The sequence below is a fragment of the Aureimonas sp. OT7 genome (assembly GCF_014844055.1).
GTDB classification, from domain to species: domain Bacteria; phylum Pseudomonadota; class Alphaproteobacteria; order Rhizobiales; family Rhizobiaceae; genus Aureimonas; species Aureimonas altamirensis_A.
In genome coordinates, this window is sequence record NZ_CP062167.1 from 387501 (window position 1) to 444125 (window position 56625).

The following is a 56625-nucleotide window of genomic DNA, read 5'->3' on the forward strand; positions in this document are numbered from 1 at the left end:
TAGGAGTTTGGGCCGTGTCTCAGTCCCAATGTGGCTGATCATCCTCTTAGACCAGCTATGGATCGTCGCCTTGGTAGGCCTTTACCCCACCAACTAGCTAATCCAACGCGGGCTCATCCTTCCCCGATAAATCTTTCTCCCTCAGGACGTATACGGTATTAATTCCAGTTTCCCGGAGCTATCCCGTAGAGAAGGGTAGATTCCCACGCGTTACTCACCCGTCTGCCACTCACCCCGAAAGGTGCGTTCGACTTGCATGTGTTAAGCCTGCCGCCAGCGTTCGTTCTGAGCCAGGATCAAACTCTCAGGTTTGATAAGAGTGTTCCCGACTAAGTCACTGTCTCAAAGCATCGACGAGAGTATTTTCCCTCAGGGCAAAAACCCCAAAGGCTCTCATCTTGCGAAACGTAACCGTCAGTCATCTCTCGGGGCTACTCCAACCTGACAAAGGAATACCAGGCCAAAGTCCCCTCGCAGACAACCGCCGTCCACGTCTCTCTTTCTTCTCAATCTTCAATTCTCAAAGAACCCGGTCAACAATCGTCAACCGCCTCAGTCAAGCCATAAGGCCAAACCGCGAAAGCCACTCATCGCAACTCTCTTAAAACCCAAAACCAACGGCCAAAGCGCAAAAACCCAGCCGGATCAACTAGGCTTAACCAAGCCAATCCAGCCATGCTTCCAAACTAACCTATCCAGTTCCCTGAACCAGCTAGCCCGGCCCGGCGCCGCCGCCGTCTCGATGGCCGGCTTATAGGACTACTCAGCTTCCAACGTCAACACGGAAAATGGACCGTTCGGAAAAATTCTAAAAACGACCAGTCTTTTCAACGCGATGGCGAGCGCCCCCGTGGTCACCGTCCTGTCATCCAACCGATCGAGGCCCAACCCGCCCCCGCCAGGAAACGCGAATCCCGGTAGAATCGGCGGGGTAGAGCCGGAATCACCACGAGAGGCGGCGCATCACAATTCACATCGCAATTCGAAACCAGTATGAGAATCGGCATGAGTGCGTCGCAAACTGACAAGAGCCGCGCCTACGAGGCGATCCTGCGGGAAGCGGGCGTGCGCATCACGCGCCCGCGCAAGGTGATCCTGTCCATCGTCGGCGGGCATGGCGACCATCCGGATGCACTGGAAATCTACCGGCGCGCGGTTGCCATCGACCCGGCGATCTCGCTGTCCACTGTCTATCGGACCATGAAACTGCTTGAGGAAAAGGGTGCGATTCACCGCCACGCCTTCGAAGGCGGGCCTTCCCGCTTCGAGCATGCCGCGGCCGAGCACCATGACCATCTGATCGACATGGATACCGGCGAGGTGGTCGAGTTCCACTCCGAACGAATCGAGGCGCTGCAGGAAGAGATCGCGCAGCGCCTCGGATATGAGATCGTCTTCCACCGCCTGGAGCTTTACGGGCGCAAACGGCGATCCGGCTGATCAGACCAGTTTGGCATCCAGCGTCACCTCGATGGCGCCCAGCGCCTTGGAGATGGGGCAGTTTTCCTTGGCCTTGGTGGCCAGCTCCTGGAACGTCGAATCGTCGATACCGGGAACCTTGCCTTCGAGCGTGATCGCCGAAGACCTGACCTCGAAGCCACCGGCAGCCTGCTCGACGCTGACGACGGACCGTGCCTTCAACTCGTCGGCCGGAGTACCGTTTTCGGCCAGGAAGTGCGACAGTTGCATCGCGAAGCAGCCGGCATGCGCTGCGGCGAGGAGCTCTTCGGGGTTGGTGCCGGACTTTCCGCTCTCATCCTCGAATCGGGCCTTGAACGAGTAGCCATGATTGTCGAGCGCGCCGGATTGGGTCGTCAACGCGCCCTTTCCATCGGCAAGGGCCCCGTTCCAGATCGCGGTTGCGTGGCGTTTCATGCGGTGTCTCCCTTCTTGTCGCTGCGGGTCGCGGCGTTCGTTGCGAAAGATGGTGTCGCGGCGCTTCCGTTCCACCCCGGCCTTCAAAAATGCGAAACCTTTTGTCCGGATGCTGGCACGGGAACGCTTGAGGATGAAAAGCATGACCGGCGAGATCCTGACCCATGCCGAGCCGGGCCTTTTGGACCGCAAAGCGGACTGGCTGAAGCGGCTGGAAGGGCAGCGAGGCGTTAGCCCGAATACGGTGGAGGCTTACGAGCGGGATGTGCGCCAACTCCTGGTATTCCTGACGCGTCACCACGGACGTCCGGCGCGCATGGCCGACCTTGCCGATCTGCCGCAAGCGGACATCCGCGGTTTCCTGGCATCGCGGAAAACCGACGGGGCCGGGGCCCGGACCCTAGCGCGCGGGCTTGCCGGAGTGCGCTCGTTCATCCGCTTCCTGGAGCGTGACGGACAGGCATCCAGCGCCTCGGTGCGCACCGCGCGGACGCCCCGGCTGCCACGCCGCCTTCCGCGACCGCTGAGCCCGGCCGATGCCGTGACCGTGACGGACGAGGCCGGCGCCATGGCGACACAGCCGTGGATATCCGCCCGCAACGTGGCCGTGCTGACGCTGCTCTATGGCTGCGGCCTCCGGATCTCGGAGGCGCTCGGCCTGCCGGGAGACAGCCTGACCGACAGCAGCGCCAGATCCATGCTGGTCGTCGGAAAGGGCGGGCGGGAAAGGCTGGTTCCACTGTTGCCGGCCGTGCATCAGGCGGTCGAGGCCTATCGTACGTCATGCCCCTGGCATCTCGACGCATCCGGGCCACTTTTTCGTGGCGCGCGCGGCGGGCCGCTGCGTCCACAGATCATCCAGGCCGAAATGCAGCGGCTGCGCGGACTGATCGGCCTGCCCGATTCGGCGACACCGCATGCCCTGCGCCACTCCTTCGCAACCCACCTCCTGGCCGGGGGCGGCGACCTGCGCACCATCCAGGACTTGTTGGGGCATGCCTCTCTTTCGACGACCCAGGCCTATACAGGCGTGGACTCCGCCCGCCTCATGGCCGCGCATGCGGCCGCCCACCCCCGTGCCCGGAAATCCCGCAATGTTCCCTCCCCGGAAGCCTAGCGCCGGCTTGCGCCGCATCCGCACCATAGCGTTCGTCGCGAGCCTGCTGGCGGCATCGGGGCTCGCCGTTGCCGCCGACGAATGCCCGGCCGGGCGCGATCTGACCGCCGAATTCTCGGCCGCCCAGCGCGATGCGGTCGCCGCGGCAGCGGCGGAACAGGCCAATGGCGAGGGAGTCCTGTACAGGCTGACCCGCGTCGATACCCCGGCGAACTTTCTGTTCGGCACGCTGCACGTTACGGACCCGCGCGTGCTGGCCATGCCGGCCGCCGCCAGGGAGGCCTTCGATACGGCGACGACGGTGGTGATCGAAACCACCGATCTTCTCGATGACCGGAAGATGGCGGCCCTGATTCTGTCACGGCCCGACCTGATGAACCTTCCGGATGGCCAGACCCTGTCGGATCTTTTTTCGGGCAGCGACGCCGCCCTTGTACGGGACGGCCTGGAAGCGTCCGGCATGCCCGCGGCGACGGTGCGCACGATGCAGCCATGGTTCCTTGCGACCGGCCTGCTGATGCCGGCCTGCGAACAGCGACGGATCGCCGACGGGGCAACGATTCTGGATCTGGATCTCGCCCACAGGGCAAAGGATGCCGGCAAGTCGGTGCTGGGGCTCGAATCGGGGGCGGAGCAACTGGAGGCCCTGGCCTCCATGCCGATGCGGGACCAGGCCGACATGCTGCTATCGGTTCTGCAGAACCGCGACCGCATGGACGACCTGTTTGAGACGATGACGGCGATCTACCTGCGCGGCGAGATTGCCACCATCGTGCCGGCGCTGGAGGAAATCGCGCCCACGAGCGAGAATTCGGGACGCTCGGCCGAAATCTGGCAGGCATTCGACGAGCGCATCGTGCGCCAGCGAAACCACCTCATGCGTCAGCGCGCGGAACCGATATTGGCCGAGGGCGGGGCCTTCGTGGCCGTCGGCGCCCAGCACCTGATCGGCGCGGAGGGCCTTGTCGAACTGTTTCGCCAGGACGGCTGGACCGTGGAGCGCCTGGACTGACTTAAGCATCACATGACAGGGCCCGGCCGCACGATGGCGACCGGGCCCTGTCCGCATGGACTGCGTATCGATCCTTACATGTGGATCGGCTTGGCGAAGGTTGCGAAGGCAGCTTCGCGCACGGCTTCCGACATGGTCGGGTGCGCATGGCAGGTGCGTGCCAGATCCTCGGACGATCCACCGAACTCCATCAGGACGGCCGCCTCGGCGATCAGCTCGCCCGCCCCGTAGCCGACGATGTGGACACCCAGCACCTTGTCGGTCGCCTTGTCGGCGAGGACCTTCACCAGGCCATCCGTATGCAGCATGGCGCGCGCCCGGCCATTGGCGGTGAAAGGAAACTTGCCGACGCGATACTCCACCCCGGCTGCCTTGAGCTCTTCCTCGGTCTTGCCGACGGAGGCAACTTCCGGCGCGGTGTAGACCACCGAGGGAATGACACCGTAGTTCACGTGGCCGGCCTGGCCGGCAAGGATTTCGGCCAGGGCAACGCCCTCATCCTCGGCCTTGTGGGCCAGCATCGGTCCCTTCACTACGTCGCCGATCGCATAGATGCCCTTGACGCTGGTGGCATAGTGCCCGTCGATCTCGACGCGCCCCGCCTTGTCGAGCGCGACGCCTACCTCTTCCAGGCCAAGGCCGGCCGTGTAGGGACGGCGTCCCGTGGACACCAGCACGACATCGGCCTCCAGCGTTACGGCATCGCCGCCACCGACCGGCTCGAACGTCACCCGGCCCTTGCCGCCCTCGGCCGAAACGCCGGTGACCTTCGAGCCGAGGTTGAATTCCAGCCCCTGCTTGGCCAGCAGCTTCTGCAGGGTTGAGGAGGCTTCCGCATCCATGGAGCCGAGGATCTTGTCGAGATACTCGACAACGGTGACCTTGGCGCCGAGGCGCGACCAGACCGAACCGAGTTCCAGGCCAATGACGCCACCGCCGACGACGATCATCGTGCCGGGGACCTGGGGCAGTGCGATGGCGTCGTCCGATGTCACGACCACCTTGCCGTCGAAGGACAAGTCGACGCCCGGGATACCCGCCACTTCCGAACCGGTGGCGATGACGATCGACTTCGTCTGCAGCGTTTCCGCCGTGCCGTCTTCCCTGGTGACAGAAACCTCGCTCGGGGAAACGATACGCCCGGTACCGATATAGCCGGTGATCTTGTTCTTCTTGAACAGGAAGGCGATGCCGTCGACATTGGACTTAACGGTCTTGTCCTTGTGCGTCAGCATGGCACCGAGGTCGAGCTTCGGGTCCACGACGACGCCCAGCGCGCCGAAGGAATGCTGCGCCTCGGCGAACATTTCCGACGCATGCAGGAGCGCCTTGGAGGGAATGCAGCCGACATTGAGGCACGTGCCGCCATAGGTAGCGCGCTTTTCGACGACAGCGACCTTGAGGCCCAGCTGTGCGGCCTTGATGGCGCAGACATAGCCGCCGGGCCCGGAACCGATCACCACGAGATCGAAAGTTTCAGCCATAATGGAAAGTCCAGTCCGATGTTCAGAGGAAGCGAATGAGCATGAGGAACAGCCCGACACAGGACGCTACGAAGGCGAGGCTGCGAAGATAGGGAATTCCGTAGATGTAAAGTGGCAGATAGACGAGGCGGGCGACAAACCACAGCCACGCGCCAAACGCCGCGACGCCGCCGCTGCGGGCGGTGACGGCGAGGCCCAGCGCAAGCGCGATGAAGGCGGGCCAGGTTTCCAGATAATTGCGCAGGGCGCGTTCGGCACGCCCGGCCTTGGGCCCCAATGGCTTCGACTCACCGTCACGCGGGCCGGCGTTCCATTCCAGCCCACGCTCGCGCGTCGCCAGACGCCCCTGCAACAGGATATGCACGAACAGCAGCACGACCGAGAAGCCGAGCACGAGAAGCTCTGATGTCAGGGGAAGCTCGGTCATGTCCGCAACTCCTTGCCGACCCGTTCGGGGCGGTCGATCTTCAGGGAAGTATGGCCCGTCCGCCGCTGACGTCCAGAATGGTCCCGGTGGAATAGGACGCCGAATCGGACACGAGCCACAGGATCGCTTCCGCCACCTCGTCGGCCGTGCCGGGCCGGCGCATCGGCAGGTTCGGGGTCATCTGCGCCACCCGGTCGGGGCGACCGCCGGAAGCGTGAATCTCCGTATCGATGATGCCCGGACGAACAGCCGTCACGCGGACGCCGTCGGCTGCAAGCTCACGTGCAAGGCCGATGGTGAAGGTGTCGATCGCGCCCTTGCTGGCGGCATAGTCGATATTCTCGCCGCCGGCACCCAGCTTGGCGGCTGCCGATGTGAGGTTGACGATCGACCCGCCCTGTCCGCCCCGCGACCGCGCCATGCGCCGGGCGGCTGCCCGGGCGCACAGGAAACTGCCGAGGATATTGATACGGAACGTGCGCTCCAGCCGGTCGGCGGTCATGTCGGCGAGAAGGCTGGGCTGGTCGAAGACGCCGGCATTGTTGATGAGGGCCGAAAGCGGGCCCATGGCGTCGGCCGCGGCAAAGATGGCCTCGACGTCGGCTTCGCTGCCCACGTCGCCCCTGACGCTGTCCGCCGTCCCGCCCGCCTGGCGGATTCGCTCGACGACCGAGCCGGCCGCCTCCGCGTTGCCGGCATAATTGACCAGCACCGCGTAACCGGCCCCGGCGGCCTTGAGGGCGACCGCGGCGCCGATGCCCCGCGATCCGCCCGTAACAACCATGACACGCACGACCATGATGCCGCGCCGATCAGAGGTCGAGGACGAGGCGTTCCGGATCCTCCAGCGAGTCCTTGACGCGCACGAGGAAGGTAACGGCCTCCTTGCCGTCCACGATGCGGTGATCGTAGGACAGCGCCAGATACATCATCGGCCGGATTTCCACCTTGCCGCCGATCGCCATCGGCCGTTCCTGGATCTTGTGCATTCCGAGAATGCCCGACTGCGGCGCATTCAGGATCGGCGTCGACATCAAAGACCCGTAGACACCGCCGTTGGAGATGGTGAAGGTGCCACCCTGCATGTCGGAAACCGACAGCTTGCCGTCACGGGCCGCAATGCCCAGCCGGCCGATCTCCTTCTCGATCTCGGCAACGCCCATCTGGTCGGCATTCCGCACGACCGGCACGACGAGGCCCTTGTCGGTGCCGACCGCCACGCCGATATGGGCGAAGTTCTTGTAGATGAGGTCGGTGCCGTCGATCTCGGCGTTCACGGCCGGGATTTCCTTCAGCGCATGGCAGACGGCCTTGGTGAAGAAGCCCATAAAGCCCAGCTTCACGCCGTGCTTCTTCTCGAAGAGGTCCTTGTACTTCTTGCGCAGTTCCATGACCGCCGTCATGTCGACCTCGTTGAAGGTCGTCAGCATGGCTGCCGTGTTCTGTGCATCCTTCAGGCGCCGCGCGATCGTCTGCCGCAGGCGGGTCATCTTCACCCGTTCCTCGCGGGCGGCATCCGCCTCGCCGGAGGGCGCGCGCGCCGCGACGGGTGCTGCGGCGACGGGGGCCGAGGAGCCCTTCGCGAGGGCATCCAGCACATCGCCCTTCAAGACCTGGCCGCGCTTGCCCGAACCCTGGACGTCGGCCGCCGCGATACCCTTGTCGGCCATCATCTTCTGCGCCGAGGGGGCCGCGGGCATGGCATCGCCATGGCTGGGATTCGGCAGCGTGGTATCGGAGCCGTCCTCCGCGCCTTCCTTCGGTGCCTTCTCGATCGTCTCGGCCGGCTTGCTCGACGCCCTGGCCGGCGCGGCAGCGCCCGCGCCGTCACCTTCGCCGATGACGCCGATCAGCGCGCCCACCGCGACGGTCTCGCCTTCCTGGACGACGATCTCCTGCAGGATACCGGCCGACGGAGCCGGCACTTCGACGGTGACCTTGTCGGTTTCGAGCTCGGCGATGGTCTCGTCCTGCTCAACCCGGTCGCCCGCCTTCTTGAACCACTGGCCGATCGTGGCTTCCGTCACGCTTTCGCCAAGGGTCGGAACTTTGATTTCGGTGCTCATGGACGCTTCGTCTTCTCTTCCGGATTGACTTGATCGGTTCAGTTGCGGCCGGCCGGATCGCCGTTGCCGAGTGCATCCTCGAGGAAGGCCTCGAGCTGCTCAATATGCTTCGACATGGTGCCCGCCGCCGGCGATGCCGCGGCCTGACGGCCGGTGTAGCGCGCGCGGCGCTTATCGGTGCCGATCCTGTCGAGGACCCATTCCAGGTAGGGGTCGATGAAGCTCCAGGCGCCCATGTTCTTGGGCTCTTCCTGGCACCAGACGATCTCGGCCTGCTTGAAGCGCGACAATTCGTTGATCAGGGCCTTGGCCGGGAACGGATAGAGCTGCTCGACGCGCAACAGGTATATGTCGTCGATGCCGCGCTTCTCGCGCTCTTCGAGAAGGTCGTAATAGACCTTGCCGGAGCACAGGACGACCCGGCGGATCTTGGAATCCTTGACCAGCGAAATATCGCCGATACCCCGCTGCGCGTCGTCGTGCAGCAGGCGATGGAAGCTCGACTCACCCGAAAAATCGGCCAGCGACGATACTGCCCGCTTGTGACGCAGCAGGGACTTGGGGGTCATCAGGATGAGCGGCTTGCGGAAGTCGCGCTTCATCTGCCGGCGCAGGATATGGAAGTAGTTGGCCGGCGTGGTGACGTTGGCCACCTGCATGTTGTCCTGCGCGCATTGCTGCAGGAAGCGCTCCAGCCTGGCCGAGGAATGCTCCGGACCCTGGCCCTCATAGCCGTGCGGCAGCAGCATGACCAGTCCCGACATGCGCAGCCACTTGGCCTCGCCGGACGAAATGAACTGGTCGATCACCACCTGCGCGCCGTTGACGAAGTCACCGAACTGCGCTTCCCACAGCGTCAGCGCATTCGGCTCGGCCAGCGAGTACCCGTACTCGAAGCCGAGGACCGCCTCTTCCGAGAGCATCGAGTTGATGACCTCGTAGACCGCCTGGCCCTTGGCGATGTTCTGCAACGGGATATAGCGGTTTTCGCTGTCCTGGTCGTACAGCACCGAATGACGCTGGCTGAACGTGCCGCGCTCGGAGTCCTGCCCGGACAGGCGGACCGGATGCCCCTCGGCGACGAGGCTGCCGAACGCCAGTGCCTCGCCCGTGGCCCAATCGATTCCCTCGCCCGTCTCGATGGATTTCGCGCGGTTGTCCAGGAAGCGCTGGATGGTGCGGTGGACCTGGAAGTCCGCCGGCACCTCGGTCAGGCGCTTGCCGATCTCCTTGAGCGTCTTGATGGGCAATGCGGTGGTGCCGCTGCGTGGCTCATCGTTGCTTTCGGCGCGGCGCAGGCCCGCCCAGGCACCGTCGAGCCAGTCGGCCTTGTTGGGCTTGTAGCCCTGTCCGGCCTCGAACTCGGAATCGAGCTGGCTGCGCCACTCTGCCTTGCGCGCGTCGACCTCCTCCTGGGAGATCACGCCCTCGTCGATGAGCTTGCGCGAATAGATTTCAAGCGTCGTCGGATGGTTGCGGATCTGGCGATACATGATGGGCTGCGTGAAGCCCGGCTCGTCGCCCTCGTTGTGACCGAAGCGGCGATAGCAGAACATGTCGATGACCACCGGCTTGTGGAAGGTCATGCGGAATTCGGTCGCAACCTTGGCCGCGTAGACGACCGCCTCCGGATCGTCGCCATTGACGTGGAAGATCGGCGCCTCGACGATCTTCGCGACGTCCGATGGATAGGGCGACGACCGCGAGAAGCGCGGATTGGTGGTGAAGCCGATCTGGTTGTTGATGATCACGTGGATCGAGCCGCCGACCCGGTGCCCCTTGAGGCCCGACAGGCCGAAGCACTCCGCGACAACGCCCTGCCCGGCAAAGGCGGCGTCGCCGTGGATCAGCAGCGGCAGAACCTGGTTGCGCACTTCGGCCGGCACGACCTCGGTGCGCGTGCGCCCGCCACCGAGCTGGTCCTGCTTGGCGCGCGCCTTGCCGAGGACGACCGGATTGACGATCTCCAGATGCGACGGGTTGGCCGTCAGCGACAGGTGAACCTTGTTGCTGTCGAACTCGCGGTCCGACGAAGCGCCGAGATGGTACTTGACGTCGCCGGAGCCCTCAACGTCGTCCGGGGCGTACGAACCGCCCTTGAATTCGTGGAAGATGGCGCGGTGCGGCTTGGCCATCACCTGGGACAGGACGTTCAGACGGCCGCGGTGGGCCATGCCGAGCACGATTTCCTTGAGGCCAAGCTGGCCGCCGCGCTTGATGATCTGTTCCAGAGCGGGGATCAGCGATTCGCCGCCATCGAGACCGAAGCGCTTGGTCCCCTTGAACCTGACGTCCAGGAACTTCTCGAACCCTTCGGATTCGATCAGCTTGTTGAGGATGGCGCGCTTGCCCTCGCGCGTAAACTCCACGCCCTTGTCGGGCCCTTCGATACGCTCCTGCAACCAGGCCTTTTCGGCCGGGTTGGAAATGTGCATGAACTCGATGCCGATGGTGGAGCAGTAGGTGCGCGACAGGATGTCGACGATCTCGCGCACCGTCGCGAATTCGAGGCCGAGCACGTTGTCGATGTAGATCTTGCGATCCATGTCGGCCGCCGTGAACCCGTAGGCCTCGGGCGACAGCTCGTTGTAATCGTCCTCCGGCTGGGCAAGCCCCAGCGGGTCGAGCTTGGCGTGCAGATGGCCACGAACGCGGAACGCGCGGATGAGCATCAGCGCGCGCACCGAATCGCGCGTCGCCTGGCTGACCTGCCCGTCCGAAAGCTCGACGCCGTCGGCCTTGGCCTTTTCGCGGACCTTCTTCTCGACGCGGATTTCGGCCTGGCCCCAATTGCCGTCCAGCGCCGACACGAGATCGCCGTTCGCCGCGATCGGCCAGTTGCGCCGTGCCCACGAGGCGCCTTCCGCATTCTTGCGAACCGTCGCCTTGTCGTCCTTCAACTCGCCGAAGAAGGAGCGCCATTCCTCGTCGACCGAGGCAGGGTTTTCTTCGTAAGCGGCGTAGAGCTCCTCGATATAGTCGGCGTTGCCGCCATACAGGAAGGAGGTGAGCGCGAAGGTTTCGTTCGCCGGATTGCGTGCCATCTCGTCTTCGCGGCGCATGCCTGGTGCGCCGTCTCCCAGATTGTATTGCGCTGAAGGGCCGTCATGACCCTCTTTTCACGCTGACGCCGGCGTAGCCGCCGCCACGCCGGTTATGCTGAACATTCCGGCCGAAGATAGGTCTTCGGCCGGCGATTTTGAGGGGCTTTGCGTTTCAGCCCTTCAACACTTCGACAAGCGTCTTGCCGAGGCGGGCCGGAGAAGGCGACACGCGGATGCCCGCTGCCTCCATGGCCGCGATCTTGGATTCGGCGTCACCCTTGCCGCCGGAAACCACCGCGCCGGCATGGCCCATGGTGCGGCCCTTGGGCGCCGTACGGCCGGCGATGAACCCGACCATCGGCTTCTTGCGGCCCTTCTTCGCCTCGTCGGCCAGGAACTGGGCTGCGTCTTCCTCGGCAGCACCGCCGATTTCGCCGATCATGATGATCGAATGGGTCGCCTCGTCGGCCAGGAACATCTCCAGCACGTCGATGAACTCGGTGCCCTTGACCGGATCGCCGCCGATGCCCACCGCCGTCGTCTGACCCAGGCCCTCGTTGGAGGTCTGGAAGACGGCCTCGTAGGTCAACGTGCCGGAGCGCGAGACGATTCCGACATTGCCCTTGCGGAAGATGGAGCCCGGCATGATGCCGATCTTGCATTCCTCGGGCGTCAGGACGCCCGGGCAGTTGGGTCCGAGCAGCCGCGACTTCGACTTTTCCAGGCGCGCCTTCACGCGCACCATGTCGAGGACGGGGATGCCCTCCGTGATGCAGACGATGAAGGGAACTTCAGCCTCGATCGCCTCGATGATCGCGTCGGCCGCACCGGCAGGCGGCACGTAGATGACGGAGGCATCGGCGCCGGTGCGCTCGCGCGCTTCGGCAACGCTGGCGAAGATGGGCAGTTCCTCGCCCTTCGAGCCGTGCCAGGTCTCCCCGCCCTTCTTGGGATGGATGCCGGCCACCATCTGGGTGCCGTAATAGGCAAGGGCCTGTTCCGTATGGAACGTGCCGGTCTTGCCGGTAAGGCCCTGGACGAGGACCTTGGTGCTCTTGTTGACGAGAATGGACATCGTGTTTCTTTCGAACTCCGGAGGGGTCGATGGGCTGGTTCAGGCGACAGCCGCGACGATCTTCTGGGCGGCGTCGTCCAGATCGTCTGCTGCGGTGATGGCAAGGCCCGATTCGTTCAGGATCTTCTTGCCCAGCTCGACATTGGTACCTTCGAGCCGCACGACGAGCGGAACCTGCAGCCCCACTTCCTTGACGGCCGCGACCACGCCTTCGGCGATGATGTCGCACCGCATGATGCCACCGAAGATGTTGACGAGGATGCCCTTCACGTTGGGATCGGCGGTGATGATCTTGAAGGCCGCCGTCACCTTCTCCTTGCTGGCGCCACCACCGACATCGAGGAAGTTGGCCGGCTCCTTGCCGTACAGCTTGATGATGTCCATCGTTGCCATTGCGAGGCCGGCGCCGTTGACCATGCAGCCGATATCGCCATCCAGGGCGACATAGGCGAGATCGTATTTCGAGGCCTCGATCTCCTTGGCGTCTTCCTCGGTCGTGTCACGCAGTTCGCGGATGTCGTCGTGACGGAACAACGCATTGCCGTCGAAGGACACCTTGGCGTCGAGGACGCGCAGATGCCCGTCGGTCATGACGATCAGCGGGTTCACCTCCAGCAGGGACATGTCCTTCTCGACGAAGGCGTTGTACAGCGCCGGGAACAGCGTTTCACCGTCGGTGCGCGCGGCGCCTTCCAGCCCGTAGGCATCGCTGATGCGGGCGGCATCCTCGGCCGTTACGCCCGTGGCCGGGTCGATGGCGACGGTGATGATCTTTTCGGGCGTATCGTGCGCCACCGCCTCGATGTCCATGCCGCCTTCCGTGGAGACGACGAAGGCGACGCGGCCGACCGAGCGGTCGACGAGCAGCGACAGATAGAGCTCGCGGTCGATGTCGGCGCCGTCTTCGATGTACAGGCGGTTGACCTGCTTGCCGGCGTCGCCCGTCTGCGCCGTCACCAGCGTATTGCCGAGCATCTCGTTGACGTTGGCGACGACGTCCTCGACGGACTTGGCCAGCCGCACGCCGCCCTTGGCCTCGGTGCCGAGTTCCTTGAACTTGCCCTTACCGCGTCCACCTGCATGGATCTGGCTTTTCACGACGTAGAGCGGGCCAGGCAGCTGGCGGGCCGCGGCCTCCGCCTGGGAGGCCTCCGTTATGACCACGCCCTCGGCGACGGGCGCGCCGAAGCCCTTGAGAACCTGCTTGGCCTGATATTCGTGGATGTTCATTGACGATGGTCCTCGTGTTTCGCCTGGCGGCGCAACGAATGGAAAAACCGCCGCCCGGTGCGGGCGGCGGCAATATCTTTACTTGAGGTTCGGCGCGATGGCCTGGCAGGCTTCCATCAGCCCCTTCACGGAGCCGACCGACTTTTCGAAGGCGGTCTTTTCGTCGCCATTCAACTCGATCTCGATGATCCGCTCGACGCCCTCGGCGCCGATGACGACGGGCACGCCGACATACAGGTCGTTCTGGCCGTACTCGCCCTTGAGCGCCGCAGCCGCCGGCAGCACGCGCTTCTTGTCCTTCAGATAGCTCTCGGCCATCACGATGGCCGACGCGGCCGGCGCATAATAGGCCGAACCCGTCTTGAGCAGACCGACGATCTCGGCGCCGCCGTCGCGCGTACGCTGGACGATCTCTTCCAGGCGCTCGGCCGTCAGCCAGCCCATCTTGACGAGGTCCGTCAGCGGAATGCCCGCAACGGTGGAGTAGCGCGTCAGCGGCACCATGGTGTCGCCATGGCCGCCCAGCACGAACGCGGTGACGTCTTCCACCGAAACCTTGAACTCTTCGGCCAGGAAGTGGCGGAAGCGTGCCGAATCGAGCACGCCGGCCATCCCGACGACCTTCGCCTTGGGCAGCCCCGAAAACTTCTGCAGCGCCCACACCATAGCGTCGAGCGGGTTGGTGATGCAGATGACGAAGGCGTTCGGCGCATACTTCGCGATGCCCGCGCCCACCTGCTCCATCACCTTGAGGTTGATTCCAAGGAGGTCGTCACGGCTCATGCCGGGCTTGCGGGCCACGCCGGCCGTTACGATGCAGACGTCCGCGCCCTCGATGGCGGCATAGTCGTTGGCGCCGGACAGGCGGGCGTCGAAACCCTCGACCGGGGAGGATTCAGCGATATCGAGTGCCTTGCCCTGCGGGATCCCCTCGGCGATGTCGAATAGGACGATGTCGCCCAGTTCCTTGAGGCCCGCCAGGTGAGCCAGCGTGCCACCGATCATGCCGGAGCCGATAAGAGCGATCTTAGAACGTGCCATGTTTCCCTTGTCCCTGCCGGTGATGCAGCGGGCCCGATACCGCCCGTGTGCCGGACGCAATAGACGTATGCGACGTCAAACACAATCGCCGAGGCCTGCATCTCAATGCATTCAACCGTTTAGAAGAAGTGGGGTTTACGTAAACGTAAATCGAATTTCCTTGGCGGGGTAACATGCTGGCACATGACGACCGTCCTGAAAGATTTTTGCGATGCGGGACGCCTCAGGGGGCCATTCTGCGCCTGGCCGCCGCGCCGGCATGCGCGCGATAATCTTCCGAACGCATCTCGGTCAGGCGCGAGACCGTCCGCGCGAACTCGAAGGCTTCCGTTCCGCCCTTCGCCTCGTACAGATCTTCCGCCGGGACTGCCGCCGACAGGACGACATCCTTGCCGGCATCGTAGAAGGCGTCGACCAGGATGATGAACCGCTTGGCCGCGTTGCGCTCGGACCGTGTCAGGCGCGGCACGCCCTCGATGACGATCGTATCGAAGTTATCCGCCATTTCCAGGTAGTCACGCGGACCGAGAGGGCGTTCCATTAGGTCGGCGAAGGAAAACCGGGCGGCGCGGTTGCCGGCCCTCGGAACATCGATCGTGCGGCCGGTCACTGACAGGGAGGTTGCGCGTTCCGGCGTCCCGGCCAGGATGCGCGTCCATATGGCGTCGATGGCCTTATCGGCCTCGAGCCCGAGAGGCGTGACGTAAAGCTCGTCCCCGCCCAGCTTGGTCATGCGGTAATCCTGCGGTGCATCCAGCTCGAACATTTCGGCATTGCGCTTCAGGATGTCGATGAACGGAAGGAAGAGGCTGCGATTGAGCCCGTCCCGGTACAGATCGTCGGGTGTGACGTTGGACGTCGCCACGAGGATGACGCCGGCGTTAAAGAGCGCCGTGAACAGCCGGGCGAGGATCATGGCGTCGGCAATGTCGGTTACGGTGAACTCGTCGAAGCACAGGAGCTGCGCTTCGCGGGCGATCGCCTCCGCGACCGGCGGGATCGGATCGTCCCCCTTCGCCAAGCCGTCCTTGACGGATTGCCGGTGCGCCTTGATGCGATCCTGCACCTCCGACATGAAGGCGTGGAAGTGCACCCGGCGTTTCGGCATACCGGACAAGGTGTCGTAGAACATGTCCATCATCATGGACTTGCCACGGCCAACCTGCCCGTAAATGTACAGACCCTTGACCGGCTCCGGGCGGCTGCGCCCGAAAAGCCAGCCCAGCGCGCTCTTCTTGGACGACAGGGCGCGGCTCTTGATCGCCCGCGCGAGCACGTCGAGCCTGTCGGCAAGGCGACGCTGGATGTCGTCCGGCGTTATGGTCGCGTCGCGGATGCGGCGCTCGAGCTCGGTCCTGACCGGACCGCGCTCGCTGCCCGGTACCCCGTATCCGACATTCTGCGGCATCTGCCCTCGCGGCTCATGCGGGCGTCGCGCAAGGCGACGCCCCGCGGGTTCGCGTCAGCGATAAAGGCTGATCTGCGTTCCGCCGGAGGTGGTGCCCTCGAAGCGCGTACCGCCCGTATTGTTGAGCGTCGCGACGGTGCCGCCCTGGTTGTCCTTCAGCACGACCTGGCTGCCGGACACGTCCCATGCGGAAATATCGGCAACCTGGCCGGGGCAGCCGCGGGATGCAGCGCGATAACCGCCCGTCCACTGCGTCAGCGCCATGAAGATCTGGCAGTTGCCGCCGCCCGCCGAAACGCGCCAGGCACCGACCAGCCCTTCCCGCGTCACGGGCGCGGTGGAGGCCGACTGGGCCGGAGCTGCGCCCGGCGTGGCCGAAGCGTCGGTTGGCAGCGTACCGGCCGCCGGCGCCGGAGGCGCGGGAGGCGGCGGAAGCTGGTTGGAATAGACTTGTCCGGTCGGCGCAGGCGTCAACGGGGCCGGCTGGCCATAGCCGCCGCCGAGCGAAGGCCCGGCCGTCTGCGTGCAGCCGGCCAGCATCGCCAGAGCCAGAGTAGCGGCACCCATCTTGATCCATTGCGTCATACGCCGATCCCTCTCTATCGCGTCCGGCCGACCAGACATGGCCTGACCTTGACATAAGCCTTGCGTCAACCCTTCAAGATAATTTTTTAGCGGGCTTCGCAAGGGGCGGACACCCCAAACCCGGATCGACGATCGGTATTTTGTTGCCCGGCCGCCACAAAAGATACACTCAGGGCCGTTCGGCCGCGACCGGCTCAGGGTCGACATCCACCAGCGGCCGCTGAAAATCGCCGGTCTGGGCGTCCATTGCCCATAATTCCCCGGTGGAAATATCGAACCATGCGCCATGCAGCGACAGCCGCCCCTTGCCTTCCAGGATGGAGACGCACGGGAAGGTACGCAGGTTGGCAAGCGACATGCGAATGGAAATGCGCTCCAGCGCGGTCTGTTTCTCGCTGTCGGTCAGCATCTCGTTGCCGGCCACGCCCTGCGCCAACGGCTCGATGAGGCTCATCCACTTGCCGATGAAGTCACCGGGCGACAACGGCTTGGAGCCAGGGTGGAGCGCCGCATTGATGCCGCCGCAGCGGCCATGCCCCATGACGACGATGTGCTTGACCTTGAGCGCCTGGACCGCAAACTCCAGCGCTGCGGAAGTGCCGTGAAACTCGCCGTCCGGCGTGTAGGGCGGCACGAGGTTGGCGACGTTGCGCACCACGAACAGTTCGCCGGGCGCCGATCCGAAGATGGTTTCGGGCGCCGCGCGCGAGTCGCAGCAGGCGATGACCAGCGTCTCGGGCGCCTGCCCGTCCCTCGCGAGAGAGCGGTAGCGCTGCGTTTCCTGAAGATAGCGGCCTTCGATGAACTGGCGATAGCCGTCCAGGAGGTGTCCCGGCAGAAGTGACATGGAAGGTGCTGCTCCCTGCATGGCGTCGGGTTTCGTCTACCTGCATTTTAGGCCCAAGCACAACAGTCCGCTTTCAGGCGCGGCGACCGCCCGCACCGGCCAGGCGCCGCATCTGGACCATCGCGAGCGGCGAGCGCAGCGCATCGGCGTCGGTTTCCAGCGTCAGCTCGTCGGCGCCCCGTTTCGTCGTACGGGCAAGGATTTCGTACACCGCCGCGGTGGTGGACTGAAGTGCCTTTTCGGGAGACGCACCGCCGAGCAGCCGGGCAAGGAAGACGGCGGCCGTCAGGTCGCCCGTGCCGCTGGGCGCCCCGTCGATATGCCGGTGTTCGGCCAGCGTCGCAGAGAATCCGTCCACCAGGAGGTTGGCGATCCCCCCGCGCAGGAGCGCGAAAGCGGAGGTGACGAGCACCAGGCGCGGCCCCAATGTGGCCGCCGCCTCGATCAGGTGCTGGTTCGTATTCAGTTCCAGCCCCGTCAGGAACTGAAGCTCGAAGCGGTTGGGCGTCGCGATGTCGGCGAGCGGAATGAGCAGTTCGCGGATGGCCTCAAGTGTTTCGGGCGGTTGATAGAGCCGGCCACCGCCCTGTCCGCCATCGCCCAGCACCGGATCGCAGACGAAGAGCGCATCCGGACTTCGCGCCTTCACCGCCTGCACCAGGCGCGCCATGTCCTCGACCTGGCCCGGCGCGCCGAAGTAGCCCGTCACCACGGCACCGATCTCGCCAAGCTTGGGCGAGTTGCAAAGATCCTCGACAAAGGCCGAGAATTCCTGTGGCCCGGGCACCAGCCGGGTCGCGTGGCCGTGGCCGGGGTGCCACGGCAATGTCACGGTCGGAACCGACCATACGGGATGCCCGAGCGATTCGAGCGCGAACACGATCGCCCGGTTTCCGACGGTGCCGCGGACGACATGGCTGGAGACGGCGATGACCGCAGCTTTATCGGTTCCGGAGCTTTCGGGATTCGAACGGAGCGCCATATGGACGTGTTACGGGATGAGATAGGTGATGATGAGGGACCCCGCGAGAAACAGGAAGAATGCCAGACCGGCCAGCCGGCCGATGCGCGTTCCCAGCACCTCCATCCTGTCGGACTGGTCTGCGTCGGCCGCGCCGAAATGCCGTCGCGCATCGAGCACGATGCGCTCGATGCCGGCCCCGGTCTGCGGCTCTGTCTCCTGCCGGACACGGGTCAGGATAGCGTCGGACTGGCGCCGGCGCTCGTCTTCCGGATGCTGTTTTTCCATGCGCGCGAGCCTGACCGAAAACCCCGCCGAGGGCAATGGCCTTGCAGCCCGGTGGACATTAGCCGGCGCGCGCCGTATGTGCCGCCCCAAACAGCTGATTCCCATAACGTTCATGGGAATTCTCTCGAAGAAACAATAATACGAATGACCGGAAACGACCTATGATCACTTCCCAGAAGGCCCGGATAATCGAGGATGTCCTGAGAGAGGCTCCGGATGGGCCCGCCAGACGGCTGGTTCCGATGCTGCTGGCGCGTCCGCCGGCAGAGGATCTCAGTGCCTTTTCGGCCAAGGCCCTTGCCATATCCGCGGAACGGGCCTTCGCCGCGCTCGACGCGCATCGCTCCGGCAGGCCGCTCGTGGTCACCGAACAGCCGGACGGGTTCGTTCTCGACGGGCGCAAGCTGCTCCTGATCACACTGGTCAACGACGACCGGCCGTTCCTCTTCGACAGTGCCGTCGCCGAAGTGGCGGATTCCGTTCCGGCGATCCACTACATCTCGCATCCGATCCTGGACATTCACCGCGATGGCGATGGCCGGATCGTCTCGTTCGAGGCATCGCGGCCGGAAGCGGCGAGCGACCTGGATTCCCGCGTCAGCCTGATCCAGTTCGCGCTGGAAATTCCGCTGGAGGTCGAATCCATCAGCGGGCTCAAGGCCCGGCTCGAGACGATCCTGAACCAGGTGCTCGTCGTCAACAGCGATTTCGATGCGATGCTGGCCCGCGTGCGCCACGCGGCCGCGGAACTGCAGGCGCGGGCAGACCGGATCGACAACCAGGAAGACAAGGCGACCGCCGAGGAGGCCGTCAGGCTGCTGGAATGGCTGCTCGACAACAATTTCAGCTTCTTCGGCATTCGTGAGTTCACCTATCACCGCGATGCGGAAGGTGAAACCATGTCCCGCGTCGAGGGGTCGGAGTTGGGCATCCTTCGGGACAGGGACGTGCGGGTCCTGCGAAAGGAACGCACGGCCCAGGTGACGAGCCCGGAAATGCACGCGTTTCTGGACGAAGCGAACCCGCTCCTGGTCGCCAAGGCCAATACGCGATCGCTGGTCCACCGCCGCGTGTACATGGACTATGTCGGGGTCAAGGAGTTCGATGGGGACGGACGCATCGTCGGCGAAATGCGAATCGTGGGTCTGTTCACGTCCAGCGCCTACACCCAGTCGATCCGGACCATTCCGTTTATCCGGCAGAAGGCCGAGCGCGTCATCAGGCGCTTCGACTTCCGCCCGCAATCCCATTCGGCCCGGGCGCTCCTGAACATCCTGGAGACCTATCCGCGCGACGAGCTGTTCCAGATCGACGTGGACACGCTGGAAACCTTCGTCGGCATCATGATGGAGCTGGGCGAGCGCCCGCGCGTCCGTCTGCTGCCGCGCATCGATCCGTTCGACCGGTTCGTTTCGGCCATCGTCTTCCTGCCGCGCCAGCGCTACGATACCCGTCTGCGCGAAGCGGTGGGCCAGTTGCTGGCACAGGCCTATGAGGGCCACGTCTCCGCCTTCTATCCCTCGATCTCGGACGGTCCGCTGACCTCCGTCCACTTCATCATCGGCCGCTCGGGCCGGGAAGGCGTCATCCCGCGCCCCGATGTGGAAGCTCTGGAAGCCGAGATCGCCCAGCTCTCCCGGGACTGGGCCGCCGATGTCGAGACGGCCCTGGCCAGCACGGGCCGGGCGGGCGACTACCGGATGCTCCTGGCCGCGCTGCCGGACGGGTATCGCGAGGTGACATCGGCTGAGGATGCCGCGCGCGACCTCACCCGCATCGCAGCCCTGTCCGAGGCGTCGCCCTTCACGATCGATTTCTACCGTCTGGACGGCGATGCCGACCATATCGTCCGGCTCAAGCTCTATACGCTCGGCGACACGCTGCCCCTCTCCACGCGCGTACCCGTCCTGGACAATATGGGCCTTTCGGCCCTGTCCGAGCGCAGCTTCACCGTGCACCGGCCAGACGGCCTCCTGGTCCATATCCACGACATGGACCTGACCCGCCGCAATGGCGGCACGATCGAACTTCTCGATGGCGGTCTGGCGCTCGAGTCCCTGTTCCAGGCGGTCTCGGACGGACGCATCGAAAACGACGGCTTCAACCGGCTGGTTCTCGAAGCCGGGCTGGAATGGCGGCAGGCCAACGTGCTGCGGGCCTATGCCCGCTACATGCGCCAGACCGGCCTGCCCTTCTCGCAGGAGTTCATCGCCGATACGCTGGTGCGCTATCCCCGGATCGCTGCGCTGCTGTTCGATCTCTTCGCCCGCAGCTTCGATCCGTCGCTGCCACGCGTACCCGACAGCGCCGAGCCGGAAGGCGACCTCCTTGCCAAGGCCGCCAGCCAGCGCGGATGCGGGGCCATCCTCGCCGATCTGCGTACTGCCCTCGACAAGGTCGATTCGCTCGAAGACGACCGCGTGCTGCAGCGCTTCGTCACCATCGTGCTGGCGACGCTTCGGACCAATTACTTCAGCGTCACGGACGTCTCGGCCGCTTCCGACTCGGCGCCCGGCCATGTCGCGCCGGCCCTGGCCTTCAAGTTCGATCCGCACCGGATCGAGGGGCTGCCGCAGCCCGTGCCTTTCGCCGAGATCTTCGTATTCGACGCACGTGTCGAAGGCGTCCATCTGCGCTTCGGCAAGGTGGCGCGCGGCGGGCTGCGCTGGTCGGATCGCAGCCAGGACTACCGCACCGAGGTGCTGGGCCTGGTGAAGGCGCAGCAGGTCAAGAATGCCGTGATCGTGCCCGTCGGCGCGAAAGGCGGGTTCTACCCCAAGAGACTGCCCGATCCCGCCCACCGCGAAGCCTGGTTCGAGGCCGGCCGGTCGGCCTATGTGGTCTTCATCGCCTCCCTGCTGTCGGTCACCGATACAGTCACGCCCGAAGGAACCGTCACCCCGGCCAACCTTGTCCGCCACGATGCGCAGGACCCCTATTTCGTGGTCGCCGCCGACAAGGGAACGGCGACATTCTCCGATACGGCCAACGCCATCGCCATGGCCGACGGGTTCTGGCTGGACGACGCCTTCGCCTCCGGCGGGTCGGCCGGCTACGACCACAAGGCAATGGGCATCACGGCGCGCGGCGCCTGGGAGGCCGTGAAGCGCCATTTCCGGGAGATGGATCACGATATCCAGACGACGCCCTTCACGGCGGCGGGCTGCGGCGACATGTCGGGCGACGTGTTCGGCAACGGCATGCTCCTGTCGCCGGCGACACGGCTCATAGCCGCATTCGACCATCGCGATATCTTCATCGACCCCTCGCCCGACGCCCCCACATCCTTTGCCGAACGGCAGCGGCTGTTTCAGAAACCGCGCTCGAGCTGGGCCGATTACGATCGCAGCCTGATTTCAGAGGGCGGCGGTGTCTTCTCGCGGCGTGAAAAGCGCATAACCCTGTCCGAGGCGGCCGCCGAAGCCATCGGCTGGGACAAGCGCACCGGCACGCCCTCGGAGGTCATCTCCGCCATTCTCAGGGCGCCCGTGGACCTCCTGTGGTTCGGCGGCATCGGCACCTATATCCGCGCCGATGCGGAAACCGCCGCGGATGTCGGAGACAAGGCCAATGACAGCGTCCGCATCGCGGGGCGCGAGGTACGCGCCGCCGTCGTGGGCGAAGGGGCCAATCTCGGCGTCACCCAGCGCGGCCGTATCGAATACGCCCTGCGCGGCGGCCGCATCAACACCGACGCCATCGACAATTCCGCGGGCGTGAATACCTCTGACGTCGAGGTGAACATCAAGATCGCGCTGAAGAGCGCCATGGCGGAAGGTCGCCTTGCGCGACCGGACCGCAATGCGTTGCTGGCGCGCATGACGCCGGATGTGGCGGACCTCGTTCTGGCCAACAATTACGAGCAGACGCTCGCTTTGTCCCTCGAGCAGATCGCCGGGGCCGACAGGTTGCCGCTCCAGGGCCGCCTCATATCGCGCCTGGAAGGCGAGAAGCGGCTGGACAGGGCGGTGGAGTATCTGCCGAACGACCGCGAGCTGGCCGACTTCAAGGCGGCCGGTCGTGGGCTGACGCGGCCCGAGCTGGCCGTCCTGCTGGCCTATGCGAAGATCGATCTCTTCGACCAGCTGATCGCCAGCCCCCTGCCGGACGATCCCTACCTGGAGGCAAGGCTGTTCGCCTATTTCCCGCCTGCCATGCGTGACGGCCATCGGGGCGACATCCAGAGCCACCGGCTACGCCGCGAGATCATCGCAACCGATCTCGCCAACGCACTCGCCAATCGCCTTGGGCCGTGCTTCCCGACGGCGATGAGCGACGCGACGGGCGCCACGTCGGCACAGGTGACGCGCGCCTTCGTCGTCGCCTATGACGGGCTCGACATGGCCGCGTTGATCTCCCGGATCGATGCGCAGGACAACCAGTTGCCCGGCTCCGTCCAGAACGAGCTGTATCGGACCGTGGCGCTGACCCTCCAGATCGTGACCGCATGGCTGGTCCGCAACATGCCTCCGGAAACGGAAACCTCGGTGGCCGTCGCGGCCCTGCAGCGCATGCAGTCCACCATGAAGCCGAAACTTTTGGAGCTTGCCAGCGACCGCGCTCGGGACAAGTATGCGGCCCGCCTGCAGGCACTGCTGGACAAGGATATCCCCGAGGAGCTGGCGCACGAGGTCGCGCTGCTTCCGCTGATCGGCCTGATTCCGGACGCCGCCCGCGTTTCACGTGAAACGGGCAAGCCGGGCGATGACGTCCTGTCGGCCTATTTCCAGATGACGAAGCGGCTGCGCATCGGCCGGCTGGAGACGGCGATCATGGGCATCCGGCCGCAGGATTATTTCGAGACCCTGACGCTGGAGCGTGCCGGCAGCCAGATATCCAACGCGCGGCGCAGGCTGACCACCGATGTCCTGACGCGCTTCGGCCAGAGCGACGACCCGGTTGCCGCCTGGGCAGCCGAAGAGGGAGACAAGATCGACCGGATTGCAGAGCGAATCAGCGAACTCGTCGGCAGTGGCGAAACATCGGTTGCACGGCTGACGCTGGCAGCGGGACTGCTGATGGACCTCGCGGGCTGAGCCCATCGACAGACAGGAAAGGGGCGCGCCATGTCATGGCGCGCCCTTTTTCATGACGGGTTCCGGCCCGGATCAGTGGCGGAAATGGCGCATTCCGGTAAACACCATGGCAAGGCCGTTTTCGTCCGCCGCCTTGATGACGTCGTCGTCCCGCATCGAGCCACCCGGCTGGATAACGGCGGTGGCACCGGCCGCGACGGCCGACAGAAGACCGTCGGCGAACGGGAAGAACGCATCCGACGCGACCACCGAGCCCCTGGTCAGCACCGGGCCGCCGGCTGCCTCGGCCGCGTCCTCGGCCTTGCGGGCGGCGATCCGCGCCGAATCCACGCGGCTCATCTGCCCGGCGCCGATGCCGACCGTCGCCAGGTCCTTCGCATAGACGATGGCATTCGATTTTACGTGCTTGGCGACGCGGAAGGCGAATTTCAGGTCGGCCATCTCTTCGGCGGTGGGCTGGCGCCGCGTCACCACCTTCAGGGTCACATCGTCGATATGACCGTTGTCGCGGCTCTGGACCAGCAGGCCCCCGGCAACCGACTTCACCATCAGCCCCGGCATGCGCGGATCGGGGAGGCCATCGGTCAGGAGCAGGCGCAGGTTCTTCTTCGCCGCGACGATCCGCATCGCCTCTTCGGCGGCGCCAGGCGCGATGATGACTTCGGTGAAGATCTGGGTGATCTCGGCGGCCGTGGCGGCGTCGAGACGGCGGTTGAGCGCGACGATCCCGCCAAAGGCGGACACCGTGTCGCACGCATAGGCGCGCCGATACGCATCCAGCAAGGTTTCGCCCTCGGCCACACCGCAGGGGTTGGCATGCTTGATGATGGCAACCGCCGCCGCCCGCGCCGGATCGAACTCGGCGACCAGCTCGAAGGCGGCGTCCGTATCGTTGAGGTTGTTGTAGGACAGTTCCTTGCCCTGCACCTGCCGCGCTGTCGCGACACCGGCCCGGTTTTCGGACGTATGGTAGAAGCTGGCGTGCTGATGCGGATTTTCGCCGTAGCGCAGGGTGCTGGCCAGCGTTCCGGCAAAGCTGCGGCGCTTGGGCGCCGCATCCTGCCCCACCGCCGCAAACCAGTTCGATACCGCGGCGTCGTAGCCTGCCGTCAGCGCGAACGCCTTGCCCGCCAGCTTGCGCCGAAGCTCCAGATCGGTCTGTCCGTCCCCTGCAACCATGGTGTCCATGAACGTCGCATAATCGGCGGGATCGGTCAGGACGGTGACATAGGGATGGTTCTTCGCGCCGGCGCGGATCATGGCAGGTCCGCCGATGTCGATATTCTCGACGATGGCGGCGGCATCCGCGCCTGACGCCACCGTCTCCTCGAATGGATAGAGGTTGACGACCAGAAGATCGATCCCGGCTATACCGTGGGCCTGCATCGCCTCGGCATGGGCGGGGTCGGCGCGAATGCCCAGAAGGCCGCCATGCACGTTCGGATGCAGCGTCTTCACGCGCCCATCCATGATTTCCGGAAACCCGGTCAGCTCGGAGACATCCTTGACGACGAGGCCAAGGGCGCTCAGGGCACGCGCTGTCCCGCCCGTCGACAACAGTTCCACGCCCTGCCCGGCCAGAAAGCGCGCCAGCTCCTCTATCCCCGTCTTGTCGAAGACGGACAGAAGGGCGCGCCGGATCGGAAGTCGGTCCGGGGCAGGATAGGTGTTTGCTGCAATGGCCATCACGATCTCCGGCTCGGCGCGCCTCATGTCGATAGGGCGCGCAGGATAGCTGACATGCGGGCAGCGCCCGCCTTCGAGCCGGGGTGATAGGGCATTTTGACGAAGAGTTAAATCGCCTGCTGATGTCGTTTGCGGCTCATTCGGCCGCCCGGCCGGCGCGGAACGGCTCTGTCTGCCGCGCCAGATCGTCCATCGTCTGGGGGGCAACCGTTACGGCGCGGCTCATGCCGCAACCGCTGAGGGCCAGGCATGCAGCCAATGCGGCCAATGAAAGACGAGGTGCTGAGGCAGCCATGGCGATATCCCGGTCCCTTGAGGTCGACCGCGAATATAGGGCGCTCGCGCCGTCCGGCTGCCTCCGTCGGCTACAACCGTCGTTCGAGGCGCCAGTGAAGCTCGGCCTGATTATCGCCGAAGGTCAGGACGATCTGGCGTGTGCGCCGCGCACCGCGCGGATCCGCAAAGAAGATCGATTCCTCGAGCGCGGGGGCGCCATCGGCAAAGAACCACCAGACTTCGCCGCCGGCAAACAGGCGAATGCCGCTACCGGCGATTTCGGCTTCCACATCCGGGTGGAGGTGGAAACGGACATGAGTTTCGGCCACGGCGTTTCCGGCGCGGCCACGCGCCGGGCGATTGGAGCGGAACAGGCGGTCCCACCCCTCCACCAGGCGGCCATCGCGCGACAGGAACAGGTCCCGCTCGTGGACCAGTCCGAAATTCGCACGGTATCCATCATGCGCCATGGACAGATGCAGGCCGTCGGCCTTCTCCTGCCGCTCTGCGACCACCTTGGTCGGCCCCGATACGAGCGGGCTTCCGAGAAAGCGGTCGATCAGCCGCGACCGCGCGAAGCGTGACGAGGAATGGTCGGCGACCGTCAGCGTCGAATGGGCGGCCGTGCTGCGAGCCAGCCGCCGCCAGGCGGCCTCCGCCTTTGGCGGCGCGCCGCAGTTGACGATCAGGCGCCGTGCGCCGGACGAAAATTCGAAGGCCAGCGTACCGGCGTGGGCGTCCACCGACAACGCGCCCTCGGGTGCAACGCCGGTATCGGCGACCAGGGTGCAATTGCCCTGCGCCAGCCGGTGATATCCAGTCTGCCGCATGTGGGATACCGGTTCGCCCAATGTCTCGTCGAACCGCAGAAGCGCGAGCATTAACGCCTGGCTGCCGGACGTCGCCCCGTTGAACAGAGCAAGCGCGCCATCGGCATGGCGGAAGAAGCGAAGTGCCGGCAGCATACGGTCGATCGCCGCCAGCAGGCTCCGCGGCACGGGCTGCTGGCGTTGCGAAAACAGCTGCCGCAGCGGCAGAAGGAGCGACAGAATCTCGACGATGGTTTCGGGATTACGCGAGACATGTCCGCCATCGGGAAAGATCTGGCGATCCAGCTCGTCAGACACGTTCTGCGCCGCCGTCTTCATCTGATGGGCGTGCGCATGGATACAAAGGGCGGCATAGGCCAGGGCGATCCGCACCATCAGGCGCGGCATGCCGTCGGTGACTTCCGGTGCGATGCGCCGCAGATAGCGCGCCTCGGCCGCGATGAGATCCAGGAACCGCCCCCGGAACTCGTCCTTGCCCTGGGCCATGACGATCGGGCAATGGGTCAGGAAGGAGATGACACGGCGCGCCATCACCTCCGGTGCGGTGCAGACAGGCGAACGCCGCCGCCGGGGCAAGCCCATGAAATCGTCGACGAGGGCGCGTGCGTTCTCCGCTGCGAGGGCGTCCTGCATTTCCGACAGGTGCCGCAGCCACGAGAAACCGTAAAGCTCGGCCTGCCAGGCCAGGGGCGCGTCACGCCGCTCGAAAGGCGACGTATCGGTAATCTCCACGCGGTGTCCCGCCAGATGGAAATCGCCGGCATAGATGGTCTCGGCGGTCGCCATGTCGCCGTGACGGAATTCACGCGGGACGGCCAGGATGCGGTCCGGCCCCATGCCCGGCAGGATCGACAGCCAGGGTGCGCGCGCCACGCGCCGCGCCCGGCGCCATGCCTCTCTCAGCGCAAGACCTGCCAACCGTGGGTCGTCAACCAGTTCCGCAGCCATGATCGCCGGGCTCCCCTGCGCGGCCGCCCTCGTCAGGAAGCCGTCGCGATGATTCACTCATGCGGCATTTTCGTGAATCGAGGTAAAATTCTTATTAACCGCCGGTCGCCGGAAGGCGCAGCAATCGCGCCGCGTAGAATCCGTCCAGGCCGGCCAGGGCCGGGTTGGCGTCCGGCACCATTGCCGGCGTGGTCCGGACATCGCCGGCCGGCGAGATGGCGGCTTCCAGCCCCGGCAGTTCATCGGCCGTCACGGGCTTTCTGCGATAGTCGGAATGGGCCGCCAGAAATGCCTCGACGATGGCTTCTCCTTCGGCAGGGTCCAGCGAGCAGTTCGAGAAGACGAGCACGCCCCCCGGTCGTACGGCGCGGGCCGCGTGCCGCAGAAGGTCGGCCTGCACGGCCGCCAGCTTGTCCACTTCTTCAGCGCTCTTCGTATAGGCGACGTCGGGGTGGCGGCGGATCGTGCCCGTCGAGGAGCAGGGCGCATCCAGGAGCACGCCGTCGAACGACCCGCCGGAGACGATGTCGGCCTGCCTGATATCGCCGTGCACCGCCCTTACCGGCAGACGAAGCCGCTGGAAATTCTCTTCCAGGCGAGCCAGCCGGCTTGCCGATATGTCCATCGCGGTGACCTCGGCTCCCGCGGCGGCCAGTTGCGCCGTCTTGCCGCCCGGCGCTGCACAGAGGTCGGCGATCCGGGCACCTGCGACAGCACCGAACAGTCTTGCGGGTATGGCCGCGGCAGCATCCTGCACCCACCAGGCCCCCTCGTCGAACCCGGTCAGTTCCTGCACCGGTCGGGATGGGTCCGCCTCCAGGCGGACGGTTCCGAAGGACAGCAGATGACCGCCCAGACGCTCCGCCCACAGGGCCGCATCGCCGTCGCGGACGGTGATGTCCACCGGTGCGATGGCGCGATGGGCGGCGGCGATGGCGGCCAGCGCTTCCGTGCCATAGGCCGGCAACAGACGCTGCTGCAGCCATTTCGGCATATCGACCAGCGGATCGGCCTGCCCGGCGATCAGGCCGTCCCTCTCGCGGGATACGCGTCGCAGGATCGCGTTGACCAGGCCGGCGAACCGGCGAAGGCGGGGATCGCCATGCGTTTGCGAGACGGCAAGATCGACGGCGGCGGAATCCGGCACGTCCAGAAACAGGATCTGGGCCATGGCCGTATGGAGCAGGCTGTGCAGGGCGTCGGCATTGCCCGGTAGCGGGCGTTCGAGGCATTGTGCCAGGATCGCGTCCAGCGTTCCGCGCCGCCGCAGCGCCGAAACGAGAATGGCGCGCACCAGGGATTGGTCCCTGCCCTCCAGACGCCGGAAGGCCGGGTGGCCGCCTTTGCGGTCGGTCAGGCCATCCAGCGATGTCTGCGACACGACGACGGCCGACAAAAGCCGGGTGGCAACCTGGCGCGCCGCCAGGCCCGGCTTGTCGTCCCTATCCGCGTCCGCGAGCGCACGCCCGGTCCGCGGCTTTTTCTTCAACCCCATGGTCCTCGTCGTCCACCGCCGCTGTTGCTTCCGCCGCTCCATGGACCGCGCTGCCGCCCCTCGTCAAGGAAGCCGCTTTCCCGCGTCGCCGACGAGAGCCGGCCGGATCCGCCGGCGGCGGGCTGCATTTCGGCAGCCTGGGCCTTGAGGGCAGCAATCCGGTTGTTGGTGTCGGGATGTGTCGAGAAGAGATTGTCCATCCGCTGGCCATTCAGCGGATTGACGATGAACATATGGGCGGTCGCCGGGTTGCGCTCGGCATCGACATTGACGGTCCGTCCTGCGGCCGAGGCGATCTTGGCCAAGGCCGATGCCAGCCAGATCGGATTGCCGGCGATTTCCGCGCCGCGCCTGTCGGCCGAGTATTCCCGCGTCCGGGAGATCGCCATCTGGACGATCATGGCGGCCAGCGGGGCGACGATCACCGCTGCGAGGACGCCGATGATGCCCAGCGGATTGCCGTTGTTCTCGCGGTTGCCGCCAAAGAAGAACGCAAAGTTGCCGAGCATCGAGATGGCACCCGCCAGCGTGGCCGTGATGGTCATGATCAGCGTATCGCGGTTCTCCACATGGGCCAGCTCATGCGCCATGACCCCGGCGACCTCCTCCGGCGTCAGTTGCCGCAGCAGGCCGGTGGTCGCGGCCACGGCGGCATTCTGCGGGTTGCGGCCCGTTGCGAATGCGTTGGGCTGGTCGTTCTCGATGATGTACACGCGCGGCATCGGCAGGCCGGCATTGGCGGCCAACCCCTTCACGAGCCGGTAATAATCCGGAGCGGTGCGCTCATCCACCTCATGCGCGTGATGCATGCGCAGGACCATCTTGTCGGCGTTCCAGTACGCAAAGAAATTCATGCCGATGGCGATGAGGAGTGCGATCATCATGCCGCCACGGCCGCCGATCAACAAACCGACCCCCATGAAAAGGGCGGTCATCACCGCGATCAGCATGGCAGTCTTGAGCCTGTTCATAAGCGTCGATATCTCCAGCGTTACAAGGCCGTGAGGCCTATGTACAATCTGGTAAGGCCATGTGCGTCCTTCAATACTGGGACGATCGGCAGCACGCCATGGAGCAGGATCATGACGCAGGACAAAGCAGCGCCGGCACGGCGTTTCGAGGATCTGCCGCCGGCGGCGCAACGGGCTCTGCTGGAAGCCCGGCAACGGCGCGCCGCCGAGCCGAAGACAGACGACAAGCCCGTCGAGATCAATGGACGCGACGGCCCGGAACCGGTCCGCTACGGAGACTGGGAAAAGAACGGCATTGCCTCGGATTTTTGATGGTCGCAGCTTGATCGGACGGCGCCCGGCCCCCATTTCCCGCCATGGGACACCGCATTGGCGCGTGTCGAAGGACGACCTTCCCTCAAGGCCATTCCCGCTGGACGACCCGCGCTACTCGGAGTTTTCGTCATGGCCTGGGCCTATCTTCTCGTCGCTGGTGTCCTGGAGGTCGTCTGGGCCTTCTCGATGAAGCAATCCGCAGGCTTCACACGCCTGGTGCCGAGCATCGTCACCATTCTGTTCATGGGCGCCAGCTTCGCCCTGCTGTCGATATCGATGCGGACGCTGCCACTCGGAACCGCCTATGTCATCTGGACGGGCATCGGCGCCGTTGGCGCTTTCATCGTTGGCGTCGTCGTCCTTGGTGAAGCCGCCAATCCGACCCGATTGCTGGCGGCGGCGTTGATCGTCACAGGGCTGATCCTGATGAAGCTCGCCACGCCCTCGGGCTGAAATTCGGGCCCCGCTACACCGAAAAGTGATCGGCATCGCCCCAGACCCTTCCTCTGTTGCGATGCCGTGCTATTCTCAGGCGGACTTATCATGCGGGGAGTGTTTCACGTGAGACACGAAATTGTTCGCGCCGAAGATGCGAGTGCCCGGACCCTCGCCCGGTTGATCCGGCAGGGATATGAAAGCTTCCAACCGGAAATCGCGGTCCGTCTGTGGACGGGTGAGCGCCTCGGGCCGGTGGATGGACCGGTCGTGGTACTGCATGATCCCGTGGCGTTGTCGCGCCTTGCCTTCCGGCCGACGATCACCACGCTCGTCGAGCTGTGGATGGAAAAAGCCTTCGATATCGAGGACGGCACGCTGTTCGACGTCGCTGGCGTCAAGAGCCGGGTCAAGACCAAGCAGGCCCTGAAACAGATCGGCAAGTGGCAGGTGGCGCGCGCGCTGCCTGCGCTGGTACGGCTGCGGCGCCAGGGAAAGGTCGTCCATGCGGCGATCGGGGAAGGCGCCGGCGCCAGTGGCTCCACCAGGCAGGCCATCCAATATCATTACGATGTCTCCAACGATTTCTACCGGCTGTTCCTGGACCAGCGCATGCTCTACTCCTGCGCGTACTTCGATGGCTGGCACGACGATCTCGACAGGGCTCAGCGCGACAAGCTGGACATGATCTGCCGAAAACTGCGCCTGCAGCCGGGCGAACGTATGCTCGACATCGGCAGCGGCTGGGGTGCGCTCCTGATCCACGCAGTGTCCCATTACGGGGTCGTGGGCCACGGCGTCACGCTGAGCCAGGCCCAGTTCGACCTGTCGCGCGAGCGGATCGCCGAAGCCGGATTATCCGACCGGATCACGATCGAGCTGAAGCCGTTTCAGGATCTGTCCGGAAGCTTCGACAAGATATCCTCCATCGGCATGTTCGAGCATGTGGGCTTTGCCCATCACGACGAGTACTTTGCCGCGGTCCATCGGCTTCTGGAACCGGGCGGGCTCTATCTGCACCATGCCATAACGCGCCCCGCCAAGAAGACGGTGCGGCAGTTCCATCGCAAATCGGCGGAATACAAGGCTTTGACGCAATACATCTTTCCGGGGGGCGAGCTGGATTATATCGGCCACTCCCTTCAGAAGCTCGAGGCCTACCGTTTCGAGATCCACGACGTGGAAGGGTGGCGGGAGCACTATGCCCGAACCCTCAGGCTGTGGGCCAATCGGTTGCAGGACAACATGGAAGCCGCGATCGGAATGATCGGAGAGCCGCGGGCCCGGCTCTGGCTGGCCTATCTCGTGGGATGTGCCATCAGCTTCGAACGCGGCGATGCGTTGATCCAGCAAACGCTGGCCTCTCGGAAGGTGAAGGGGCCCAGCAGGCTGCCGCCGACGCGCCGCGACCTGTATGCCTGAACCAAAAGGGCCGCCCCGTCGAAGGAGCGGCCCCGTGATTGCGAGCTCTTGCCGTCAGGCCGTGCCTGAATGGCCGAAAGCCATCGTCAGAAAGAAGGCTGCCCCTTCCCGTCGACGCGCATTTCCGATCCTGTCGGCAATTGCAAACCACTCGACATTGGATCACCTCCTTCCGTTTCGTTGAACATGGGTTGATATTGGGGACCACCGATGGCCATTGCAAGGCAGGCGAAGGTTATTTTACGCGTCGGCCCGCCTCGATACGTCCTGCGGCCTGCTCCAGTATCTCCAGAAGCTGCCGGATATCCGCCGGGCTGAGGGATCCGATGGTTTCCGCCAGGCGATTGGCCAGCACCGTCGCCTCGGGCGCGAGCCCTCCGGTTTCCACCGTCACCCGTGGATGGGACAACTCGGCCAGCCGCTCCAGCTCTTCCGCATCGTCCCAGATCACACCCAGATAGCCGATCATCCGCTGCAGCAGATACCAGCTCGGACGACCGCGCCGGCCATGCTCCAGTGCCGACAGATAGGCTCCGGAAACGCCGAGCGCTTCCGCCATCTGGCCCTGGCTGACCCCTTTTTCGCGCCGTAGCGCACGGACCTTCTCTCCGAATGGTGTCATGTCTTTCGCAGCCTGACGTAGAACGCGCCGTCCCCACCGTGGCTTCGCTCGGCGACGTCGAACCCCGAGACGAGGCGGCGGAAGGCATCCGTGGCGATCCAGTGCGGGAATGCGCGCCGCAATGCGCCGGTCGATCCGGACGAGGATCCCCGGCCGGTGATCACCAGAACATGGCGCAGCCCCATGCCGTGGGCAGACCGGAGGAAACCCAGCAGCGCATAATGCGCCACGGCCTCGGTCTTGCCGTGAAGGTCTATGCGGGCGTCGATCTCCAGCCGGCCCCGGCCCAGCTTGCGCCGTACCGGCCGGTCGATCGTCTCCTGGACAATATGGGAGCGCGCCGGCGGGCCCGGCGCAATGTCCGGCCGTGGGGCCGTGCCCGGCCTGACCTGCGCTTCCGGCGTTCTGCCGGCTCCGGCAAGGGCATCTTCAGGCGGCTCGGGCAGCAGGGCCCGCCCTGGCAGCGGACGCGCGGTGCGCGCGACGGCCGACCACAGGCGCTTGTCTTCCTCGGTCAGGACGCCTCGCCGCTTCATGCCTCAAGAGAGCCTCAGCTTTCTTCAGATTCGGTCTCTACCAGCTTCCAGTTCGGATCGCGCGAACGGGTGTCGCGCGCGAAGGTCCACACGTCCCGAACCTCGACAACCGTCTCCGGATCGCCATCCGCAACGGTGCCGTCGGGCTTGAGAACGGCAGAGATAAGCTGGGAGACGATGCGCAGGGTCACGTAGGCCTCGGTGCCCTTCAACTCGGCCGATACGATCTTTGCATCGTCGATTCCGACGAACGAGGATTGCATGCGCTCGCCGCGCTTTTCGCGGTCGGTGATGGCCGTATCGAAGCCCTGGTAGACTTCCGGGGAAAGGAGGTTGCGCAGCAGCTTCCTGTCACCGTCCGCAAAGGCGGTCACGATCATTTCATAAGCGATCTTCGCTCCATCCACGAAGGTCGGTGCGTCGAAGGACGGATCTGCATCCTTGATCCTGCGCAGTTCGGTATTGGTTGCCGTGCCCGGCTCCGCCAGCTTGTCGATGGCCTCGTAGCTGCTGGCGACCGGCTCGGTGTCCGGCAGGCGGCGGCTGGGCAGGGTTACGACGTTGCCCGGGCTCGCGGCCCCGTTCTGGTCGTTGCGCGTGTAGGGATCGTAGGGCGGGCGCTCGTTGCCGGTGCGGCGCCCCAGTACCGTCCACAACTGGTAGAGGACGATCACCGTCACCACGATAAAGAAGATCGTCCCGAAACCCATGCTCTCCGCATCCCTTGAATCCGTGTAAAAGCTATCCGACGCATATAGACATGGTGCGCGCGGCATTCAAATCACGCCGCGCGATACCTATGTGCCCGATATTCACTCCGCCTCTAAGGCATCCGACCGGGAAAGACACCGCCTGCCCATGCCCGCACTCCTCGTCCTGATCGCAATTCTTGCTCTTCCAATGGTCGAGATCGGCGTCTTCATCGCCGTCGGCAGCCAGATCGGTATCGGCTGGACCCTGGCCCTCGTGGTGGTCTCGTTCCTGCTCGGCATCGTCCTGTTTCGCAGGCAGGGGTTCTCCACGCTCAAGGCCGCCCAGGCGGAAGCACGCGCCGGTGTTGTTCCGGAGCGCCCGATCGTCCATGGCGCGATGATCGTCCTAGGGTCGATCCTGTTGATGATCCCGGGTTTCGTCACCGACATCTTCGGCCTGCTGCTTTTCGTCCCGCCGGTGCGCGACATGATCTGGAATGCGATGCGCTCCCGCATCACCGTTCGGGCGTACGGCCCCGGCCATGCCACCTATACGGCCGGAACCGCGCATCGCGTGGGCCCGGAGGTGATAGACCTTCAGGAAGACGATTTCGAACGCCGGGACAGCGATCCGGACTCGCCATGGTCGGACGGCCAGGCAGGCGACAACCGTAGGTTGCCTCCAGACCGGTCGTAGGCTCGCTTGTCTCGCCGGACCCGGCATGCTAGCGCAACACCAGCCTGACGCATCGATATCACGAGGAAATTTGATGTCCGAAACCGAAAAGGCCAATGGCCAGACTGCCCCGGCCGCGGCCCCCAGCCTGAACGTGCTGACGCAGTACATCAAGGATCTCTCCTTCGAGAGCCCGAATGCGCCCGGCGTTCTTCGTGGACAGGGAAAGCCGCCGGCAATCAACATCGGCGTCAACGTCTCCGCCCTGCCGGTCACCGGCTCCAACGGCGAGTACGATGTCAAGCTGACGCTCAACGCCCGTGCGGGCGAAGGCGCGGAAGCGATGTTCCTGGTCGAACTGCAGTATGGCGGCATCTTCCGGGTCGAGAATTTCCCGCAGGAGCATCTCCTGCCGGTTCTTTTCATCGAGTGCCCTCGCCTTCTGTTCCCCTTTGCACGCCAGGTCATCGCCGACGTCACGCGGAACGGCGGTTTCCCGCCTCTGATGGTCGATCCTATCGATTTTGCTGCGCTGTTCCAGCAGCGCATGGCCGAAGAGCGCGCCCGCCAGCAGGTGCAGCCTTCCTGATACCAGGCCCATCGGATCCATCGTCAGGGCGCCACTCGGTGGCGCCCTTTTTCATGGCCATTGCCCGGGATCAGTCGGCGGGCAGATAGGTGCGCCAGATGGCCTCTTCGCCGAGCGTCGCCACGAAGGCGGCGTGACGGGCGCGCTGCGCGTCGTCCAACCGGGGCGGCAAGGCGATTGGCCGCTGCCGGGTCGGTTGCAGCACGACGTCGCCAAGCGTGTCGTTGCCCTGGGATCGGCCTTCTTCCGGATTCAGCAGCAAGGCCGCCTGGCGGCCACCGATCAGCTCGATATAGACCTGCGCCAGAAGCTCGGAGTCCACGAGCGCCCCGTGCTTGTCGCGGCGCGACGTATCGATCTGGAATCGCGAGCACAGGGCATCCAGCGTCGCCGGTGCCATCGGAAACTTGCGCCGCGCCATGGGGAGCGTGTCGATGATCGACGACAGGGGAATCTCCTGCCGTCCAAGGCGCTTCATCTCGGCGTTCAGGAAGCGCACGTCGAATGCCGCATTGTGCGCGATCAGCATCGCATCGCTGAAAAACGCGACGAAGTCGTCCGCCACCTCTTCGAACAACGGCTTATCCTTCAGGAAATCGTCTGAAATCCCGTGGATGTCGAATGCCCCCGGATCGACCCGCCTTCCCGCCGGCCGAATGAAGCAATGGAACTCCCGGCCCGTCGGAATATGGTTCCACAACTCGATGCCGCCGATCTCGATGACCCGGTCGGCCTCGAAATCGAGCCCGGTCGTTTCCGTATCGAAGACGATTTCGCGCATGGAACAACCCTTGACACCCCAGCCTGTCCCCTCTTCGCGCATCGGCTAGCGCGCCTCAACCCCGATCGTGAAGTTATCCAAGGTGCCGAACGATTGCCTCCACCGCCGTCCTGGCCGCGTCGAGGCCCGACGCGGTATCGATCACGAAATCCGCCTTTGCCCGCTTGTCGGCGTCGGGGATCTGCCGTGCCAGGATCGCGTCCAGCTTCTGCGCCGTCATACCGGGCCTCGCCAGCACCCGCTCGCGCTGGACGGCCTCCGGCGCGGTAACGACGAGGACCGCGTCCATATCCGCCTCCCGTCCGGTTTCGAACAGCAGCGGAATGTCGAGGACGACGAGCGGATGGCCGTTGCGCCGCGCCGCATCCAGAAAGTCGGCCTCCGCCTCCCGCACCAGAGGATGGACGATCGCTTCCAGCGTGCGTAGTGCGTCGGGATTGCCGACAACCGCCTGCGACAGCGCAGCGCGGTCGATGACGCCGTCGCGCAGGGTCCCTGGAAAGGCGTCGTCGATCCGTTGTGCCCGAGGTCCGGCGTAGATGCGGTGCACGGACGCGTCGGCGCTGTACACAGGAACGCCCAGCGCCTCGAACATGGCCGCCGTCGTGCTTTTGCCCATCCCGATGGATCCGGTGAGGCCGAGGATCTTCACCCCGTCAGTCCGTGACCGTGCTGGTAATGCGCAAGGCATTGTCCTGCCCGTCCCGCACCAGAAGATACCGGCACGAGAATTCCAGCGCCACGTCGCCGTCGGCGCGCTCGTGGCGCCACCGAAGAACGGCATTGGCGCTTTCGACGCCTCCCGTCAGCTCCAGGATGTCGAAGCGCGTATGCACGATCTCTTCGCGCTCGAAGACGTCCAGCAGGGCCTCGATGTTTTCGAGGAGTTCGTCTTCGTCGGCAAAGCTATTGCCGCGTCCGCCCTGCCACAGGGTTGCAGGGAAGGCAAAGCAGGCGGCCACGGCATCGCAGTCGAAATCGTCGAACCCTTCGGCGTAGTCGGTGAAGAGGCCCATCACCTCGTCCCTTGCCGTCTCTGCGCCCTGCCCTGCCGTATCCATCGTCAAACTCCCTTCTCGATATCGCGCAGGACGAGGCCACGAAGTGCCTCGTCCACCTGTGGCTTTACGCCGAACCATCGCTCGAAACCCGGCACGGCCTGATGCAGGAGCATGCCGAGCCCGTCCGCCGTCCGCAGGCCGCGGGCCCGCGCCGCCGCCAGCAGGGGCGTCTCGATGGGCACGTAGACGATGTCTGTCACAAGGGCCGCATCGGCAAGGCCGGTAAGGTCGCTTATCGCCAATGCCTCGCCATCGGGCGTGTGTGCCGGACGCGTATTGACGAGGAGGTCCGCCCGGCGCATCAATCGCGCCTCGTCCTCGAGCCCGTGGGCCATGACGCGCCCGCCGAACCCATCGGCAACCGTCGCCGCCCGTGCCGGATTGCGGTTCACGATATGTACGCTGCGCGCGCCGGCCGAAAGAACGGCGTGGACAACCGCCCGTGCCGCGCCCCCCGCGCCCAGCACCACCACCGTCTCGGCATCGCGCCAGCCCGCCAGCCGGTCATCCAGATTGGCGGCAAAGCCGTGGGCGTCGGTGTTGCCGCCAACCAGCACATCGTCCTCGAACCACAGCGTGTTGACCGCGCCGATGGCGGTGGCTGCCGCATCGAGCCGACCGGCAGCGCGGAAGGCCGCTTCCTTGTGGGGAATGGTCACGTTGCCGCCGACGAACCCCCCGGATCTGAGGTCCGACAGGAACTGCTCGATCTCCTCGGGCGGTACGCCTGCGCGCTGGTAACTGCCCGGCAGGCCGTGCCGCTGCAACCAGGCTCCGTGGATCAACGGCGAACGGGAGTGCCATACCGGCCACCCGGTGACGAAGGCGCGCGGTATCGCCACATCAGGCATCGAGGGCGCCTTCCGCCTGCAGATCCTTGACCAGCGGCAGCAGAGGCAGGCCGACAATGGTGAAGAAATCGCCCTCTATCCGATCCATCAGGAGGATACCGGAGCCCTCGATCTGGTAGGCGCCGACACTGCCCAGCACCGCCTCGCCGGCCTTGGCGAGATACTGGCCGATCTCCTTGGGTGTCAATTGACGCAAGGTGATGGAGGCGGTCTCGACCCGTCGGCTCAGCACCACGCCGCTTCTGACAATCGCGTAGGCGCTGTGCAGTCTGTGCGTGCGCCCGGACAAGGCCAGGAGCGTGCGTCGCGCCTGTTCCATGGATGTCGGCTTGTGGAAGAGAACGCCATCCAGCTCCAGAGTCTGGTCGGCCCCTACCACGAACCGCCCTGGCCGACCCTCCGACACGTCGACGGCCTTCGCTTCCGCCAGGATCGAGGCCAGGTCTTCGGCCGTTACCTCCGCATCCCCGAACGACTCCTCGACGGCGCGTTCATCGATGCCGGAGGCGATCGCCTCGACGGCGATCCCCGCCTGTTCGAGAAGGCGTCGCCGATGCACGCTGCCCGACGCGAGAATGATGGGTTCCGTCATTCGAACCTCCCCTGAGCTGTCCCAGCATCCCTTCTAGCCAGCCACGCGGCCGCGTTCCAGACGGCGGACTCGATTCTTAGACACGGTGCAAGGGGAACCAACCCGCCGCCCCCGACATTCTGGCAGGTCTGTGGGAATCACTGGATGGTATGGGGGAGCGCCCACGCCTTAGCCGGACGCGGTGGGAAAGCGCCATGCTTTTCCACATGGCTGACCAGGCGGACGCTTGTGGTCATGGCAATCTGAATATCGGGGAAAACGCCGTCGCACGCAGTGCATCGTGCACACCTCATCCACAGGCGCCGGTGATCCTTACCTTGTCCAATACGATGATTCTGCACGACTATTTCGAAAATGCGCGTCGCCCACACGATGCCGCGCACTGTCATCGACAGGCTCGACTGCCGGGGCCCCATTTGCATGGCTAACGATCCGTGACCATGAATTCCTGCAATCCACGGCCATAAAGAATAAGAATCCTTTTCTATAGGGATTCTATATTTAGGGGATAAATGCGATCGCCGTGTCCGACGATCGATCGACGAGGAATGGATGCCATCATGCCAAGACGCCGATTGCTGAGGGCCATCGACGGAGAAACGCTCGACACGCCCCCGATCTGGCTGATGCGCCAGGCGGGGCGCTACCTGCCCGAATATCGCGCGACGCGGGCCGAGGCCGGCTCCTTTCTCGATCTCTGCTACAATCCGGCATTGGCGACGGAAGTCACGCTGCAGCCGATACGGCGCTTCGGCTTCGACGCGGCCATCCTGTTCTCGGATATCCTCGTCATCCCCGATGCCCTGCGCCGCAACGTCCGTTTCGTGGCGGGCGAAGGGCCGCAGATGGACCCGCTGTTGCCGCGCGAAGTCGAGACGCTCGACCCGTCCATGGCCGAAACGCATCTGGCACCGGTCATCGCGGCCGTCGCTCGTATTCGCGAAGCCCTGCCCGACGAGACTGCGCTGATCGGGTTCTGTGGTGCGCCCTTCACGGTCGCCACCTACATGATCGCCGGTCACGGAACTCCCGATCAGGCCCCTGCCCGGCTGTTCGCCTATCGCCATCCGGACGAGATGGATGCCCTGCTGGCGCTGCTGGCCGACATGTCGGCGCAATATCTCATCCGCCAGCTTCGTGCCGGGGCGGACTGCGTCCAGATCTTCGACAGCTGGGCCGGCATTCTCGACGAGGGCGGTTTCCGCCGCTTCGCCGTCACCCCGGTCAAGAGGATCGTCGCGCAGGTCAGGGCTGCCGAGCCGGGTGCGCGGATCATCGGCTTCGCCAAGGGCGCCGGCGCCTATCTCGATTTCTATCGCGCCGAAACGGGCGTTGACGTCGTCGGGCTGGACTGGACCGTGCCGGCCGCACAGGGCCGCCGCCTGCAGGCGGATGGCGCGGTGCAGGGCAATCTGGACCCGCTGCGCCTGATCGCCGGCGGCGCTGCCCTGGAAGACGGCGTAGACGCCATCCTGGCAGCGCTGGGCGGCGGTCCGCTGATCTTCAACCTTGGACATGGCATCACGCCGGATACGCCGATCGCGCATGTCGAGGCGCTCGTGCGCCGCGTCCGCGGCGGCTAGAGCATCTCTAGCCGAAGCGGCAACAAGAACGTCAACCTTCCATCTCAGGAGATCCGCATGAAATCCAACCGCGCCCTCTGGATCGCCCTCGGAGTGGGCGCCCTTCTGATGATCGCGCTGTTCGCGCTGGTTCCGCCGGAAGCGATGCCCTGGGTCAAATCCCTGCATATCGTGGCGGTGATCTCCTGGATGGCCGGGATGCTCTATCTGCCCCGCCTGTACGTCTACCACGCGGAATCGGCGGTGGGTTCGCAGCAGGCCGAGACCTTCAAGATCATGGAGCGCCGCCTCCTTAAAGGCATAGTGAACCCTGCCATGGTGGTGACCTGGGCCGCCGGCCTGTGGCTGGCCTGGATGTTCAGCTTCCAGGGTGGCTGGCTGCACGCCAAGATCGCGCTGGTGCTTGTCCTGTCGGGCATGCACGGCTATCTCTCCGCCTCGCAGCGCCGTTTCGAGCGCGACGAAAACAGGAAGAGCGCCAAGTTCTGGCGAAGCGTGAACGAGATACCGGCCGTGCTGATGGTGCTGATCGTCATTCTTGTGGTGGTCAAGCCGTTCTGATCCCGATGGAGCGCCGGACGGACGAAGAAAAGGATATCGCATGTCCGATACGAGCCGGCCTTTCGCCGCAATCGTCATGGGTCCGTCGGGGGTCGGAAAGACCACCACCGCCAAGGGTGTTGCAGACCGGCTGGGATGGCAGTTCGCGGAGGGAGACGAGTTTCACCCCAAGGCGAACATCGACAAGATGTCGGCGGGCATCCCCCTCGACGACGAAGACCGTGCACCCTGGCTGCGGTCCATCCGCGACTGGATATCCGACAAATCGGATGCGGGCCTGAACTGCGTTCTCACCTGCTCGGCCCTTAAGAAGCGCTACCGCGACATTCTGCGCGAGGCACGGGCCGAGGTCCTCTTCATCGAACTCGATGCACCCATCGACCTGGTGGGCGAGCGCATGGCTCACCGCAAGGGCCATTATATGCCCACCTCGCTTCTCCAGTCGCAGTTCGACACGCTCGAGCCGCTGGAAGCGGGGGAAAGCGGAATCGTGGTCAGCGTCGAGGATACGCCGGAAAAAGTGATCGAGGACGCGGTGGCGGCTCTCGAAAAGGCGGGGGCGAAACCTGCCGGCCCCAAGGCGGCGTAACGAGCGAACCCCTTGCCCTGCGGCTGAGAGCGGTTTATATGCGGTCCATCCCGCCTTATGGTCGGTACCTGCAAGGTACTGGCCCTGCAGTGTAGCCGAACCCGCTTTCCCAAGTTTACGGCCTGCGTCCCATCCCCCTACAGCATGCACCCACCGGCTCTTTCGGGTCCGCGATGGGTCGGAGCCATAGAATTTCATGCCTGAGATAAAACTCCAGGACCTCAAGAACAAAAGCGCCCCCGAACTGATCGCCTTCGCCGAAGAGAACGGCGTGGAGAACGCATCCGTCCTGCGCAAGCAGGAATTGCTGTTCGCGATCCTCAAGCAACTGGCCGCCCAGGATGTCGAGATCATCGGCGAGGGCGTGGTCGAAGTGCTGCAGGACGGCTTCGGTTTCCTGCGCTCGCCCGAGGCGAACTACCTTCCGGGCCCAGACGATATCTACATCTCGCCGTCGCAGCTCCGGCGGTTTTCCCTGAAGACCGGCGATACGGTCGAGGGGCCCATTCGCGGCCCCAAGGACGGGGAACGCTATTTTGCGCTTCTCAAGGTCAACACGATCAATTTCGACGACCCGGAGAAGATTCGGCACAAGAGCCATTTCGACAATCTGACGCCGCTCTATCCGAACGAGCGCTTCAAGATGGAAATCGCCGATCCGACCCGCAAGGATCTGTCGGCTCGGGTGATCGACCTGGTGGCGCCCCTGGGCAAGGGTCAGCGCGCGCTCATCGTCGCTCCGCCGCGCACCGGCAAGACCGTGCTGCTGCAGAACATCGCCCATTCCATCACGGCAAATCATCCGGAATGCTATCTCATCGTTCTTCTGATCGATGAGCGTCCGGAAGAAGTGACCGACATGCAGCGGTCGGTGAAAGGCGAGGTCGTCTCCTCGACCTTCGACGAGCCCGCCACACGCCACGTGCAAGTGGCCGAAATGGTGATCGAGAAGGCCAAGCGCCTCGTCGAGCATGGACGCGATGTGGTCATCCTTCTGGATTCCATCACCCGTCTCGGCCGCGCCTACAACACCGTGGTGCCGTCATCCGGCAAGGTGCTGACGGGCGGTGTCGATGCCAACGCGCTGCAGCGTCCGAAGCGCTTCTTCGGTGCGGCCCGCAATATCGAGGAGGGCGGTTCGCTGACGATCATCGCGACCGCGCTGATCGATACCGGATCGCGCATGGACGAAGTCATCTTCGAAGAGTTCAAGGGAACCGGCAACTCCGAGTTGGTCCTCGACCGCAAGGTCGCCGACAAGCGCATCTTCCCGTCCATGGATATCCTCAAGTCCGGCACCCGCAAGGAAGACCTGCTGGTTCCGCGCCAGGACCTGCAGAAGATATTCGTCCTGCGCCGTATCCTTGCGCCGATGGGCACGACGGACGCCATCGAGTTCCTGATCGACAAATTGAAGCAGACGAAGACCAATTCGGACTTCTTCGACTCTATGAACACCTGACGGGTCACGAGCCGCAAACGAACTGGGCGCCGGTGCGGTTGACGCATCGGCGCTTTTTTCATGCCTCGATAAGCAAGCGTTGGGGTAGGGCGGTGCCCATGAGGTCCAGGCGGCAAGCAGTCGAGGGCGCTCCTGAAATGACCCGTTGACGATGCGGCGTCGTCATGCCACCGCATCGCACATGTTTGACGCAACCGATACGATCCTCGCCCTGTCGAGCGGCAGCCTGCCGGCCGGCATCGCCGTATTGCGGATCAGCGGCCCGGCGGCCCTGGCCCTTGTTGGGCGCCATGTCACCCGGTTGCCGCCGCCCCGGCATGCCGGGCTGCGGACGATCCGCGATGGCGATGGCGCCATCGTGGACAGGGGGCTGGTGATCCTGTTCCCGGGCCCGGACAGCGTAACGGGCGAGGATCTGGTGGAATTGCACCTGCATGGCGGCAAGGCCGTCGTGGCGGCATGTCTGGAGGCGCTGACGGCGCACCCGGGCGTACGGCTTGCGGAAGCGGGAGAGTTCACGCGGCGAGCTTTCGTGAATGGTCGAATGGACCTGACGGAAGCCGAGGGCCTGGCAGACCTGCTGGCCGCCGAGACGGAGCTTCAACGCAAGCTCGCCATCGCCCAGACTGGCGGCGCAATGCGCAAGGCGTGCGAGGGGTGGATGCGACGGCTGACGCACATCCGGGCAATGCTGGAGGCCGATTTCGACTTTTCCGACGAGGACGACGTCGCGGACGATGTCGCAGCCGGTGTTTCACGTGAAATCATGGCCCTGCGCTCCGAGCTTGAGGCCGCCCTTGCCAATGCCAAACGGGGCGAGATCCTCAAGGATGGGTTCAAGGTCGCGATTGTCGGAGCACCGAATGCCGGTAAGTCGAGCCTCATCAACTGCCTTGCCGAGCGCGATGTCGCCATCGTTTCCGATATTCCCGGCACCACCCGCGACCGGATCGAGATAACGCTCGATCTCGGTGGGCTCGCGGTCCGCCTGATCGATACGGCGGGCCTGCGCGAAACGGCGGATCCAATCGAGCGTCTCGGTATCGAGCGCGCCGTCGACGCCGCCCGTCATGCCGACCTCGTCCTTCATCTTTGCCCTGTCGGAGAGGCGGCCGATCCGATCGACGCCGGCCCGGATGGCCCGCCGACATGGATCGTGACCACAAAGGCGGATACAAGCCCCGATGATCTGCCGGGGCTTGCCATTTCGGTGCGCAGCGGCGCCGGTATCGACCGCTTGGTCGAGCGGGTGCGCGGCCTTGCCAGCGAAACGGCGGGTGACCCGGAAGGTGGCATCCCGACGCGGAGCCGCCACCGCGACGCCATCGGCATGGCCGTGGGCTATCTGCGCGAGTGCGACGTCGAGACGCTGCCGCCGGAGGTGGCGGCGGAATTGCTGCGGATGGCATCCGATGCCCTGGGCCGGATCGTCGGCAAGCGCGGCGTGGAAGACCTGCTGGACGTCATCTTCTCGCAGTTCTGTATCGGCAAATAGGCCGGCGCGGCCGGTGCCGTCGACCAGCGATTGACATGCGTCGCCGGACTTGGCTTAACCACCGGCATGAAGGATGTCCTGAAGTTCGATGTCGTGGTTATCGGTGGCGGCCATGCCGGTTGCGAGGCGGCCGATGCGGCCGCGCGCCTGGGCGCACGCACCGCACTGGTGACGCATCATTTCGAGACCATAGGCGCGATGAGCTGCAATCCGGCCATCGGCGGCATCGGCAAAGGCCATCTCGTACGCGAGGTGGACGCGCTCGATGGACTGATGGGCCGTGTTGCGGACCGGGCGGGAATACAGTTTCGCCTGCTCAACCGGCGCAAGGGCCCTGCCGTGCGTGGGCCACGCACGCAGGCCGACCGGAAGCTGTATGCCAACGCCATGCAGCAGGCGATCCGCAGCCGCCAGGGGCTGACCGTCGTCGAAGGGGATGCCTTCGACATCGCGATCGGTGACGGCGGTATAGAGGCGGTCGTCATGGCGGATGGACGCAGGCTTGCCACAGCCAATGTCGTCGTTACCACGGGAACGTTCCTGCGTGGGCTGATCCATCTCGGCGAGCGGCAGATCCCGGCCGGCAGGGTAGGAGAGGCGGCAACGCTCGGCCTGTCCGCAACCCTCGAGCGCTTGGGGCTGCGCCTTGGCCGCCTGAAGACGGGCACCCCGGCGCGGCTCGATGGGCGCACCATCGACTGGGCTTCGCTGGAGGTGCAAAAGCCGGATGAGACGCCCTATGCCTTCTCCTATCTGACCCGCCGGATAGAAAACCCGCAGATCGACTGCGGCATCACACGCACTACACCACGGACGCACCAGCTCATCCGCGACAATCTCCATCGCTCGGCCCTTTACGGCGGGCGCATCGAGGGGACAGGGCCCCGCTACTGCCCGTCCATCGAAGACAAGATCGTCAAGTTCGGCGACAGGGAAGGGCACCAGATATTCCTGGAGCCCGAGGGGCTGGACGATGACACGGTCTACCCGAACGGTCTGTCCACCTCGTTGCCCGAGGACGTTCAGGACGCGTTCCTGCGCTCCATCCCGGGGTTGGAGGCAGTGCGCATCGTCAAGCCCGGCTACGCAATCGAATACGACCATGTCGACCCGACCGAACTCAGCCGTGGCCTGGAGGTGCGCAAGGCGCCGGGCCTTTTCCTGGCCGGCCAGATCAACGGCACGACCGGCTATGAGGAAGCTGCGGCGCAGGGCCTGGTGGCCGGGCTCAATGCGGCCCGCCGGGCGTCCGGCCTCGAGGCTGTCCTGTTCGGACGGGAGGAAGCCTATATCGGCGTCATGGTCGACGATCTGACGCGGACCGGCGTCACCGAACCCTATCGCATGTTCACCTCGCGCGCCGAGTATCGCCTTTCGCTTCGCGCCGATAACGCGGATCGCCGATTGACCCGGAAGGGCATCGAGTTGGGCCTGGTGGGAGCGGAACGCCAATCCGTGTTCCAAGCCAGTGAAGCCTTGCTGGTTGACGCGGAACAGCGATTGAAGTCCCTGTCGTTGACACCCGCCGAGGCGCAGCGGCAGGGGCTCCATGTCAATCAGGATGGGCGCCGCCGTACGGCCTGGCAACTTCTGGCACAGGATGGCGTCGATCTGGAGCGGCTGTCGGCCGTGTGGGCGGAGGAGATCCTGTCCTTACCCTATCAGATCCGCGAGCGCGTCGAGATCGAAGCGAGCTACGATGTCTACCTGGATCGCCAGCGACGCGAGCAGGCAAGTCTGAGGCGCGATGAGCAGAAAGCGATTCCGGATGGGTTCGATTTCGCGGCTTTGAAGGGATTGTCCATCGAGATCGTGCAGAAGCTTTCCGCGCGACAACCGCGGACGCTGGCCGAGGCAGAGCGAATCGACGGAATGACACCTGCTGCCATGGCCATTCTTCTCGTAGCCTTGAGGCGTCATGAGTTCAGTAAAGCAGCCTGATATCGACGGCGACATGATGGCGGTGCTGGATCGCTGGCCTGTTTCACGTGAAACGCGGGACAGGCTGGCCGCCTATGCGAGCCTTGTTCGTACGTGGCAGAAGCATATCAATCTGGTTGCGCCTTCGACGCTGCCGACACTTTGGAGCCGCCATATCGAAGACGGCCTCTGGCTGAATTCCGTGGCCGGCCCGGTAAGGCATTGGGCCGACATCGGGTCGGGCGGCGGCTTTCCCGGATTGGTCCTGGCTTGCCTTGCCGCGGAGCGACCGGGACATCACGTCGATCTCGTCGAAGCCAATGCCAAAAAATCGGCTTTCCTGCGCACCGTGATCCGCGAGCTGTCGTTGCCGGCAAACGTCCATTGCCAGCGGATCGAAGCGGCGGGCGCGGTGCTCGAGCAGGCGGGCGCGATCAGCGCGCGGGCGCTTGCATCGCTGGAAAGTCTGCTGGGACTCGTAGCACCCTCAATTGAGCCGAAAGCTGTGTGTTACTTCCTGAAGGGCCGCGCGCATGAGCGCGAAGTTGCCGACGCCACTGCCCATTGGCACTTCGACATGGTAAAGCATCCGTCAAGAACGGAGGCCGAATCCGTTATCCTGGAGATCCGGAACTGCCGCCCCGTGGCTGCATGACGTGTCTCACGTGAAACATTCGGCGCCGGTCGAAAGAGGCGACAGGAGCATCCTGTGGATAGTTTGTCATCCGGGCGCATGCGGGTCATAACGATCGCCAACCAGAAGGGCGGCGTCGGCAAGACGACGACTGCAATCAACCTTGCAACGGCCCTGGCTGCGGTGGGCAGGAAGACCCTGCTTATCGATCTGGATCCACAAGGTAACGCCTCCACGGGGCTCGGCGTCGAAAAGGCCGTGCGCGAGCGCTCCTCCTACGACGTGCTTCTCGGCTATGCGTCCGTGGCGCAGGCGGCCATGCAGACGGTCGTCCCCAATCTTTCGCTGATTCCCTCGACGCTCGATCTGCTGGGTGTCGAGATGGAAATCGCCTCCGCTGCCGAGCGTGCCTATCGGCTCCGCGATGCCCTCCACGAGCATAGCCTGACGCGATCCCAGTTCGATTTCGTACTGGTTGATTGCCCACCGTCGTTGAACCTCCTGACCATCAACGCCATGGCGGCGGCGGATTCGATCCTCGTGCCGCTGCAATGCGAGTTCTTCGCGCTGGAAGGGCTGAGCCAGCTTCTGGAAACGGTCGAGCAGGTCCGCGATACGCTGAACCCGACACTGGCGCTGCACGGCATCGTGCTGACCATGTATGACGGCCGCAACAACCTGGCCGAGCAGGTGGTGGCCGATGTGCGCACCTATATGGGCGACCATGTCTACCAGACGGTCATACCGCGCAATGTCCGCGTTTCGGAGGCACCGTCCTTCGGTAAGCCGGCGATCCTGTACGACATGAAATGCCCGGGAAGCCAGGCCTATATCCGCCTGGCGTCCGAAGTGATCCAGCGTGAACGCGAAATGCTCGCCGCATGAAGAGGGACCAGATGAAGGAAGACAAGTCGCGTGCCCGCCTTGGACGGGGCCTCGCCTCGCTGATCGGCGGGGCTGGCGATGCCGGCCGGGAGGCTTCGGGCGGGCTCGCGCCGCGTCCGTTTGTGGCGCAGCCGCAGACCGGGGGAGAGCGCAAGGTTCCGGTTTCGGCCCTGACGCCGAACCCCAAGAATCCGCGCCGCACCTTCGAAGATGCCGATCATGCGGAACTGGTGGCATCCGTGCGCAATCACGGCGTCGTCCAGCCGATCCTCGCACGCAAGGTGCCGGGCCAGACCGAGCTGGAGATCGTCGCAGGCGAACGGCGGTGGCGGGCGGCACGCGCCGCCGGCCTGAAAGACGTTCCTGTCGTCATCCGGGACATCAGCGACCGGGAGTCGCTGGAAATCGCCCTGATCGAAAACGTCCAGCGCGCCGATCTGAACGCCATCGAAGAGGCGCTCGGATACGAGATGCTGATCGATGAGCACGGCTACACGCAGGCCGACCTTGCCGACATCCTCGGCAAAAGCCGCAGCCATGTCGCCAATACGCTGCGGCTTCTGAAGCTTCCCGATGCCGTCCGCACCATGGTGGTGAAGGGTGAGCTGTCGCCCGGTGCCGCACGCAGCGCGATTTCCATGGACGATCCCGAAGCGTTTGCCCGGCAGGTGATCGGGCGCGGGCTCAGCGTCCGCGAGGCGGAAAAGCTTGCGCGTGGAGACGACGTTGTTCCGACGCGGCGGACACGGAAGCCCGGTCCGGCCGGCCCCGCAACGGCAACGGAAGCCGCCGATGCGCCGAAGGACGCCGATACGGCGGCACTCGAGAAGCTGTTGGCCGAGGCGCTGCAGATGCCGGTGAGCGTGCGGCTGAAGGGCGAGGGCGGCATACTGACCCTCGAGTTCGGCAATCTGGAGCAGCTCGACGACCTGTGCCGGCTGCTGCAGGGCGGCAGCGTCGACGCCTGACAGTCAGTTTCGGCGGGAGCGCGCTGCTTCCACGCCGATGTCCATCAGCAGACGAAAGGTGATGACCTGCTGAAGGGCCGCTTCCTTGCGGCTCTTCAGAATGTCGGTCTCCATGCGTCGCAACACGGCGGCAATCGAGTCCTGCGACCATAGCGAAAGCGCTGCTTCCAGGGCGCCTTGCCGGCTGAAATGAACGCGGCGCCGCGCAACGATATCCTTTACCGATCTGCCATCGCGATCCATCTCCTGCCGCATGAGCTGCAATTGCTGAAAATGGCGCAGCATCGGGTTCTGAATCTGGAAGGCACTGACCCCGGACCCCATCAGGCGGTCGATGAGATGGGGCAGTCGGCGGACCTCGCCGGAGGCCGCGGCATCGATGGCTTCGTCGACCGTTTCGGACGATACGTCACCGACGATGGACAGGATATCGGTGCTGGTGATCGTGGCCTGGCCGCGCGCATATAGGCACAGCTTCTGGATTTCCCCGCGCGATGCCAGCCTGTCGGCACCGAGACGGCTTTTCAACAGGTCCCGCCCCGCCCGGTCGATGGACAGGCCGGCAGCCGCCAATTCTTCGTCGATGAGCCGGTCGAGCCCGCGCTGTTCGTCCGGATAGCAGGGTAGGGCGAGGGCGGCCCGGCCGCGTTCCACGTTGACGCGGAGCGCCGATGATTTCCGAAGCTCGCCGGCTTCGATGACGATGGTGGTTTCGGCCGGCGGGTTGGCCGCAAGGTCCGCCACGGCATCGGCCAAAGCCTTGCCGTTGCCCGCATTCCGGATGCGGATCAGCCGGCGCCCGCCGAACATCGAGACGGTATTGGCCTCGTCGAACAGGCGGCCGATGGACTTCTCCAGCTCGTCGGCGGACAGGGTGATGCTGGCGAAGGGGTCGCCGAGGTCGACACCGGACAAGGCGGCCACGCGCGCCGAGCGTTCCGAGACAAGCCCGGTATCGGGCCCGTAGAGCAGAAGGACCGGAAAGGACGTGTCCGGCCGCGACAGGAATGCGTCGACCTCGCCGGCCTTCTTCTGAGCCATGCCGGTTGCGTCAGCTTTGCGGCGCTTCGCGCTTCAGAACCGGCAGGACGGCCATACCCACGCGGTCGGCCAGTTCCCGCGCGGCGCGGGCGCGCGCATCTTCCACGGCGCTCTGCGAGGCGTAGAGCTGCGAGTTACGGTCGTAGGGCACGGTGCTGAACCGCGACCCCGCGCCGATCGTCTCGCCGTCCGACAGGCGGATGACCGTATAGTCGGCCTGCATACGGTAGGAGGCCGCCGACGGAACACCCGTGCCGCTCTCGACCGAGGTGACCTCGTCCAACGCCGTCACGATGTAGCGCACCTCATAGAGGGGGCTGGACACAGGGTCTGCACCATTGAGACGATAGACGAGCGCGTTGCGGAACAATTGATCGGTGCGCGTCGCGGCTGCCGCCACCGACACGCGCCCCCGCATGTCGGTCAGCAGGGCAGGGCCGTCGAAAGCCGGTCCCGTCGATGTCTGCGGCGGTGCGTAGGCAGGGCCCGAGGTGCAGGCCGCCAGCAGGGCAAGGCCGGCCAGCGCGCTGGCGGTGCAGACGCGGCGCAGCCGCGGGAGATCAGAGAACGACATTGACAATCCTTCCGGGTACGACGACGACGCGCCTGGGGCTGGCCCCCGCAAGTGCGTCAAGCACGACATCTAGGGCGAGAACCGCCGCTTCAATCTCTTCAATGGGGCTGTCCTTGGCAACGCGCAGATCGGCGCGCTTCTTGCCGTTGATCTGCACCGGCAGCACGATTTCGTCATCCACCAGCAGCGCCGGATCGACGTTCGGCCAGGGCTGCGAGGCCACGAGGCCATCATGCCCTGCGGCCTGCCAGCACTCTTCGGCCAGATGCGGCATCATCGGCGCCACAAGCCTTATGAGGATGGACAGGGCCTCCGCGCCCGCGTCCCGGACGGCCGGGTCTGCGGCGAAGGCGGGCGTGGAAAATGCCGCCGACAGTGTGTTGACCAGTTCATACAGGCGCGCCACCGCCTTGTTGAAGGCCAGCCGCTCGATATCGTCGGCCACACCGGCCGCAGCCCGGTGCGCCGCACGCCTGACGTCCATTGCCAGGGCCGGGTCGGTGACGCCGCCCGCAGGCGCGGCGCGCAGCGTTTCCGCCGCCTCGTTGACGACGCGCCACAGGCGCTGGACGAAACGGAACGCCCCCTCGACGCCGGCTTCCGTCCAGATGACGTCCCGATCGGGCGGGGAGTCCGACAGCATGAACCATCGTGCCGTATCCGCCCCGTACGAGGCGATGATGTCATCCGGGTCCACCACGTTCTTCTTGGACTTGGACATCTTCTCGATGGGGCCGATCTCGATCTCCTGCCCGGTGGACAGCCGGCGGGCGATGCGGCGCCCATCTGTTTCCTCCAGCACGATATCGGCCGGTGCCACCCATTCCCGCCCATCGCGATAGGTCTCGTGCACCACCATGCCCTGCGTGAACAGGCCCTTGAAGGGTTCGTCCACGGCCATGTGCGCACAGGCGCTCATGGCGCGTGTGAAGAACCGGGAATACAGGAGATGCAGGATCGCATGCTCGACACCGCCGATATACTGGTCGACAGGCAGCCAGGCATTGGCCAGCGCCGGAACGGTCGGCTGCGCGGCATGCGGCGCGGTAAAGCGCGCGAAGTACCACGACGAATCCACGAACGTATCCATCGTATCCGTTTCGCGCAGGGCCGGGCCACCGCATTGCGGACAGGTGGCCTGCCGCCAGGTGGGATGACGGTCGAGCGGATTGCCGGGCGTGTCGAAATCGATATCGTCGGGCAGTACGACGGGCAGGTTTTCCGGGGCCTCGGGCACGATCCCGCATGCATCGCAATGGAGGACGGGTATGGGGCATCCCCAATAGCGCTGGCGTGAGATACCCCAGTCGCGCAGGCGGAAGTTGACCCGCCGCTCTGCCTGCGGGCGCCCGTTGAGCTGGGTTCCGGCCAGGCGTTCGGCGACCGCGTCGAAGGCGACGTCCGGCGTCATCCCATCGAGGAAACTCGAATGGAACAAGGTGCCGTCGCCCACATAGGCCTCGTCGCCGATGGCGAAGTCGGCCGGCTTCGCGCCGGCGGGCAGGACGACGGGTTTGACCGGCAGGTCGTAGGCGCGGGCAAATTCGAGGTCGCGCTGATCGTGGGCCGGGCAGCCGAAGACGGCGCCGGTGCCATACTCCATCAGCACGAAATTGGCGACGTAAACCGGGACCGTCCATGCCGGATCCAGCGGGTGGACGGCGCGCAGGCCGGTATCGTAGCCCCGCTTCTCAGCCGTTTCGATGGATTCGGTGCTGGTGCCGCCGCGCCGGATCTCGGCGATGAAGGAGGCCAGCTTGGAGTCCGTCGCGGCTGCCGCGCGCGCCAGCGGGTGGTCTGCCGCCACTGCGATGAAGGAAGCACCGAACAGCGTGTCGGGACGCGTGGTGAACACCTCGACCTCGCGCCCGACGCCTTCGCCGGACATCTCGGCAACGGACAGACGCTCGTTGCCCGCCAGGGCCCAGCGCAGCAGGAGACCCTCGGACCGGCCGATCCAGTTCTTCTGCATGACGCGGACCTTTTCCGGCCAGCCCGGCAGGGTGTCCAGCGCGTACAGCAGCTCGTCGGCGTAGCGCGTGATGCGGAAGAACCATTGGGTCAGTTCCCGCTGCTCGACCTCGGCACCCGAGCGCCAGCCGCGGCCATCGATGACCTGTTCGTTGGCCAGCACCGTCTGGTCGACCGGATCCCAGTTGACCTTGCTTTTGCGGCGATAGGCCAGTCCTTCCTTGAGCAGGTCGAGGAACAGGATCTGCTGGCGATGATAGTAGTCGACGTCGCAGGTCGCGAATTCGCGCGACCAGTCGAGCGACAGGCCCATGGATTTGAGCTGTCCGCGCATGGCGGCGATGTTGGCGTAGGTCCACTCGCGCGGGTGGACCTTGTTCTGCATGGCGGCGTTTTCCGCCGGCATGCCGAAGGCGTCCCAGCCCATGGGATGCAGCACGTTGAAGCCCTTGGCGCGCTTGTAGCGCGCGACGACGTCGCCCATCGCATAGTTGCGCACATGGCCGATATGGATGCGTCCCGATGGGTAGGGGAACATCTCCAAAACGTAGTATTTCTCACCCGGCGCGTCGTCTCGCGTTTCGAAGAGCTTTGCGCTCGACCAGGCCTCCTGCCAGCGGGGTTCGGCGGCGCGCGGGTTGTAACGTTCTGTGGCCATGGTGACGCGGCGATCTTTCGGCGGTGCTGTTATGTTTAAGGAGTGCTTCACCATGCCCCGTCCGCTCCGTCAACAGCGCAGGGTGTCGGATCGGACCAAACTGGGGTACAGCCGACGCCGGTGGAACGAAATGGGGATCGCTTTCGATGATCGACGTGGCCGGGCAACTCGCTGAAGTCCTGGGGCATCTGCGCAAGGCGGAGCAGGAGGCCGGGCGGCCGGACGGTTCGGTCGAACTCGTCGCCGTATCCAAGACCTACGACGCAACGCACATCCGCCCTGCGCTGGAGGCAGGGCACCGCGTCTTCGGCGAAAACCGGGTGCAGGAGGCGCAAGCCAAGTTCCCCGCGCTGCGTTCGGAGTGTCCCGATATCCGCCTGCATCTGATCGGCCCGCTTCAGTCCAACAAGGCCGCCGATGCGGTTGCGCTTTTCGACGTCATCGAAACCGTCGACAGGGAGAAGATCGCCCGGGAGTTGGCCAGGGAGATCGAGCGGCAGGGGCGTGCGCCCAGGCTCTATGTCCAGGTCAATACGGGTGAGGAAGAGCAGAAGGCCGGTATCGCGCCGCAGGAGGCGCTCGATTTCATAACGCGATGCCGCGAGGTGCACGGCCTGGCGATCGACGGCCTCATGTGCATTCCGCCGGCCGGCGAAAACCCCGGTCCGCACTTCGCGCTGCTGCGCAAGCTGGCTCGCGAAGCCGGCCTGGCAAAGCTGTCCATGGGGATGTCCGGCGATTACGAAATCGCCGTCGCCTTCGGGGCAACGGGCGTTCGTGTCGGCAGCGCGATCTTCGGCGCAAGGAACGCCGTCGCCTGATCCGGTTTCACGTGAAACAAATGCCCGGCACCCTGTGAATGACGGGGGCGGGTCCTACTTCCCGGGTGCCCGCAACCGCCCGAAAGTCCCACATCGTGTTTCGACAATCCTCTTCGCCGGACATTGCCCGCCAGACCGTTACGATTACCGCGATCGTGCTGGCCATGGTGGTCGGGCTGCTGACCTTGTACGTCGGCTCGTCCGCCGTCTTCATCCTGTTCGCCAGTTTCATCCTGGCGGCCATCTTCGACGGTTGCTCCAAGGTGTTCCAGCGGATCGGCATTCCGAGGCCGGTGGCGCTGCTTCTATCCTATCTCACCATCTTCGCCCTTGTCGCAACGCCTGTCGCCCTGGGCGGCGTGGCGCTCGTCCAGCAGTGGAACGAGTTGTTCGGCGCCGTGGAGCAGCAGTTCGGACGGGCGATGGATGCGCTTCGCGATAGCGGTCTTCCCGTCGGGGAAGGATCGGAAGGGAATACGCTGAGCCAGCTTCTGCCCGATCCCTCAGGCGTCTTCTCTTCGGCGTCGCAGGCCCTGTTCTCCGTGCTTGGCGGGTTCGGCAACATCTTCGTGATGCTCTTCCTGGCCATCTTCATATCGTGGCAGCCTGGGCTGTACCGTCGCGGGCTGGTCAGCCTCGTGCCGAAGGACAAGCGAGCCCGATTCGACGAGGTGCTGCGCAAGAGCGCGCATTCGCTTCGCCTATGGCTTGCCGGGGTCGGCATTTCCATGCTGATCGTCTTCGTCGTCTCGTGGATCGGCCTGTGGGCGATCGGAATGCCCTATGCCTTCCTGCTGGCCCTGCAGGCCGGCTTCCTTGCCTTCATTCCGACCATCGGGCCTTTCGCCGCCGGCGTCATCATCGTCCTGGCCGCGTGGTCGGAAGGGATGGAGATGGCCCTGTGGGCGCTGGGCGTCTACCTGCTGATCCAGGGCGTGGAAAGCAATGTCGCCGAACCGATCGCCCAACGGTTCACCTCCTCCATCGCCCCGGCGCTGATGGTCGGCGCGCAGCTTCTGTTCGGCGTGCTGTTCGGGCTTCTGGGCCTGATCCTTGTCGTGCCCATGCTGGCCGTCGCGCAGACCCTGGTAAGCGAGCTTTACGTGAAGGACGTTCTGGGCGGGCCGGTGGAAGAGGGGGATGGCTCCTGACGCCGACCCTGTCGCAGAATTGCGGCATGCCGTGCGGCAATAAGGGGCCGGCGGCAATTCCCTTTGCGCTCGCTGCTGACTAGATTGCATGCAGGACAGCCGCGCGTCGCCTGTCGAGATGAAATGCTGGGAGGAATGGAATGGAGACTTCGGTCGTCGCCATCAAGGACGAATGGAAGAAGGGCGCCCGCCTGGACGAGAGTACCTATGCCGACTGGTACGCCCGCAGCATCGAAGATCCTAACGGTTTCTGGGCCGAGCACGGCCGGCGGATCGACTGGATCAAGCCGTTCGAAACGGTGAAGAACGCCTCGTTTGCCCCTGGCAACGTGTCCATCCGCTGGTTCGAGGATGGTACCCTCAATGTCGCGGCCAACTGCATCGACCGTCATCTCGAAACCCGGGGTGGCCAGACCGCGATCCTGTGGGAGGGCGACGATCCCGCCGAAAGCAGGGCGATCACCTATCGCGAGCTTCACGGCGAAGTCTGCCGGATGGCGAACGTCCTAAAGGGCCGCGGCGTCAAGCGCGGCGACCGCGTGACCATCTACATGCCGATGATCCCCGAAGCGGCCTACGCCATGCTGGCCTGCGCGCGGATCGGGGCGATCCATTCGGTCGTCTTCGGCGGCTTTTCGCCGGACGCCTTGGGCGGCCGTATCGAAGGGGCGGGCTCCTCGGTCCTGATAACCGCCGACGAGGGCCTGCGCGGCGGGCGTACGATCCCCCTGAAAAAGAATGCCGATCGCGCGGTGGAGATTGCCGGAAAGGCCGGCCAGGCGGTCGAGACCGTACTCGTGGTGCGGCGCACCGGCGGCGCCGTCGACACGGTCGACGGGCGGGATATCTGGTGGCATGAGGCGCGCGAAACCGTTTCGGACGATTGCCCGCCGGAAGAGATGAACGCGGAGGATCCGTTGTTCATCCTCTATACCTCCGGCTCGACGGGAAAGCCCAAGGGCGTCCTGCACACGTCTGGCGGTTACCTCGTCTATGCCTCGATGACGCATGCCCATGTGTTCGACTATCGCGAAGGCGAGGTCTACTGGTGCACCGCCGATGTCGGATGGGTCACCGGGCACAGCTACATCGTCTATGGGCCGCTGGCCAACGGGGCAACGACGCTGATGTTCGAGGGTGTCCCGAGCTATCCGGACGCATCGAGGTTCTGGCAGGTCGTGGACAAGCACAAGGTCGCGATCTTCTATACCGCGCCGACGGCCATCCGGGCCCTGATGGGCGCCGGCGACGAGCCGGTGCGCAAGACGTCGCGCGCGTCGCTGCGCGTTCTGGGGTCGGTCGGCGAACCCATCAATCCCGAGGCGTGGACCTGGTACTACCGTGTGGTCGGCGACGAACGATGCCCGGTGGTCGACACCTGGTGGCAGACCGAAACGGGGGGCATCCTCATTTCCCCGCTGCCCGGCGCCACCCCGCTGAAGCCGGGCTCGGCAACGCGCCCCTTCTTCGGCGTGCAGCCGCAGATCGTCGACAATGAGGGCAACGTCCTGGAGGGTGCGGCCGACGGCAACCTCTGCATCGTCGATTCCTGGCCAGGCCAGATGCGTACGGTCTACGGTGACCACGAGCGCTTCGAACAGACCTACTTCGCAACCTATGCCGGCAAATATTTCACCGGTGACGGCGCGCGGCGCGACGCCGACGGTTATTACTGGATCACCGGGCGGGTCGACGACGTCCTGAATGTTTCCGGCCACCGCATGGGCACGGCCGAGGTGGAATCGTCCCTCGTGGCGCATCCGAAGGTGTCGGAAGCGGCGGTGGTCGGCTATCCGCACGACATCAAGGGGCAGGGCATCTATTGCTATGTCACGCTGATGGAGGGCATCGAGCCCAGCGACGATCTGCGCAAGGAGCTGGTCCAGCACGTGCGCGCCGATATCGGGGCCATCGCCTCTCCGGACAAGATCCAGTTTTCGCCCGGCCTGCCCAAGACGCGCTCCGGCAAGATCATGCGCCGCATTCTGCGCAAGATCGCGGAAGACGATTTCGGCGCCCTCGGCGATACGTCCACCCT

51 protein-coding genes and 1 rRNA gene (2 of these 52 running past the window's edge) are annotated in these 56625 nt (G+C 65.0%); 21 read left to right on the top strand and 31 right to left on the bottom strand.

Going from position 1 to position 56625, the window contains the following annotated elements:
* Nucleotides 1–312: ribosomal RNA gene (locus IGS74_RS01870) — 16S ribosomal RNA — on the bottom strand (it extends 1171 nt beyond the left edge of the window).
* 693 nt (nt 313–1005) lie between these two features.
* Here IGS74_RS01870 and IGS74_RS01875 point away from each other — a divergent pair.
* Nucleotides 1006–1440 carry a Fur family transcriptional regulator gene (locus IGS74_RS01875; protein WP_039194931.1) on the top strand — a complete coding sequence of 145 codons (435 nt, stop codon included), beginning with the start codon at nt 1006–1008 and terminating at the stop codon, nt 1438–1440.
* Here IGS74_RS01875 and IGS74_RS01880 read toward each other — a convergent pair whose 3' ends face one another.
* A complete protein-coding gene (locus tag IGS74_RS01880) occupies nt 1441–1875 on the bottom strand; it encodes an OsmC family protein (protein WP_039195256.1) in 435 nt (144 codons plus the stop codon).
* A 142-nt stretch (nt 1876–2017) separates the two neighbouring features.
* On the opposite strand from IGS74_RS01880, the gene IGS74_RS01885 reads away from it, so the two are divergent.
* Together IGS74_RS01885 and IGS74_RS01890 are read left to right on the top strand one after the other, a co-directional pair.
* Nucleotides 2018–2992, top strand: coding sequence for a tyrosine recombinase XerC (locus IGS74_RS01885; RefSeq protein WP_192388902.1), 975 nt, complete (start codon nt 2018–2020; stop codon nt 2990–2992).
* Entirely contained in the window at nt 2970–4004 is a 1035-nt protein-coding gene (locus IGS74_RS01890) for a TraB/GumN family protein (RefSeq protein WP_192388913.1), read from the top strand. Before IGS74_RS01885 ends, IGS74_RS01890 begins: the two co-directional genes overlap by 23 nt.
* A 74-nt stretch (nt 4005–4078) precedes the next feature.
* Here IGS74_RS01890 and lpdA read toward each other — a convergent pair whose 3' ends face one another.
* From lpdA to IGS74_RS01955, 13 genes are all read right to left on the bottom strand, one after another.
* The gene (gene lpdA / locus IGS74_RS01895) at nt 4079–5488 is read right to left on the bottom strand and encodes a dihydrolipoyl dehydrogenase (RefSeq protein WP_192388915.1); all 1410 of its coding nucleotides are present in this window, start codon (nt 5486–5488) and stop codon (nt 4079–4081) included.
* A 22-nt stretch (nt 5489–5510) separates the two neighbouring features.
* On the bottom strand, nt 5511–5915 hold the full coding sequence (locus IGS74_RS01900; RefSeq protein ID WP_192388917.1) for an MAPEG family protein: 405 nt from the start codon (nt 5913–5915) through the stop codon (nt 5511–5513).
* A 40-nt stretch (nt 5916–5955) separates the two neighbouring features.
* A complete protein-coding gene (locus IGS74_RS01905; RefSeq protein ID WP_192388919.1) occupies nt 5956–6714 on the bottom strand; it encodes an SDR family oxidoreductase in 759 nt (252 codons plus the stop codon).
* A 13-nt stretch (nt 6715–6727) separates the two neighbouring features.
* Nucleotides 6728–7981 (bottom strand): 2-oxoglutarate dehydrogenase complex dihydrolipoyllysine-residue succinyltransferase, encoded by a 1254-nt coding sequence (gene odhB, locus IGS74_RS01910; protein ID WP_192388921.1) that lies wholly within the window; start codon nt 7979–7981, stop codon nt 6728–6730.
* Nucleotides 7982–8019: 38 nt separating this feature from the next.
* Nucleotides 8020–11043 carry a 2-oxoglutarate dehydrogenase E1 component gene (locus IGS74_RS01915; protein WP_245283071.1) on the bottom strand — a complete coding sequence of 1008 codons (3024 nt, stop codon included), beginning with the start codon at nt 11041–11043 and terminating at the stop codon, nt 8020–8022.
* 154 nt (nt 11044–11197) lie between these two features.
* Nucleotides 11198–12100, bottom strand: coding sequence for a succinate--CoA ligase subunit alpha (gene sucD, locus IGS74_RS01920; RefSeq protein WP_192388923.1), 903 nt, complete (start codon nt 12098–12100; stop codon nt 11198–11200).
* 39 nt (nt 12101–12139) lie between these two features.
* Nucleotides 12140–13330, bottom strand: coding sequence for an ADP-forming succinate--CoA ligase subunit beta (sucC, locus tag IGS74_RS01925; protein WP_192388925.1), 1191 nt, complete (start codon nt 13328–13330; stop codon nt 12140–12142).
* A 78-nt stretch (nt 13331–13408) separates the two neighbouring features.
* Complete coding sequence (mdh, locus tag IGS74_RS01930) at nt 13409–14371, bottom strand: malate dehydrogenase (protein WP_039194941.1); 963 nt, start codon at nt 14369–14371, stop codon at nt 13409–13411.
* Nucleotides 14372–14594: 223 nt separating this feature from the next.
* Nucleotides 14595–15779, bottom strand: coding sequence for a cell division protein ZapE (zapE, locus tag IGS74_RS01935; RefSeq protein WP_192388927.1), 1185 nt, complete (start codon nt 15777–15779; stop codon nt 14595–14597).
* 54 nt (nt 15780–15833) lie between these two features.
* Nucleotides 15834–16364, bottom strand: a complete 531-nt coding sequence (locus IGS74_RS01940; RefSeq protein ID WP_192388929.1) for a protease inhibitor Inh/omp19 family protein — start codon at nt 16362–16364, stop codon at nt 15834–15836.
* 169 nt (nt 16365–16533) lie between these two features.
* Nucleotides 16534–17211, bottom strand: a complete 678-nt coding sequence (locus IGS74_RS01945) for a carbonic anhydrase (RefSeq protein ID WP_192388931.1) — start codon at nt 17209–17211, stop codon at nt 16534–16536.
* A gap of 73 nt (nt 17212–17284) precedes the next feature.
* Nucleotides 17285–18193, bottom strand: a complete 909-nt coding sequence (gene pdxY / locus IGS74_RS01950) for a pyridoxal kinase PdxY (protein WP_192388933.1) — start codon at nt 18191–18193, stop codon at nt 17285–17287.
* Nucleotides 18194–18202: 9 nt separating this feature from the next.
* On the bottom strand, nt 18203–18460 hold the full coding sequence (locus IGS74_RS01955) for a hypothetical protein (protein WP_039194946.1): 258 nt from the start codon (nt 18458–18460) through the stop codon (nt 18203–18205).
* A 161-nt stretch (nt 18461–18621) separates the two neighbouring features.
* Here IGS74_RS01955 and IGS74_RS01960 point away from each other — a divergent pair, with 161 nt between their 5' ends.
* Nucleotides 18622–23496, top strand: a complete 4875-nt coding sequence (locus IGS74_RS01960) for an NAD-glutamate dehydrogenase (protein WP_192388935.1) — start codon at nt 18622–18624, stop codon at nt 23494–23496.
* Nucleotides 23497–23568: 72 nt separating this feature from the next.
* Here IGS74_RS01960 and purH read toward each other — a convergent pair whose 3' ends face one another.
* The 5 genes from purH to htpX form a co-directional block, all read right to left on the bottom strand.
* Nucleotides 23569–25182, bottom strand: coding sequence for a bifunctional phosphoribosylaminoimidazolecarboxamide formyltransferase/IMP cyclohydrolase (purH, locus tag IGS74_RS01965; protein WP_192388937.1), 1614 nt, complete (start codon nt 25180–25182; stop codon nt 23569–23571).
* A gap of 136 nt (nt 25183–25318) precedes the next feature.
* The gene (locus tag IGS74_RS01970; RefSeq protein WP_192388939.1) at nt 25319–25477 is read right to left on the bottom strand and encodes a hypothetical protein; all 159 of its coding nucleotides are present in this window, start codon (nt 25475–25477) and stop codon (nt 25319–25321) included.
* A 70-nt stretch (nt 25478–25547) separates the two neighbouring features.
* On the bottom strand, nt 25548–27293 hold the full coding sequence (locus IGS74_RS01975) for a heparinase II/III family protein (protein WP_192388941.1): 1746 nt from the start codon (nt 27291–27293) through the stop codon (nt 25548–25550).
* Between the two features lie 37 nt (nt 27294–27330).
* The gene (locus IGS74_RS01980) at nt 27331–28725 is read right to left on the bottom strand and encodes a transcription antitermination factor NusB (RefSeq protein WP_246722823.1); all 1395 of its coding nucleotides are present in this window, start codon (nt 28723–28725) and stop codon (nt 27331–27333) included.
* A complete protein-coding gene (gene htpX / locus IGS74_RS01985) occupies nt 28722–29702 on the bottom strand; it encodes a zinc metalloprotease HtpX (protein ID WP_192388945.1) in 981 nt (326 codons plus the stop codon). Before htpX ends, IGS74_RS01980 begins: the two co-directional genes overlap by 4 nt.
* A gap of 111 nt (nt 29703–29813) precedes the next feature.
* Between htpX and IGS74_RS01990 the strand changes: the two genes are divergently transcribed.
* The 3 genes from IGS74_RS01990 (at nt 29814) to IGS74_RS02000 (ending at nt 31874) form a co-directional block, all read left to right on the top strand.
* Complete coding sequence (locus tag IGS74_RS01990) at nt 29814–30014, top strand: DUF1674 domain-containing protein (RefSeq protein ID WP_192388947.1); 201 nt, start codon at nt 29814–29816, stop codon at nt 30012–30014.
* A 132-nt stretch (nt 30015–30146) separates the two neighbouring features.
* On the top strand, nt 30147–30470 hold the full coding sequence (gene sugE, locus IGS74_RS01995; RefSeq protein ID WP_192388949.1) for a quaternary ammonium compound efflux SMR transporter SugE: 324 nt from the start codon (nt 30147–30149) through the stop codon (nt 30468–30470).
* A 108-nt stretch (nt 30471–30578) separates the two neighbouring features.
* Entirely contained in the window at nt 30579–31874 is a 1296-nt protein-coding gene (locus IGS74_RS02000) for a cyclopropane-fatty-acyl-phospholipid synthase family protein (RefSeq protein WP_246722824.1), read from the top strand.
* 235 nt (nt 31875–32109) lie between these two features.
* Here the strand turns inward: IGS74_RS02000 and IGS74_RS02005 are convergent, their stop codons facing one another.
* Genes IGS74_RS02005 through IGS74_RS02015 form a run of 3 tightly spaced genes read right to left on the bottom strand, consistent with a single transcriptional unit; the run spans nt 32110 to nt 33742 of the window.
* Nucleotides 32110–32496, bottom strand: coding sequence for a helix-turn-helix domain-containing protein (locus IGS74_RS02005; RefSeq protein ID WP_192388953.1), 387 nt, complete (start codon nt 32494–32496; stop codon nt 32110–32112).
* The gene (locus tag IGS74_RS02010) at nt 32493–33032 is read right to left on the bottom strand and encodes a Smr/MutS family protein (protein ID WP_192388954.1); all 540 of its coding nucleotides are present in this window, start codon (nt 33030–33032) and stop codon (nt 32493–32495) included. The genes IGS74_RS02005 and IGS74_RS02010 overlap by 4 nt, the downstream gene beginning before the upstream one ends.
* Before the next feature lie 14 nt (nt 33033–33046).
* Nucleotides 33047–33742, bottom strand: coding sequence for a Tim44/TimA family putative adaptor protein (locus IGS74_RS02015; protein WP_192388956.1), 696 nt, complete (start codon nt 33740–33742; stop codon nt 33047–33049).
* A gap of 148 nt (nt 33743–33890) precedes the next feature.
* On the opposite strand from IGS74_RS02015, the gene IGS74_RS02020 reads away from it, so the two are divergent.
* Both IGS74_RS02020 and secB read left to right on the top strand, forming a co-directional pair.
* Nucleotides 33891–34421, top strand: coding sequence for an FxsA family protein (locus IGS74_RS02020; RefSeq protein WP_192388958.1), 531 nt, complete (start codon nt 33891–33893; stop codon nt 34419–34421).
* 73 nt (nt 34422–34494) lie between these two features.
* On the top strand, nt 34495–34989 hold the full coding sequence (gene secB, locus IGS74_RS02025; protein WP_039194959.1) for a protein-export chaperone SecB: 495 nt from the start codon (nt 34495–34497) through the stop codon (nt 34987–34989).
* A gap of 70 nt (nt 34990–35059) precedes the next feature.
* Here the strand turns inward: secB and dnaQ are convergent, their stop codons facing one another.
* From dnaQ to IGS74_RS02050, 5 genes are all read right to left on the bottom strand, one after another.
* Nucleotides 35060–35770, bottom strand: coding sequence for a DNA polymerase III subunit epsilon (gene dnaQ, locus IGS74_RS02030; protein ID WP_192388960.1), 711 nt, complete (start codon nt 35768–35770; stop codon nt 35060–35062).
* A 73-nt stretch (nt 35771–35843) separates the two neighbouring features.
* Nucleotides 35844–36422: a dephospho-CoA kinase gene (gene coaE / locus IGS74_RS02035; RefSeq protein WP_192388961.1), complete on the bottom strand. Its 579-nt coding sequence runs from the start codon at nt 36420–36422 to the stop codon at nt 35844–35846.
* A gap of 4 nt (nt 36423–36426) precedes the next feature.
* Nucleotides 36427–36831: a hypothetical protein gene (locus IGS74_RS02040; RefSeq protein ID WP_039194962.1), complete on the bottom strand. Its 405-nt coding sequence runs from the start codon at nt 36829–36831 to the stop codon at nt 36427–36429.
* Between the two features lie 2 nt (nt 36832–36833).
* Complete coding sequence (locus IGS74_RS02045; RefSeq protein WP_192388963.1) at nt 36834–37682, bottom strand: shikimate dehydrogenase; 849 nt, start codon at nt 37680–37682, stop codon at nt 36834–36836.
* Entirely contained in the window at nt 37675–38274 is a 600-nt protein-coding gene (locus tag IGS74_RS02050; protein ID WP_192388965.1) for a Maf family protein, read from the bottom strand. Before IGS74_RS02050 ends, IGS74_RS02045 begins: the two co-directional genes overlap by 8 nt.
* 560 nt (nt 38275–38834) lie before the next feature.
* On the opposite strand from IGS74_RS02050, the gene hemE reads away from it, so the two are divergent.
* The 9 genes from hemE (at nt 38835) to IGS74_RS02095 (ending at nt 48371) form a co-directional block, all read left to right on the top strand.
* Nucleotides 38835–39857, top strand: coding sequence for a uroporphyrinogen decarboxylase (gene hemE / locus IGS74_RS02055; RefSeq protein WP_192388967.1), 1023 nt, complete (start codon nt 38835–38837; stop codon nt 39855–39857).
* 57 nt (nt 39858–39914) lie between these two features.
* Nucleotides 39915–40418: a protoporphyrinogen oxidase HemJ gene (hemJ, locus tag IGS74_RS02060; RefSeq protein WP_039194966.1), complete on the top strand. Its 504-nt coding sequence runs from the start codon at nt 39915–39917 to the stop codon at nt 40416–40418.
* 40 nt (nt 40419–40458) lie between these two features.
* Nucleotides 40459–41007, top strand: a complete 549-nt coding sequence (locus IGS74_RS02065) for a gluconokinase (RefSeq protein WP_246722828.1) — start codon at nt 40459–40461, stop codon at nt 41005–41007.
* 196 nt (nt 41008–41203) lie between these two features.
* Nucleotides 41204–42469, top strand: a complete 1266-nt coding sequence (gene rho / locus IGS74_RS02070; protein WP_039194969.1) for a transcription termination factor Rho — start codon at nt 41204–41206, stop codon at nt 42467–42469.
* Nucleotides 42470–42650: 181 nt separating this feature from the next.
* Nucleotides 42651–43964 carry a tRNA uridine-5-carboxymethylaminomethyl(34) synthesis GTPase MnmE gene (mnmE, locus tag IGS74_RS02075; protein ID WP_192388969.1) on the top strand — a complete coding sequence of 438 codons (1314 nt, stop codon included), beginning with the start codon at nt 42651–42653 and terminating at the stop codon, nt 43962–43964.
* Nucleotides 43965–44030: 66 nt separating this feature from the next.
* Nucleotides 44031–45905, top strand: a complete 1875-nt coding sequence (gene mnmG, locus IGS74_RS02080) for a tRNA uridine-5-carboxymethylaminomethyl(34) synthesis enzyme MnmG (protein ID WP_192388971.1) — start codon at nt 44031–44033, stop codon at nt 45903–45905.
* Between the two features lie 13 nt (nt 45906–45918).
* The gene (rsmG, locus tag IGS74_RS02085; protein ID WP_192388973.1) at nt 45919–46539 is read left to right on the top strand and encodes a 16S rRNA (guanine(527)-N(7))-methyltransferase RsmG; all 621 of its coding nucleotides are present in this window, start codon (nt 45919–45921) and stop codon (nt 46537–46539) included.
* Nucleotides 46540–46617: 78 nt separating this feature from the next.
* On the top strand, nt 46618–47403 hold the full coding sequence (locus tag IGS74_RS02090) for a ParA family protein (RefSeq protein WP_192391301.1): 786 nt from the start codon (nt 46618–46620) through the stop codon (nt 47401–47403).
* A gap of 11 nt (nt 47404–47414) precedes the next feature.
* Entirely contained in the window at nt 47415–48371 is a 957-nt protein-coding gene (locus tag IGS74_RS02095; RefSeq protein ID WP_192391302.1) for a ParB/RepB/Spo0J family partition protein, read from the top strand.
* 3 nt (nt 48372–48374) lie between these two features.
* Here IGS74_RS02095 and holA read toward each other — a convergent pair whose 3' ends face one another.
* Genes holA through leuS form a run of 3 tightly spaced genes read right to left on the bottom strand, consistent with a single transcriptional unit; the run spans nt 48375 to nt 52615 of the window.
* Complete coding sequence (holA, locus tag IGS74_RS02100) at nt 48375–49412, bottom strand: DNA polymerase III subunit delta (RefSeq protein WP_192388975.1); 1038 nt, start codon at nt 49410–49412, stop codon at nt 48375–48377.
* A gap of 10 nt (nt 49413–49422) precedes the next feature.
* Entirely contained in the window at nt 49423–49986 is a 564-nt protein-coding gene (gene lptE, locus IGS74_RS02105) for an LPS assembly lipoprotein LptE (RefSeq protein ID WP_192388977.1), read from the bottom strand.
* Nucleotides 49973–52615, bottom strand: a complete 2643-nt coding sequence (gene leuS / locus IGS74_RS02110) for a leucine--tRNA ligase (protein ID WP_192388985.1) — start codon at nt 52613–52615, stop codon at nt 49973–49975. The genes lptE and leuS overlap by 14 nt, the downstream gene beginning before the upstream one ends.
* 146 nt (nt 52616–52761) lie before the next feature.
* Here leuS and IGS74_RS02115 point away from each other — a divergent pair, with 146 nt between their 5' ends.
* The 3 genes from IGS74_RS02115 to acs all read left to right on the top strand — a co-directional run.
* On the top strand, nt 52762–53436 hold the full coding sequence (locus IGS74_RS02115; RefSeq protein ID WP_192388987.1) for a YggS family pyridoxal phosphate-dependent enzyme: 675 nt from the start codon (nt 52762–52764) through the stop codon (nt 53434–53436).
* A gap of 95 nt (nt 53437–53531) precedes the next feature.
* Nucleotides 53532–54587, top strand: coding sequence for an AI-2E family transporter (locus IGS74_RS02120; protein WP_192388989.1), 1056 nt, complete (start codon nt 53532–53534; stop codon nt 54585–54587).
* A 140-nt stretch (nt 54588–54727) separates the two neighbouring features.
* Nucleotides 54728–56625 carry the 5' portion of an acetate--CoA ligase gene (acs, locus tag IGS74_RS02125; protein ID WP_192388991.1) on the top strand. The gene runs 61 nt beyond the window's last position, so 1898 of the gene's 1959 nt are visible here — the first part of the coding sequence; its start codon is at nt 54728–54730; its stop codon lies off the right edge, out of view.

What these genes read in the sequence shown, in the direction of transcription:
- IGS74_RS01875 (WP_039194931.1), top strand. Translation starts at nt 1,006, where the DNA reads ATGAGTGCGTCGCAAACTGACAAGAGCCGCGCCTACGAGGCGATCCTG.
- IGS74_RS01880 (WP_039195256.1), bottom strand. Translation starts at nt 1,875, where the DNA reads ATGAAACGCCACGCAACCGCGATCTGGAACGGGGCCCTTGCCGATGGA.
- IGS74_RS01885 (WP_192388902.1), top strand. Translation starts at nt 2,018, where the DNA reads ATGACCGGCGAGATCCTGACCCATGCCGAGCCGGGCCTTTTGGACCGC.
- IGS74_RS01890 (WP_192388913.1), top strand. Translation starts at nt 2,970, where the DNA reads ATGTTCCCTCCCCGGAAGCCTAGCGCCGGCTTGCGCCGCATCCGCACC.
- lpdA (WP_192388915.1), bottom strand. Translation starts at nt 5,488, where the DNA reads ATGGCTGAAACTTTCGATCTCGTGGTGATCGGTTCCGGGCCCGGCGGC.
- IGS74_RS01900 (WP_192388917.1), bottom strand. Translation starts at nt 5,915, where the DNA reads ATGACCGAGCTTCCCCTGACATCAGAGCTTCTCGTGCTCGGCTTCTCG.
- IGS74_RS01905 (WP_192388919.1), bottom strand. Translation starts at nt 6,714, where the DNA reads ATGGTCGTGCGTGTCATGGTTGTTACGGGCGGATCGCGGGGCATCGGC.
- odhB (WP_192388921.1), bottom strand. Translation starts at nt 7,981, where the DNA reads ATGAGCACCGAAATCAAAGTTCCGACCCTTGGCGAAAGCGTGACGGAA.
- IGS74_RS01915 (WP_245283071.1), bottom strand. Translation starts at nt 11,043, where the DNA reads ATGCGCCGCGAAGACGAGATGGCACGCAATCCGGCGAACGAAACCTTC.
- sucD (WP_192388923.1), bottom strand. Translation starts at nt 12,100, where the DNA reads ATGTCCATTCTCGTCAACAAGAGCACCAAGGTCCTCGTCCAGGGCCTT.
- sucC (WP_192388925.1), bottom strand. Translation starts at nt 13,330, where the DNA reads ATGAACATCCACGAATATCAGGCCAAGCAGGTTCTCAAGGGCTTCGGC.
- mdh (WP_039194941.1), bottom strand. Translation starts at nt 14,371, where the DNA reads ATGGCACGTTCTAAGATCGCTCTTATCGGCTCCGGCATGATCGGTGGC.
- zapE (WP_192388927.1), bottom strand. Translation starts at nt 15,779, where the DNA reads ATGCCGCAGAATGTCGGATACGGGGTACCGGGCAGCGAGCGCGGTCCG.
- IGS74_RS01940 (WP_192388929.1), bottom strand. Translation starts at nt 16,364, where the DNA reads ATGACGCAATGGATCAAGATGGGTGCCGCTACTCTGGCTCTGGCGATG.
- IGS74_RS01945 (WP_192388931.1), bottom strand. Translation starts at nt 17,211, where the DNA reads ATGTCACTTCTGCCGGGACACCTCCTGGACGGCTATCGCCAGTTCATC.
- pdxY (WP_192388933.1), bottom strand. Translation starts at nt 18,193, where the DNA reads ATGGCGCTCCGTTCGAATCCCGAAAGCTCCGGAACCGATAAAGCTGCG.
- IGS74_RS01955 (WP_039194946.1), bottom strand. Translation starts at nt 18,460, where the DNA reads ATGGAAAAACAGCATCCGGAAGACGAGCGCCGGCGCCAGTCCGACGCT.
- IGS74_RS01960 (WP_192388935.1), top strand. Translation starts at nt 18,622, where the DNA reads ATGATCACTTCCCAGAAGGCCCGGATAATCGAGGATGTCCTGAGAGAG.
- purH (WP_192388937.1), bottom strand. Translation starts at nt 25,182, where the DNA reads ATGGCCATTGCAGCAAACACCTATCCTGCCCCGGACCGACTTCCGATC.
- IGS74_RS01970 (WP_192388939.1), bottom strand. Translation starts at nt 25,477, where the DNA reads ATGGCTGCCTCAGCACCTCGTCTTTCATTGGCCGCATTGGCTGCATGC.
- htpX (WP_192388945.1), bottom strand. Translation starts at nt 29,702, where the DNA reads ATGAACAGGCTCAAGACTGCCATGCTGATCGCGGTGATGACCGCCCTT.
- IGS74_RS01990 (WP_192388947.1), top strand. Translation starts at nt 29,814, where the DNA reads ATGACGCAGGACAAAGCAGCGCCGGCACGGCGTTTCGAGGATCTGCCG.
- sugE (WP_192388949.1), top strand. Translation starts at nt 30,147, where the DNA reads ATGGCCTGGGCCTATCTTCTCGTCGCTGGTGTCCTGGAGGTCGTCTGG.
- IGS74_RS02005 (WP_192388953.1), bottom strand. Translation starts at nt 32,496, where the DNA reads ATGACACCATTCGGAGAGAAGGTCCGTGCGCTACGGCGCGAAAAAGGG.
- IGS74_RS02010 (WP_192388954.1), bottom strand. Translation starts at nt 33,032, where the DNA reads ATGAAGCGGCGAGGCGTCCTGACCGAGGAAGACAAGCGCCTGTGGTCG.
- IGS74_RS02015 (WP_192388956.1), bottom strand. Translation starts at nt 33,742, where the DNA reads ATGGGTTTCGGGACGATCTTCTTTATCGTGGTGACGGTGATCGTCCTC.
- IGS74_RS02020 (WP_192388958.1), top strand. Translation starts at nt 33,891, where the DNA reads ATGCCCGCACTCCTCGTCCTGATCGCAATTCTTGCTCTTCCAATGGTC.
- secB (WP_039194959.1), top strand. Translation starts at nt 34,495, where the DNA reads ATGTCCGAAACCGAAAAGGCCAATGGCCAGACTGCCCCGGCCGCGGCC.
- dnaQ (WP_192388960.1), bottom strand. Translation starts at nt 35,770, where the DNA reads ATGCGCGAAATCGTCTTCGATACGGAAACGACCGGGCTCGATTTCGAG.
- IGS74_RS02040 (WP_039194962.1), bottom strand. Translation starts at nt 36,831, where the DNA reads ATGGATACGGCAGGGCAGGGCGCAGAGACGGCAAGGGACGAGGTGATG.
- IGS74_RS02045 (WP_192388963.1), bottom strand. Translation starts at nt 37,682, where the DNA reads ATGCCTGATGTGGCGATACCGCGCGCCTTCGTCACCGGGTGGCCGGTA.
- IGS74_RS02050 (WP_192388965.1), bottom strand. Translation starts at nt 38,274, where the DNA reads ATGACGGAACCCATCATTCTCGCGTCGGGCAGCGTGCATCGGCGACGC.
- hemE (WP_192388967.1), top strand. Translation starts at nt 38,835, where the DNA reads ATGCCAAGACGCCGATTGCTGAGGGCCATCGACGGAGAAACGCTCGAC.
- hemJ (WP_039194966.1), top strand. Translation starts at nt 39,915, where the DNA reads ATGAAATCCAACCGCGCCCTCTGGATCGCCCTCGGAGTGGGCGCCCTT.
- IGS74_RS02065 (WP_246722828.1), top strand. Translation starts at nt 40,459, where the DNA reads ATGTCCGATACGAGCCGGCCTTTCGCCGCAATCGTCATGGGTCCGTCG.
- rho (WP_039194969.1), top strand. Translation starts at nt 41,204, where the DNA reads ATGCCTGAGATAAAACTCCAGGACCTCAAGAACAAAAGCGCCCCCGAA.
- mnmE (WP_192388969.1), top strand. Translation starts at nt 42,651, where the DNA reads ATGTTTGACGCAACCGATACGATCCTCGCCCTGTCGAGCGGCAGCCTG.
- mnmG (WP_192388971.1), top strand. Translation starts at nt 44,031, where the DNA reads ATGAAGGATGTCCTGAAGTTCGATGTCGTGGTTATCGGTGGCGGCCAT.
- rsmG (WP_192388973.1), top strand. Translation starts at nt 45,919, where the DNA reads ATGATGGCGGTGCTGGATCGCTGGCCTGTTTCACGTGAAACGCGGGAC.
- IGS74_RS02090 (WP_192391301.1), top strand. Translation starts at nt 46,618, where the DNA reads ATGCGGGTCATAACGATCGCCAACCAGAAGGGCGGCGTCGGCAAGACG.
- IGS74_RS02095 (WP_192391302.1), top strand. Translation starts at nt 47,415, where the DNA reads ATGAAGGAAGACAAGTCGCGTGCCCGCCTTGGACGGGGCCTCGCCTCG.
- holA (WP_192388975.1), bottom strand. Translation starts at nt 49,412, where the DNA reads ATGGCTCAGAAGAAGGCCGGCGAGGTCGACGCATTCCTGTCGCGGCCG.
- lptE (WP_192388977.1), bottom strand. Translation starts at nt 49,986, where the DNA reads ATGTCGTTCTCTGATCTCCCGCGGCTGCGCCGCGTCTGCACCGCCAGC.
- leuS (WP_192388985.1), bottom strand. Translation starts at nt 52,615, where the DNA reads ATGGCCACAGAACGTTACAACCCGCGCGCCGCCGAACCCCGCTGGCAG.
- IGS74_RS02115 (WP_192388987.1), top strand. Translation starts at nt 52,762, where the DNA reads ATGATCGACGTGGCCGGGCAACTCGCTGAAGTCCTGGGGCATCTGCGC.